The sequence below is a fragment of the Asticcacaulis sp. genome (assembly GCF_051954415.1).
Lineage (GTDB): Bacteria > Pseudomonadota > Alphaproteobacteria > Caulobacterales > Caulobacteraceae > Asticcacaulis.
In genome coordinates, this window is record NZ_JBQCHT010000026.1 from 57672 (window position 1) to 115342 (window position 57671).

Here is a 57671-nt window from a genome sequence, read left to right on the forward strand (position 1 = left end):
GGCCTGTCATTACAAATCGGGGTAGCGCTGCAAACATAACAAACCGCTCGTGGCCACGAAAGCCCAAATAGCCAGCGCCCGAAGCGAAGAGCCGAGTGATAAGAACCTGGCTGTTTCACGGCTTATTTGATCTTTTCCTGCAGACGCGCCATAAGGTCGGCGATAATTTGTCGCATGACGCGCCAAAATCCATCGAATTGAAAGCCTGACTATCCAATGGCCGTTTCTTCGCAAGATCCTGATGAAAAAACCCGCAAGTCACCGGTATACAGCGCGCCCGCCCTTGAAAAGGGCTTCACAATTCTGGAGCTCCTTTCCGAATTTCCCGGTGGCCTGACTATAACCGAAATGGCTGGCAAGCTGGGCCTGTCTGTCAGCGAAATCTTTCGTGTTATCATGGTCATGGAAAGACAAGGCTGGATCAAACGCCATGCCGGCGACCGGTTTCGCGTGACCTTGCGTCTGCTGGAAATGGGCTTCAAGGCCACGCCCGTCGACGATCTGGTTCAGACGGCGGCCCCGTTCATGCGCGAACTTTCCTACCGAATCGAACAGTCCTGTCATCTCGCCGTGCGCAACGGTGACCGCGGAATGATCGTATATCGCCAGCAGACGCCTGGTCCTACTGTGTTTGCCACGCGCGTCGGCGCCGAGATCGCCTTGCCGGCCACATGCTCCGGTCACGTCCTGCTTGCCTTCGATGCTGTCAACGACGGACCGCGCGTTGGCGAAGTCAGTATCGATCCCACGCTGGAAAATACGCTGCGCAAAATTCGGACCCGCGGCTACGAGATGATGAAAAGCACCCGCACGGTCGGCGTTACGGACATGAGCTGTCCGATTTTTGGCGGCAATGGTGTTGCTCTCGCCGCGCTCACAGTGCCCTTTCTGCAATTGATAGACGGCACGCAAAAGGTCGATCGTGAGGAAGCACGGCTGATTCTGCAGGAAACGACCCGCCAGATTTCGGAAGAACTGGGCGCCATCCGCTGCTGATGCCGCATTCCTGCCGGCGGCTGTTCGTCTGCTCAGGCGGCGCCGGCCTTGCGGTAGCGCTTCAGGACTTCGTCATGCGTCGGCATCTGGCTTGCCGCCTGCACCATGGCCCTGCGCATTGACTCCACGCTGGCCATGACCTCATCCGCCGGCAAGCTGGCGATAACCGGATCGCAGGCGTCAGGGACGATATTCTGCCCGAGCAAGACCGCCACCCAGCTTGGACGCGAAAACAGTTCGTCCTCGTAGCGGAAAGTGCGCCCGCCCTCGCGGAACAAGGCGATTTTGCGCGCCAGGCTGTCAGGGATCGTCATATTGCGGCAATAGTTCCAGAAAGGGCTGTCGTCCCTTTCGGTAGCCTTGAAGTGCAGGATGATAAAATCCCTGACCTGCTCGAACTCGGTTTTCATGTGCCGGTTATATTCGTTGCGCAGTACGTCCGGCAGGGCGCTGTCTGGGAACAGGGAAATAAACCGGCTGATCCCCTCCTGAATCAGATAGATCGAAGTAGATTCCAGAGGCTCCAGGAAACCAGCCGAAAGGCCGATGGCAATGCAGTTCTTTTCCCAGAAGGTCTGGCGGTGGCCGGCCGTGAACCGGATGGTCCGCGGCGCCGCCAGGACTTCGCCGTCCAGCCCGAATAGGAGGACCGCAGTCGCCTCGTCATCGGAAATGAAGTCCCGGCAGTAGATATGGCCATTACCCGTCCGCGCCTGGGTGGGGATGCGCCATTGCCAGCCGGAAGCCTTGGCCGTGGCGCGTGTATAGGGCGTGAGCGGTCCGGAATGCGCCGACGGCACGGCCTGGGCGGAGTTGCACGGCAGCCAGCGGCTCCAGTCGATATGGCCGACGCCGAGCGTCTGGCCCAGCAACAGAGAGCGGAAACCCGTACAGTCAAAGAAAAATTCACCCTGAACGGATCGGCCATCTTCGAGATCGAGATGCATTATGCGGCCGGTTTCGGGGGCCTGGCCAACCGACCGTATCTTGCCTTCGACCCGATGGGCACCGCGTTTTTCGGCATAGCCGCGCAGATATCGGGCATAAAGGCTGGCGTCGAAATGATAGGCGTACCGGATATGTGACAGTACGGTGCGCGGATTGGTATCCGGATGGGTAAACCTGCCCTGCCGGGCGGCGACGGCGCACAAACTGTAATCGTCGATCGGGTGGGGATTACCGGCGGCGCGGCTGCGCAGCCAGTACTGGTGGAAATCGTAACCGTTCATATCGACGCCGTGGCCGCTGAACGGATGGATGTAGCGATCCCCCTTTCGCCCCCAATCGATGAATTCAATGCCGAGTTTGAAGGTCGCGTTGGTCTCGCGGATGAAGTCGGCCTCGTCGATGCCCAGCAGATGATTGAAATTGATGATGTCGGGAATCGTGGCCTCGCCCACGCCGATGCTGCCGATTTCCTCAGACTCGATCAGAGTGATCGACAGCTTGTCCGGACCGAGCAGGCTCGACAAGGCGGCGGCTGTCATCCATCCGGCCGTACCGCCGCCGGCAATCACGATGTTTTTCAGGAGCGGTGCCATTCTATGCGCCTCTGTGCGCCAAATAGCGCTTCAGGTTGACCATGTAGGTGTGGTGATCGGGCAGGCTGCGGGCCGCCGCCTCGATCCGGTTGCGCAGATCGGAAAGATAGGCCCGGACCTGTTCGTCCGGCGGGGTATCAGCCAGGCGGTCATGGCGTTTCGGCCGGCGCCCCATGCCATAGTGCAGGATCAGCCAGTCCTCCGGCGTAAAGGGTTCGAGGTCGTAAGAGACCAGTACGCCCCGGCTGAGAAATTGCGTGATCTTCCGGTCGAGCCTTTCATCGGATGCTTCTCCCCCGTGCCAGTAGGGGCCGGCGTCCTCAGGCGGCGAAGCCAGCAGCGCGCCGCGAAACAGTTCGGCGTGGTCATGATCGTTGGCGAATTGTCGATTGAATTCACGCCGTTCCATGGCCATGTCGGACGATACGGGAATTAGCGTGAGCAGACGCTCGACATCGCGTTGCAGCAGCATCAGGGGTGCGGGCGTCAGCGGATCGACAACGGCCGCCGCCTGACCTATCGCCACGCAATTGCCGATCCAGGCGGCGGACCGGCGACCGCAGACCGCCTCGGCGCCGACATCGACAGCGCCATGCGCCGCCAGGGCCGCGGCTTCATCTTCCATCGCGTACAGGGTCAGTTTCGCCGCAGCGTCCTGCAAAGGGGTATCCGCTTGCCAGCCGAATGCCTGCCCAGTCAGCACGCGGATAGCAGTCCCCAATGTCCTGGATGGCGTCTCGGTCAGTGCCGCGCCCAACGCTTTACCACTGATCATCTCCGCGCCCATGCGACCAATGAGGGCGGCCTCGGGACCAGTGCAGTCGATAAACAGGTTGGCGCAGACCGATTGTCCATTGGCCAGGTGAACCTGCTGAATATCATGGGCCAGACAGTCAATCTCCGTAACAGTCGCCGCGATCACACTCAGGCGCGAGCGGTCGATTACGGAGTACATTGCTTCCCGGTACGCTCCGGCTGAAAACTGGTAGCCGTATTCGGCGCGCGCGAGCGAATGCCCATCGGTTTCTGGCGGATGCGCAAATACGCCCAGCCTGGCAGCGGTGGCTGAAACCAGATAGGGTTCGAGCGCTTCATTATCGCGGGCGGCGAGATATTGGTGAAACTGGACTCCGCCCGGCACCGGCAGTGGCAGTTGGAAGCCCTGTATCCAGTCCCTCCTCTCTTTCCCCCACGCCTGATAATGGGTGCCCCAGGAAAAGGCCGTATTGCCGCCACGGATCAGGTCCGGTTCCGACAGACCGATCGACAGGTTGAAGTTATAGGCCGTGGGTGAGGTCACGCTGCCATAGAAGATATCGGTCACCGGATTTTCGTCGGTGATAATCAGGGTCAGCCTGTAGTCTGGCGGCAAATGACGGCTAAGCGCCGCCGCCGTCATATATGCCGCCAGGCCGCCGCCGCAAATGGCGATGTGAAAAGCCGGTGTGTCGTGTTCGGGTCTCCTCATGGCTCAGATCATCCCGGCCATGATCGGAGTGCTGCCGGAGCCAGCCCCGACCTGGCGAATAAAGTCGGCGTGTTTGGGCGTTTTCTCGACCGCGGCCTGGACCGCGTCACGAAGGCGTCGGGCTTCCATCCGCAACCGGTCATCGCCGATCTTACGCACACGCGGGTCGTAACCGCGCGGCACCAGGTTTTGCCCCAGCAGGACCGCCAGCCAACTGGGCGGCAGGAAGGTGCCGAATTCATAGGCGATGATATGGCCGCGCGTCATCCAGGCGCTCAGCTTCTCTTCGAGACTGTCGGGCAGTTTCAGGTTCTGGAAATGCAGCCACAAATCGCCCTGCTCGCGCTGATTGGCGACATAATGCAACAGAAGGAAATCGCGCACCCGCTCAAACGAAAGCCCCATGCGCGCATTGTATTCATCAGCATCCAGCGTGGAGAAGGACTGGTCAGGGAACAGTTGCAGGAGTTCGGTAATGCCTTCCTGGATCAGGTGAATGGAGGTCGATTCCAGAGGCTCAAGGAAACCTGCCGAAAGTCCGATGGCGACGACATTCCGGTTCCAGAATTTGCGCCGGCGGCCCGTGGTGAAAAAGAGCTGTCGGGGGGCAGCCAGGGCCGGCCCTTCGAGATTTTCGAGAAGGCGCGTGGTCGCCTCGTCATCCGAAATAAAGCTGCTGCAATAAACATGACCGTTGCCGACCCGGTGCTGAAGGGGAATGCGCCACTGCCAGCCAGCCTCGCGTGCGGTGGCGCGCGTAAGCGGCGCGAAGGCACCACGGGATTCGCAAGGGACAGCAATCGCCCGGTTACATGGCAGCCAGTGGCTCCAGTCGTCATAGCCCGTTTTCAGCGCCTGTTCGATCAGGACGCCGCGAAACCCGGAGCAATCTACAAACAGGTCCGCCGCCGCTGTCTTGCCGTTATCCAGGGTAAGCGAACGCACAAAACCATTTTCGGGATGGCAGTCGGTCAAGGCCACCTTCCCTTCCGTCCGCACCACACCCTTAGCTTCCGCATATTTTCGCAGGAACCGGGCATAGCGTGAGGAGTCGAACTGGTAGGCATAGCCAAATCCGCCGTCGATCGCCGTATGGTCAGCACTGGGCCGCTGGAAACGCGCGTGCTCGGCGGCTATAATCGAATAGGCGTATTCATCGAGACGCGAAGTGTCTCCCAACTGCCTCAAACGCAGCCATGCCTGGTAAAAGGGCAGACCATCGATCGGTCGTCCGTAGTCACCGAAGGGATGGATATAGCGGTCGCCCGGCCGCCCCCAATTACAGAACTCGATTCCCAGTTTGAAGGTCGCCTCTGTCTCCTTCATGAAGGTCGCTTCGTCGATGTTCAGCGCTTCATTGAAGTTCCGGATCAGCGGCAGTGTGGCCTCACCAACGCCAACCGTGCCGATTTCATCGGATTCGACCAGTTCGATGTGGACCGGCAATCCCTTCAGCTTGTGGGAGAGCGCGGCCGCCGTCATCCACCCTGCCGTGCCCCCACCTAAAATGCAGATTTTTTCAATATTTTTCGAGCGCTGCGGCATCCCAAAACCCTGATATAATTGTCAGCCGCTATTTTTGGCCGTTTGAATGAATATATTAGCCGTCAGTCGTCCCGCCCGAGGATCGCTGCTGTAATTGAATTCCGGCGGGAAATAGCCCGAATGAAGCAAACAGCCCTGGTAAATGACAAGACGATTAAAACGGCCTTCGACCTGGAATAGCTTTTCGTAGTGCGCATCCGGACCGGGCCGGCATTCTGCGATTTCCGCCTGCACCCGTCTGCCCAGCCTGGACGCAGCGCCGCCGCTGACCTGTTCGAGATCGCTTGCCACATGACGGTAGAATGCCGTGCCGGTGTCAGGGACACGATGCAAATGAAGCATAATAGCCAGATAGTTGGGATCATCCCAGTCGTAATGCGGAATGCGTTGTCTATGACTCATTTCCGCCGGCGGCGTCGTGACCAGGGAAAAGCTCGCTTCAAAGACCCTGAAATTGTCCACCCCATACTGGCTCTGAATGAGAGGCCCCGCCCCTTTCAATATGTCCATAACGCATAATGAAGCCTTGTCCGCCGGGCCGATCTGGTGACGCCTGCCTGGGTAACCTGTCCTGGTTTCAGGCGGAAAGGCGGGCACTGCAGCCGCCGCATCCACGGCGTCCTGGGCATTGCGCAGAAAGTCATCAATAACGATGACTTTGGACTTCGAACGCCCGACTTCATATACCCCGACCTGCATGGCCCTACTCTAACACCCAGTCCGCACGGAAAGTAAATTATGGCTTGGGCGATGGCGCGGACGCGGCCCCTGTAGCGGGAAAAATTTCCGGCGTGTGGTCCAGTCCTGGAAATGAAGCATTATCGCCTGATCCCAGTTCGATCACGAGGAGCGTCTGACGTACCTTGCGTGGCTCCCAGCGCTCCAGCACACTGTTGGGGACCGCTTCACCACCGAAGGTGCCCGTATTATTACGGGAATTGCCGGCCGGTGCGCCGGAAACCGGCGCCGACGTATTCGCGCCACCGCTAGAACCCATAAAATTGCCGGCGCGCATCTGCAGATCGTCAGCGACACCAAGCTGAACCATGCGATTGGTGGTCGTCAGCACAGCAAACCATTCCTTGTGCTGCTCTGCGGCCAGATCGCCGGCACGCCTCATGGCGTATTCGGCGATTTCGCGGTTGGACTGCCCTGGCTCACCAGTATAGCCGACCGTCCAGAAACCACCCTCCTCAAGCACATTGAAATAACCGGCGTCACCCGGTTTGGCGGCAGCCTTGTATTCCTTCGCCTCGGCGCCGGAGACCGCGACCACGGCGATAAAGGCCGCGGCGACAAGTGAAAACCTCTTCATTGGAAAACCTCACGGATCAGGCAAAAAGGCGGGGTAGACTCTACCCCGCCCTCTCTCGGATTGACTTAGTACAGGTAACGCAGGCCAACCACGATCCGGCGATCGTTCTTGATGGCGAAGCGCGGAAGCGTATGCCCAGCCGCATCAACCTGCATGACCGCCTTCGTCGTCGTATCGAGCATGTTCTCGACCGATGTATGAAGTTGCAGGTGCTCGTTGACATTCCACTTCAGCGATCCATCGAGGAAACCGCCCGCCTGGTTGTAGGTCGGGTTGCCCGTCATATAGTCGCCTTTCACGATCAGGTAGCGGCTGCGCCATGAATAGGCCAGACGCGCTTCGAACTTGTCATCCTGATAGATGCCAACAAGGTTCGCCAGGTACTTGGACTGACCGAACAGATCGGTGATGTTGTAACGGCAGGGTTCGCCGTTATTTGTACACGATGTATCCGGCGCCGTGCTCGCGTCGATGTAGGTGAAGTTCGCCTGCGCACCAAGGTGGGAGAAGATACCCGGCAGGAAGTCGTAGAACTGCTGATAGGCGAGCTCGACGCCGTCCACATCCACTGACTTGGCATTAACCTGGCCACTATAGACGATCGGCACCTGCTTTCCATCGAGCGTGACGTTGCCGATGTTTTCCGAGCCGCCCTGGATGACGTCGTGCAGCTTCTTCGAGAACACCGCCGTTGTGATATTCCCACTGGGGAAGTACCACTCATAGGAGAGGTCGAAGTTATCCGAAGTCGTCGGCTTCAGGCGCGGATTTCCGCCGCCGGCGCTGATCGCGGTCAGGCTTATATTCTGGACCCCGTCATTACAGCCGTCAGGCAGGCTGAGAGAGGCGCAGTGCCCGGCAGGGAACGGCGTCCTGAGCGTGCTGGCACCGTAGGTCGTGTAGGCCCGCAGGTCCGCGATGTTGGCGCGCGTCAGATTCTGGCTGGCGCCAAAACGGATCAGCATGTCCTCGTTCAGGTTCCACTTCATGTTAAACGATGGCAGGACATGGTCGTCGCTGGTCGAATAATTGATGGCTTGTGCGGCCAACTGAAGGTAGGCGGTGGTCTCCGGCAGGAAATCCTGCGGATTGTCGCGTGAACAGGCACCCGGCGTCGTCACAGTACCGTTGGTGTCCGTGCCCGGCGTACAGGTTGTCTCATCAGGGAATGGAACACGGACCAGGTTACCCGCCGATTCCAGATCGGTTTTCGCATAGCGAACGCCGATATTGCCCTCGATCGACTGGCCGTTGCCGAACTCATGATTAAAGTCCAGTTGAACATAGAAGTTGGTCGTCTTTTCGGTGATCTCGGAACGGTTGGCATCCGGGAACATCGGAACGCGCGGCGCCCAAGGCGCACCGCGAACCAGGCCGGTATTCGGATCCGAGTTGTTGGCGAAGAAGTCCACCATCTTGTCGTAATTCAGGAGATAATCCCGGTTGATATAGACAAACTTGGTATTATCGCCCTGGACGAGACCGCCACGGAAGAAGTCCTTGTAGTCATCGACTTCAGTCATGCCGGCCGGCAGGGCACTGAACGGCGTGGCACCGCCGCCGGCCCAGGGCGGTGCGACGCCCGCCCAGTTCTGGTTGGCGGTATCGTTGGTCTGGTTACGTTCAGAATAGCGGGCGCCGAATTTGATATCCTTGAACCACGAATGGTCCGCGAAGTCGTAAACCAGGTCGCCGCGAAGCGCATAGAGATCGCCGCTGCCCTTTTGCTGGTTATCGGCATTATAGAGCCACCAGTAGACCCCGGGATCAGCCGTACTGGTCGACGCAGTGGTCGGTGTCAGACCAGGCTTGACCGCAGTGATCTGGTTGCCGCGCGGGTCCATGGTGAATTTGACAGACCCATGATCAAGGTCGGACACCATGTCAACCATGAAGTGCGTCTGACCGCCGGCCCACATTTCGTTTTGGGAAGCCGTTGCCTTGGTATATTGCGCATCGAGGTTGAGGTGCAACTGGCTGCTGAAATTGTGCTTCAGGTTGATGCTGAAATCCTCGGTCCTGGAGTGATCAACAACCCCACGCCCCAGTGTATTGATGGCATAGCCATAGGCGCCGCCGTCTTCTGAGGCCCCGTTAATCCGTCCCGACGTCATCAACTGGCCGATGGCGATCGGCTGGCTGCAGCCGCCCAGGGCGAGATCATAACCGGTATTGCAGAGCGCGACTGTGCCACTGTACGGTATAGTCTTGATGTCCGAGAGAACCGTATTGTTCGGCGTGTTCGAATCCGGCAGGTGCTCAACCGTATGTTCGACGGTGTCCGTACCATTCTCAACATTGATGTACTTGATCAGAACGCTCGTCGTATCGTTGCGCCATTGCCCGGCCAGATAGTAGCTGGTGCGCTCGCGGTCCTGCTCGTTGTGGCGCAACTGGAAGACCGTCTGTGTGCCGATGACATCGCCGACGGGCACGCCGTCGAACTTGTCCGGCCCGGTGGCTTCAACCGCACCGACATTGACCTTAGGGACCGGCGCGCCGATCTGCCAGTCATTGATGTTTGATTTGAGTTCCGAATGTGAATAGGAGCCCAGCAGGCCAAATTCGCCGGCGCTGGTTTGCCAGCGGTTGCTCGCAATGACGCTGTAGGTGGGCGACCAGGCGTCACGCAGGTCGGCATAGGTGCCGTCCACACTGACGGAGAACACCTTTCCCTTGCGGTCGAACGGCGCCAGCGTGCGCAGATTGATCGTACCGCCGGCGCCGCCTTCGATCAGCTCGGCCGAAGCGTTCTTGTACACATCGACACCACCGACGAGTTCGGGCGGAATGGACGACCAGTCGAGCGCGCGGCCGCCGTTGGCGGTGAACTGGTCACGGCCGTTGAATTCAGAGCGAACGAACGACAGGCCGCGAATCAGGTTGCCCGAGCCTTCGGCGGAAGGGAAGTCGCCACTGGCGCCGCCGGCACCGCCGGTGTTGTATTGCGGCAGGATCGAATACCGCGTCACGGATACGCCCGGAATACGGCCCAGGGCCTCCGCCACACTGGCATCCGGCAGTGCGGAGACGTCGGATGCCGTGATCGAATCGACAAACGTATCGGACTTCCGCTTGATTTGGGCCGCCGTTTCCAGCGACCTGCGGATACCGGTAACGATGACGACCTGGCCGTCGTCCTGAGCCGTTGCCTCCGGATTATCCGAACCAGCTGGCGCCGCCTCTTGTGCGAAGGCCGTGGTGGCGAGCAGTGCCGCGGCAAGCGCCGTCGAGCCGAGCAGCAGCCTGCCGACGCGAGAACGGGCACGCATGGCGCCGTGATTTTGGACAAAGTTATCCCGTGTGGATGTCATTATGTTTAGCTCCCTGTCTCGTGTGGCTTATGGCCCCGAGTACTTTTTGTGATTTCCCGCCGAAGCGAGTGTGTCAGTTAGACGTTTTTATGGTATCGCTAACATTTTGAGAGCCGTGCCTTGCCGGTCCCCGCCAGTTAGACGTAACAAGGTTATGATAGCGGTCACATGATTTCAAGCTAAAAAGTCAGACATATTTTTGAAAATTTGCGCGACGTTGCCAGATTGCGACACATTTGTGTTCATATAAAGAATTTATTTTCATAAAATGCTACCGCATGAAGGCGCGTCAAATTACGGAGTGCGCCCAGTTATTTTATTGTTTTTATTGCAAATAAGTATAAGGAAGTCACTTTATTGAAGCAGACAACCGCCTTCCAATTCTAAACTTTGCAGCTATAAGTCGAAAATAAAAATAATTTTTTCTAATAGAAATAAATATTAGGGAATAAATTGTCTGATTATTTCAACCATCAAGACGTCACAAATTGTCAAGGTTCACCAGAGGAAACCTTGGGGAAAACGCCCTCTGCAACTGGCGATGCAAAGGTATGTGGCGCGTCAGCGGGTTGACGCTTTACGGTGTGATCATGATCACGGCGCCGCCTCCGCCCGACATTTTTACGCTGAGCGCCTCACCTTTTGACACGGTTCTGGCTGTGCGATCGACCTGGTTGGCGCTCGCTCCATCTGCCCATATCACCGCGTTCTGCGTCTTATCCGCCAGGAAGGTCAGCGGTATGTCTATGACGCGCGCCATCTCGTTGTTCATGGCGCCGACATACCAGGCACTACCCTTGCGCCTGGCAATAACGACGTAGCTGTCCGGCGTGCCTTCAATGAAACGGGTCTCGTCCCAGGATGTCGGCACCGCCTTGATGAAATCAAATCCAGTCGCGTTTTGATAGGCAGACGGATCATCCGACACCATCTGAAGCGGACTGTCGTAGACGACGTATTGGGCCAAAGCCTGGCCGCGGGTGAATCGTGTGGACGGCATGACCTCCGTCTGTACGTAGGTGTCCGGATACGAGTTGCGGAAACCGCCCGGCGTGTAATCCATCGGCCCCAGCAGCATCCGGGTATAGGCCAGTTTGACATTGTGCGACGGCGTTACCTGCCCCCAGGCGAATTTGTTGTACTCGGCCCCCAGAACACCTTCCTGGGTGATGAAGTTCGGATAGGTTCTCGACAAGCCCATCGGGGGAAACGCGCCGTGCATGTCGAGCAGCATATGCCGCTTGGCCGTGGCGGCGGCGAGCCGCTCGTAGAAGGCGACCATGTCCTGGTCATCGCGCTCCAGGAAATCGACCTTGATCCCTTTGATACCCCATGCCTGATAGGTATCGAGCACCTCGTCCATGCGCGGCTCGACGTGCTTCCAGTGCGCCCAGAGGAGCAGACCGACGCCTTTCGACGCGGCATATTGCGCCAGCGCCGGTATATCGATGCCCGCTTCAGCCTTTGTGATGTCGGTCCGCGGGTCAGCGTCACAGCACGGCCCGGTATTCAGCGCCCAGCCGGCATCGATCAGGAAATAGGGAAAGCCGGATTCGGCCGCGAAATCGATGAATCGACGATAACGCTCCATGGTCGGCTTTTCGCCAACGGTGGGGCCGGACCACCAGTCCCACGCCACCTTGCCGGGCTTGACCCAACTGAAATCGCCAGAGGCTTGCGCCGACAGATTGCCGATCAGGTTCGATTCGATCAGATCGCCTGCCCGATCGCCCATCAGAATAGCCCGCCAACCGCTTTGCAGGCCAGCCGGCGAAGCCACAGCCACATCCTTGCGATCCGGGCGGGGAAACAACTCGACCTTGAGACCCTCCGTTGCCGGCTTCAGTGCCGAACCGGCATAGCCCGACAGGCCCGCCTGGACGATGGCATAGTGTGTGCCGCCACCGGGGGAAGCGCAAACCATGGGGTAGTCGTAGAGTTTGGCGGGATCGAGTTGCGAGACGCGGACGGAATTCCAATAATTTTCGTGGGAGGAGCTGTATTCCGAAACGAGGCAATTCGGATCACCGGCCAGGCGGAACTGCGTGTCCTCATTTGCCAGATTGACCGCACTGCCTTTGGACAGATCATAACGCCAGGCAACGCCCTCATTATAGACCCGGACTTCGAAGGTGATTTCGCGCTTCAGGCCGGACGCTTGACGGAACACCAGGCTTTCGCTGTTATAGACGTCCGGTGCCCGGTCGGCCTTGGTTGCGGTCAGGGGGTGGATCGTATTTACGCTGTGGTGCGTGTGTCCGGTCAGAATAAGGGGCGCAAACCGCTCTGATCCGGTCAGTTGCAAACCGAGCTTCCCGGAAGCGATATCCTCATGGTTGCGCGCGGCGACATAGCTCGAACCGTCCGGGGCGATACGAAATTCGACCTTGCCGTCGGGTGACGACACAACAATCTGGGCGGCAGCGGCCGCCGTTAAGAGATATGCCAGCATCATTTTTTCCCGGTCAGATGGTTACAATCGCTTTAAGAAGATCACCGCGCGCCGCCATGAGTTGCGGAACCTTCTGCGGCATCTCCGCCGCGGCCAGCGAATGGGTGTGAAGCTTTTCGGTGGGGATGGCACCACCCCTGATCATGTCGATGACCATTTGAAAATCATGCTTCATGGCGTTGCGGCTGCCGATGAGCTGCATTTCGCGCTTGTGAAATTCAGGATCCGAAAAGGTGATGTTCTGGCTGACGACGCTGACCAGGACATAGCGGCCGCCGTGCGCTACATAGGAAAAGCCTTTCTCTATGGCTGCGACGCTTCCCGAAGCATCGAAAACAGCGTCGAACATGTTGCCCTCTGTCCGCTCGCTCAACCAGGCATCGATGCTGTCGTCCACCAGCGCCGTCTTGATGTCGGGGCACACGCCCTGGGCGCGTTTCAACCTTCCGTCATTGGTATCGATGACATGGACACGGGCACCGGCCATTCTGGCAAACAGCGCCACGCCCATGCCAATGGCGCCGGCGCCAACCACAAGCACCCGATCCACCGAAGTGACGCTGCCACGACGGACGGCGTGCAGGCCGATCGCCAGAAACTCGACCATTGCCGCCTGTTCCAGGCTCAACCCGTCTACGTCGATGACCGCCTCTGCCGGAACCGCAACGAATTCCGCCAGGCCGCCATCGATATGGACGCCCATGACGCGGATATTCATACAGCAATTCGGCTTGCCCATCTGGCAGGCATGGCACGTCTTGCAGCGGAAATAGGGATTGATTGTCACGGTCGCACCGGTTCGCAGACCCGAAGCCGGGTCGGCTTCCCACACCTCGCCCGCCAGTTCATGCCCCATGACACGGGGATAGGAGAGATAGGGCTGGTTTCCGGAATAGATATGGAAATCTGTTCCGCACATGCCGACGCGCCTGACACGTACCAGCACCTCGCCGGCGCTGCGGTCGGGCATGGGGCGTTCAGCCAGGCTCAGATCAAACGGCTTGTTGCAGGATATGGCGAGCATCTTGAATCTATTTCCTTATATGGAATTTACTTTTATATAGGATAATATCAGATTGCAATATCATGTATTGGAATTCGCTTGCTTATGCGAAAGCCGGAACGAAAAACGCAATAAAATACAAGAAAAACAACAGGCTAAGGAATGACCTCTCTTAATCTATCGGCCAAGCCCCCTACCCGGCGCACCTTTTTGACTGGTACCGCTGCGCTGGCCGGCGTGGCGGCAGTAAGTACGCAGGCAAAGGAAATACCGTCACGCCGCGCGGATTATATGGATGTCCGGGAAAACGGCACCTTGCAGATATTTGCCCTGACCGATCGGGCGTTTCGTGTACGTTTTTCGCCGGGAACGGCCCCGCTGACGACGGCGCCGGATCGCATTCTTCTGCCTCAAGAGCAGCAACCGCGCGCTCAAACGCAGACGGCAGATGGCAAGGTTCGTCTCCGCCTGCCAGGCATTATCTGTGATATCGACCTAACGGATGGCCACCTGACCTTCCTCGATGGAAAGAGTAATGTCCTCGTCAGCGAATTGCCCGATGGCCGGCGTCTCGAAGCCTCGAAACTGGGTGACGAAGATGTCTTTATCGCCGAGCAGGCGTTCGATTCGCCGCCAGATGAACGCATCTTCGGCACCGGCTGTTTTCAGGATGGCGCGCTCGATATCCGCCAGCTCCCGCGCCGCCTGACCCAGGTCAATACCCAGATCAGCCTGCCATTCCTCTTGTCGAGCCGCGGCTACGGCCTGATGTGGCTTAACGAAGGGCGAAGCGATGTCAATCCACCCGCCCGGCGCGTTCAACTTGCTCGCGTCGATACCGAAAAGCAGGGGCAGGTCGTCGATGTAACGACAGGCGCCGGCAATGCGCAACTGACGCGGACCGAAGCGGAATTCCGCGGCGAAATCCATGTCGATGCGCCCGGTCGTTATGCCTTTCAGCTCGATATCGGCCGCAAGATGGCCTCACGGCACTTTGTCGAAATCGACGGCAAGGTTTACAGCGATCTGTCAAACCTGTGGCTGCCGCCGACCACCAGTTTCCTGGCCGAACTGGAGCCCGGCCCACACACCCTGACCGTCCGGGCGAATGCGGACGACAGTCCCTCCATTTCTTACGACAAAGCGGAAGACCGCACGGTCTGGCGGTCCGATGTCGCCGAGGCGATCGATTATGTCGTCATCGCCGGTCCTGATGCTTCGGACATCATGGCAGACTACCGGCAACTCACCGGCGCGGCACCGATCCTGCCGAAATGGGCCTACGGCTATATCCACTGCCGCGAGCGCTTCAAATCCGCGCAGGAAATCCTCGACACCGCTCATGAGTTTCGCCAGCGGCAACTGCCGGTCGACGTCATGGTGCAGGATTGGCAATACTGGGGCAAACATGGCTGGAACGCCATGCGCTTCGATGAAACCCAGTACCCCGATCCGGCGGGCCTCGTCACGGCGCTGCATGGTCTCGACATGCGCTTCATGCTGTCGGTCTGGTCAAAGGTCGATCGCAAGGCCGAACTCGGCAAGGCCATGGCGTCGAAGGGCTTCTATATCCCCGACTCCGACTGGATCGATTTCTTCAATCCGGCCGCCGCCGCCTTCTATTGGCAGAACCAGAGCACGCGGCTGGCGGCGCTCGGCATCGATGCCTGGTGGCAGGATGCGACGGAGCCGGAAAACGACGATCTGGTCGGGCGCCAGACCCATGCCGGCAAGGGAGAGCATGTCCGCCTGAGCTATCCTCTGCAGGTGTCGAGGACCGTATATGAAGGCCAGCGCCGCGACTTCCCCGACCGTCGGGTATTTATCCTGACGCGCTCGGCGTTTCCCGGACAACAACGCTACGGCGCCGCCACCTGGTCGGGCGATATCGGCAATGACTGGGAAACGCTGAAACGGCAAATACCGGCGGGCCTCAACATGGCGGCGGCTGGCTATCCTTACTGGACGGTCGATGCCGGCGGCTTCTTCCGCCCCGGCCCGTCGCAATATAGCGACAGCGCCTACCACGAACGTTTTATCCGCTGGTTCCAGTACGCCACCTTCCTGCCGTTGCAACGTGTTCACGGCTATATGACGGATACCGAATTCTGGCGGTACGGTGAAGCGGTTGAAAACGTGGCGCGCGACTATCTCAACCTCCGCTACCGTCTCTTCCCTTACATCTACAGTCTGGGCGCCATGGCCAATCGCAGGGGGATGCCTTTACTGCGCCCGCTGGTCTTCGATTTCAGGAGCGACGAAAAAGCCCTGGACCAGGTGCACAGCTTTATGTTCGGCCCGGCCTTTCTTGTGGCACCGGTCACCGCTCCGGACGCGACCACCTGGCCGGTTTACCTGCCGCAATCGCCGGGTGGCTGGTTCGATCTGTGGACCGGCGCCCACCGCGCAGGGGGCGAGACGCATCTCGTCTCCTCTCCCCTGTCGCAGATACCGCTTCACGCTCGCGCAGGCACGATCCTGCCGCTGGGCCCGGAGGTTCAGTCCACCGCCGACATCACTGGCCAGGTTATGGACATTGTGATTTTCCCCGGACAGGATGGACACTTAGAGCTCTATGAGGATGACGGCCTCACCTACAGTTACGAAGCGGGCGCTTACAGTCTTATTCCCCTGTCCTGGAGTGAGAACAGCAAAGAGCTGATCATAGGCGCACGCACAGGCCGGTTTGACGGCATGGCCAAAGAGAAACAGCTCCGCATCCGTCTCGCCGCTGAGGGGCATTCTCCGTTAAGCCAGGCTCCCGACCTCGCGGTGACCTATACCGGCCGGCCGCTTCGCATTCGCCTCGGCGAATAATCTTCAGGTGCCGCCGGCCTGCGCCACACATTGAAAGCTGGACGCGGTTTCGGGATTGCCGCCTGTGTATTTGGCCCATTGCGGATAGACGCACAGCGGGCGCGTGCGTCCCGGCCATGGCGTGGCAGGTCCGGCTGCCGCAACGATACTCTGCGGCGCCTGCCCCTGCTCTACCCAGGTCACCAGGGCTGTGAACAGGTCATACTGGTCGGTTGCGCTGCCGCCACCGCAGTGACACATGCCGGGAACCGGAAATACCCGGACGAAATCCGCTGCGTGGCCGCCATTGGCCGCGTTCACATCATCGAACCAGTTCAATGTGTCTTTCAATGAGAATACCGGGTCTGACTCGCCATGCGCCACGACCATCCGACCATGGCGCGCACGAAATGCCGACAGGTCCGTCGACCGCGCGCCCACATCGTCCCACGCGGAGCGCGTAAAGGGTTCAGCGACGGCGTAGATACCGGCGGCATCCCGGTCGAAATTGAAATTCAACTGGTATGCCAGAAGGGCATCCGGCGATCCCAGGGCGACCGGCGGTGTCGTAAAGGCTGAAGCCAGGGCCGGACCACCCAGGATGACATTCAGCGGTGGTATCTGGCCGTTTTCCGAACCGATCTTCCACATGCGCCATTCGGGCGCATTGATCGATGACGGCCAGGCCCAGTCACTATAGATGCGGGCGCCGGCCGAGGTGGTCGGCCCGTCAATAACTTTCTGCAAAACGGCGGCCTGGCTCGGCGTCAGGCAGGCATCGGTTTTCCCGCCTGCACACACGCGCTTTTGCAGCGTGGTCTGCACCCTGGCATTGGTGCAGGCGGTGATATTCGATGCCATGCCGTCCTGCAGCCCGTCATCGCCGTCGCACGCTTCCAGAATGGCGCTTCTCACAAGGGCGAAATCAGCGGAGGAAAAGGTGTTGGTAAGATCACCCATTTTCACGGCATCTCGCGGTCCGGCCAGTGAAGCGAAGGCCTGAACATCCCACGCTTCGGCCACGGCCGCGCGTGGCAGGGCAAAGCCCGGCGCCGAGGCAATAATGCCATCGAAAAGATCGGGGTAAAGCTGGGCGAAGACCATACCTTCCTGACCGCCTTTGGAACAGCCAATGAAATAACTGAATTTCGGTCCATGCCCGTAGGCCGCCCGAAGTACGGCTTTTGCTGCCTCTGCGGATGCTTTCAGCGAAGCATGACCATAATCGGCACGCGCCTGCGGATCGAAACCAAACGCCAGGGCACCGTTTAGCGCCGGGTCGCTGTTGGTCGCGTTGTCATGGCCGGAATCCTGACTGATGACGGCATACCCCATGGCCAGCGCCACTGGCCCCACCGAAGACACATGCCCCAGGGCATCGCCGATATCGCCATTGCTGCCGCCTCCGCCCTGGAACACCATGCGCTCATTCCAGGCCTGCGGCAGGCGCATATGGAAGCGGATGGCATAGACCTGACCGAAGCGTCCCTGGCGCTCGTGCATGATGCCTGCAAGGTCGCAGTGGGCGGGAAGATCGGCTGTCGCGGCCACCGGCGCGGCGCTGATAATGCGCGCCGCGTCGCCGGACCAGGCGATGGTTCGCCCAGCCAGAGCCTTGCACACAGGCTGAGTATCGGCGGCACGCACCAGCGACGTCTGGGCGGCAAACAAAGCGAAGATGACGGTCAGAAACAGGCGCATGGTTCAGGCTTTCATTTGGTAGATGCCGCGGCTGTCAAGCCGGACCGTGCGGATGTCACCGCTGTGGCGCAGGACGACCTCCTGCGCCGGCCGGCCGTAGACCTTGAGCGCCGTCAGCTTGCCGCCGGTCCAGGCGATATCCAGCCTGATATTTCCGCGCGCGTGCAGACCCTCCAGCCGGCCCGAAGGCCAGGCCGACGGCAGGGCCGGCAGCAGGTGAATCTCGCCGCCCCACGACTGCACGATCATCTCCACGATTCCCATGGCGCCGCCGAAATTGCCGTCGATCTGGAATGGCGGATGGGCGTCGAACATGTTGGGATAGGTGCGCTGCGGCCCGAGCAGGGATTTCAGGATCAGGTGGGCATGGTCGCCCTCGCCCGTCCGCGCCCAGCAGTTTATCCGCCAGGCCGTGGCCCAGCCTGTCGACAGATCGCCCCTGCGTTCAAGCGTGACCTGAGCCGCCTTGACCAGTTCCGGCGCATCGCGCGGATTGACCTGGGAACTGGGGAAAAGCGCATAGAGGTGGGAAATATGGCGGTGCTGCGGTTCCGGGGCGGCGTCGTCCCAGTCTTCCAGCCACTCCTGGAACTGCCCGGTCTTGCCGATGCGGTCCGGTGCAATGCGCGCCGCCGTGGCTTCGATTGTTGTAAGCAGCTCAGCGTCGCGGCCCAGCGCCATGCCGGCAGCTACCGTATGATGGAACAGGTCGCGGACGATCTGGCGGTCCATGGCCGGACCGGCGCACACCGAAGAGCCGAAGGGATGGCTGTTTTCGGGTGAAACCGATGGCGATGTGATCAGCCCGCGCCCCTTGGGATCTTCGATCAAGGTGTCGAGGAAAAACAGCGATGCGCCGCGCATCAGGGGATAGAGGCGCGACAGCATGGCTGCATCGCGGCTGTAATCGTACTGGTCCCACAGAGTGTTGCACAGCCAGGCCCCACCGCACGGCCACAGCCCCCATAACGGTCCGTCGATCGGCGCGGCCGCGCGCCACAGGTCGGTGTTATGGTGCGCCACCCAGCCCCTGGCATTGTACATCGTCTTCGCCGTGCCGGCGCCGCTGACCGCCAGTTCCTCGGTCAGGCGCAGCAACGGCTCAACGCAGGGCGACAGGCCGGCAGGCCCAGCCAGCCAGTAGTTCATCTCGGTATTGATGTTGATGGTGTATTTGCTGCCCCAGGGCGGGTTCGTCCCTTCATTCCAGATCCCTTGCAGGTTGGCCGGCTGCGTGCCGGGGCGTGATGACGAAATAAGCAGATAGCGGGCATATTGCAGGTAAAGGGCGGCCAGCGCCGGATCGTCTGCTGCCTCCGCCGCCACGATGCGCTGGTCGGTCGGCAGGTCCGCACTGGCGCCGCATCCGAGATCGACTGTAAAACCGGCAAACAGGGATTGATAGTCGCTGATATGGTCCCGCCGAAGCATTGCGTATGATTTTCGTGCCGCCGCTTCGCCTTGCCGGCGCACGATAGCCACGGGATCGCCGCTGGTATCGCGGAAATTGATATAGCTGGTCGCCGCCGAGATCAGCAGGGTTGCGGTGCGCGCCCCTTTGACGGAAAAAGCGGAATCGGAAACCGAGACCTGACCGTCCGTACTCACCTGGACACGAAGGGCAAAGCTCAAGCCGGCCGGTATACCCTGGCTGGCAGCGTTTCTGCCGGTGATCAGCCAGACATTTGTGCCGTCCGGGCGGATACGGATATCGTCACCGTTCGTTCCCGGGTCTTCATGCTGCATCCAGTCCGTCGCGATGTCTGCCGCCAGACTGGTCGCGGAACCGCTGTAATTCGCCGCGGTATATTTCAGTTCCCGCGGCCCGCGATAGGCGAGATCGAAACCGAGGCGCCTGCCCTCGGCTTCGAGCCGCACGACCACCACCTGATCCGGCGCGGACGCAAAGACCTCACGCCGGATCGCACCCGATGCCGTGCGGTAGCTGACACCGGCAATCGCCGTTTCCAGATCGAGCCCGCGCTCATACCGGTCGGGAACAACGGCTTCGTCGAAGGTCAATAACAGGTCGCCGAGCGTTCCATAGGCCATCTGTGACAGGGGGCGCGCCATCATTTTCGCGCTGGCCAGGTCGGTGGCCTCCTTATAGCGACCTTCGGCAATCAGTTTGCGCACCTCCGGCAGCGCCGCCAGCGCATCCGGGCTATCCGGCGTATAGGGGCCGCCGGACCACAGGGTGTCTTCATTGAGTTGCAACCGCTCCTGCCCCGTTCGGCCGAAGACCATGGCGCCCAGCCGACCGTTGCCGATCGGCAGGGCCTCCTCCCAGCGCGCCGCCGGCTGGCGATACCACAACCGGTTGTCGCTGGCTTTTGGCCCGGCAATTGCCGGAAGCGCCGGCGCCAGCGAAAGCGCCGCGACGCCCGAAAGTACAGCGCGACGCGATGGTCCGTCCGGCAACTCCATGGTCGATCTCCCGTCAGAAATTCTTGTGTTCGTAAACAATGCGCTTGTCGGTGCAGTAACCGCAACCGTCACCGGCAAACTGGCTGGCGGCCGTCGCATCGCCCTTGAGCCGCCAGTTCAGCCAGGCGGTGACGACCTCGGCGCCAATCCCGCCATTGGGCTCCATATAGGTGCCGCCGTGCCCGACGGGAATGTCGATATAGGCGGCCGGAATATGCGAGATACGGCTGTAGTCGTCACGACCATTGGCGTAGGCGATGTCGCTGGGCCCGCCCATGACGTAAATCACCGAACCATGCAGATCGGCCAGCATCGACTTGTCGACGTTTAAGCCGGCGATCGGATTTGCCCCGTTAAAAACGCCGCTGTTCATGATGACGAAGGTCGAGATGCGCGGGTCTTTGGCGATGGCGATGGCCTGCAATCCACCGCAACTCCAGCCCGACGCCGCGATCTTGCCGGGCGCCAGGCGATGATAATAGGGGCTGCCCTGCCGGTCATTTTCGCGCACCGCCCAGTCGATGGCCTCGGTCAGGGCTTCGGGCGCGGTCGGCGCCTTTAGCTGACCGTTGCCAGGCGGGGCCGTCGCAGGCTTGGGATGCTGCGACGGGATGACACCCGGCGCGATCACCAGATAGCCATGAGAGGCGATTTCCAGCAGGTGATTGCGCGAACTGGTGCCATCGGTGCTGCATCCGCCATTGCCGAACACATAGACGCCAAGCGCGCCGTCTTTCACCGCTGCCAGGTTTTCCGGACGATAGACGACATGGTCCGGCAGGCCCGCATCTTCTTCAAAAACGGCGGGGTAGGCGCCTGTGCCTTCGCCAGCAAGCGCATTCCCGGCAACGGAGACCATGGCTAATCCACACAGGAGTCCGAAGGCTTTTTTCAGTTTCGTGCGCATCGATCAAGGCTCCAGCGACTGGCCGGAGGTGACGGTGATCGCGGCCGCCACGCCCGCTGCCTTGGTCAGGCCGGCGCGTTGCTGCGGCTGCCCGCCGCCCAGCCAGATATTGACCTTGCCCGGTTTCACCGAGCGTGACCCATCCAGATTGACCGTACTGAGGGCGCGGCTGTCGAGCGTGAAGCTGACCGTCTTTGTCTCACCTGCCTTGAGATGGACGCGGTCGAACCGGGCCAGGGCGCGGATCGGAACGTCCTTTTCTCCCGGATGGCTGAGGTAAAGCTGAACCACTTCGTCCCCATCGATCTGGCCCCTGTTGGTGACGTCAACCGAGACCGTGACTTCACCGCTTCCACTGACCTTGCTGGCCGACAGTTTCGCAGGCGCATAGCTGAAGCGCGTGTAGGATAGCCCGTAGCCGAAAGGATAGAGCGCCTCGCCCTTGAAATAACGATAGGTACGGCCCTTCATGCTGTAGTCGCTGAAGGCTGGCAACTGATCGACCGAGCGATAGAAGGTGATCGGCAGGCGGCCCGCCGGACTATAATCGCCGGCGATCAGCCGCGCCACGGCCGCTCCGCCCTGACCGCCCGGATACCAGGCCTCGACTATAGCCGGCACGTTTTTATCCGCCCAGCTGACGCCAAGCGCGCTGCCATTGGTCAGCACCAGCACCACCGGCTTGCCAGCGGCCGTCACCTGCTCCAGCAGCTTTTGCTGGACGGGCGGCAGATCGAGGCTCGTTCGGTCGCCGCCCGAGAAACCCGGCGTTTCGACGTGCATTTCCTCGCCCTCGACCCGCTGAGACAGGCCGGCGACGAAGATCACCACGTCGGAGGCATTGGCGGCGGCCACGGCGTCCTGCGCGCCGGTATCGGAGGGCAGGCTCCAGACCAGCTTCTCGTCACCCTTCGCCTGGCGCTGGAACGCCTCGACGCGAATCTTGTTGTGGCTGCCCGCTTCCAGGCGAATGGCGCCGGTGGCGATGGAGGGACGCCAGTCGACCCGCCAGGCATCAACGACAAGCTGGTCATTGATCCAGATGCGGTATCCGCCGTCGGCATCGTAACGGAAGCGGTACTCGCCGCTTTCCGGCGCGGTCAGGTAGCCATCATAGCGGGCTGCGCCGCTGCGCTGTTCGCCGCTCCACGCCAGGCGTGCGCCGGGCTCAGCGGCGGTCTGCGGTGTGCCGGTCATCTCCGGCGAAGCGAAGTGGCTGGCGGTGACGCCGGCCTCGTTGCAGGTAGTGTCACGGCAGAAGGCGCTGTCAGGGACAGCGGTCATGACCGGATCGATCAGGCCCGTCCCTTGCGCGTAGCGAACGGTGGTGTCGGGGAAGCGGTCCCGTATCCCCGCCAGAACCGTCGCCGGATTCGAGGGATCGCCGTTATAGTTGCCGACGAGTGAGTCGATCGAATCAGCATTGGGCCCGATGACGGCGATCGACCGCGGCGCGGCCTTCAGCGGCAGCAGGTTGCCGTCGTTCTTCAGCAAGACCATGGCGGCTTCGGCGACATGCTGCGAAAAGTCGCGGTTCGCCTGGGTGTCGTAATCCGCCGGTGTGATGGCGGGGAAAACCTTGGCCGGCGGATCAAACTGGCCAAGGCGGAAGCGTGCCGTGAACAGCCGGACCAGCGCCGTATCGACCGCGCTCTCCGGCAACAGCCCGTGACTGACCGCGTCGATGACGTGGTCGGCCTCGTTGGCATTACCGCAGATCAGATCGGTGCCGGCCAGATAGGCGGCGGTAACCCCCTCTTCCGGCGTCGGGCGGTAGAAGTGCGAAGTCTTGTAATAGATGTCGCCGACGGCGTCACAGTCTGACACGACAAAGCCCTTGAAGCCCCAGTCCTTTCTCAGGTGGGTCACCAGCAGGTCGTCATTGGCGCAGGCCGGCTGGCCGTCGATGGCATTATAGGCACACATGATGGACCCGGCCTTGCCTTCGGTGATCGTCGCCCGGAAAGCCGGCAGATAGGTATCTTCGAGATCATAGCGCGACGGCGAGACATTATCGCGGTGACGTCCGGCCTCCGGTCCGCTATGAACGGCGTAATGCTTGGGCGTCGCCACCGTGCGGTAATAGAGTGGATCGTCGCCTTGCAGGCCTTCGACATAGGCCACCCCCATGCGCGCCGTCAGATATGGGTCTTCGCCATAGGTTTCCTGACCACGACCCCAGCGCGGATCACGGAAGATATTGATATTGGGCGACCATACGGTCAGTCCGCGGAACCAGTCGGTACCGCCGAAGCGATGGCGGCTTTCCAGATACTTGGCGCGGAACTCGACGCTGACCGTATCAGCGACCTGATGGACGAGCGGCGCGTCGAAGGTGGCGGCCAGGCCGACCGCCTGCGGGAAGACAGTGGCATGGCCGGCGGCGGCCACCCCGTGCAGCCCTTCGTTCCACCAGTTGTATTCGCGGATACCGAGACGCGGAATCGCCGGCGCGTCATTGATGAGCTGGGCGGCCTTCTCGCTCAGAGTCATGCGCGATACCAGATCGGCGGCGCGCTGCTCCGGCGTGCGGGTCGTATCCTGATAAGGCGGGCGATCGAGCGGGTTCTGCGCGTGAGCGGCCGCGCCCATACACACCAGTAAGGCAATGGCTGAAGCGGCCATGCTTCGACAGGCGGCCTTTGGCATTTGAATTCTTTTCATTTTCGTTTCCCTGTTTTTTCCGCCTAAGCTCTCGTGAATTCGTACAGCTCGACGCTGATCGGCGCGATCTTCAGTCCTGCCGTCGCATTGAATGTACTTTCGGCGACCACGACCTCCGGGGCCTTGCCCACCTGGTTTTGCGCTTCCAGACCGTTGCCGGTCAGTTTCCAGCAGCGTCCCGTCTTACGCGCCTTGAAACCTTCGAGGCTGAGCTGAAGGCTTTGCGGCTGCTCCGTCGCATTGACCACCGCCACCACCAGGCTCTTACGGTCCGCCGTCAAAGCAGCGGAAAGATCAAGTGGATAGGTGGCGCTGCCGGCATTAACGCGCGGCTGGTCGCCCCCGGCCGGATATTCCGGCGCCGGCACCGGCGAATTGCCGGTCACGGCCACGGGAATGGTCCCGAAGTGCTGGTTGTACATCTGATACATCCGGCCGGTGGCGCTGATCACCGAGCGCGTGCGGTCGAAATCCATCCAGCCGGTGGCCATGGTGTAGCCCGCCATGTCGATGAAATCGGTATGGCGGAAGAATTCGTGCAGGCACATGCCCAGGGCCAGGCAGGTTTTCAGATTTTGCCGGAAGCTGTAGGCATATTCGTCGAAGAAGACCTTGACCTTGCCCTCGTTCAACTTCGGGAAGCGGCGCTTGTACTCTTCCCAGCATTCCACCATGGTCAGCACACGATTGGCCGGCTGACGCGCCCATTCGACGAGCGGACGCTCGACATCGAACAGCTTGCCGGTCTTGATATCGAACTTCTTGTTTTCCGGCGGATAGGCGTGGGTAGCCAGGGCGTCGAACTTGCCCCAGGCATTGGCGAACATGCCATAGGCCCAGTCGCGCTCCGATCCGAATTCAACCTGGGGCTGGCCCTCGATGAAGATGCCCTGCCCCGTCGTCATTTCATCGGCGAAGCCGCCCGGCGCGATGATAAAGATCGACGGATCGACCTTGCGCATGGCGTCGGCAAACAGGGTGTGCTTGATGGCATACTGCTTCATCGGGATGTGGCCCATCTGCCAGTGGCCGTACATTTCATTGCCGATGTTCCAGTATTTGACGCGATAGGGCTCCGGGTGGCCATTGGCGGCGCGTTTGGCGCCCCAGTCGGTATCGGCGGCGCCGTTGATATATTCGACCTGTTCCGCCCCCGAACGCGGCTCATCAAAGCCGGTGCTGACAGACCAGCTCGGTTCGGCGTTAATCAACTGGCACATCTGCAGCAGTTCATCGACACCGACATCGTTCGGCTGCGGGAAGTTCCACACTGGGTCAAGAATCGGCGGGCGCTTGTCCGGATCGCCGATGGTGTTTTTCCAGTCGTAGCTGGAGATAAAATTACCGCCCGGAATGCGCAGAATCTTGCAGTCGATTTCCTTCATCAGGGCAATGGTATCGGCGCGGAAGCCCTTGATATTATCGGCTGGCATCAGCGACACGGCGCCGAGCCGGAAAGCCCCCGTGCCCGTTCCGGTGATTTCCAGGCGCGCGGTTTGCGTATCTACCGGACAGGAGAACCGCAGCGGCACCGTGTTCCAATCCTTGCCTGCGGCGATTTTCACCGCCTGGCGGTCAGTGGCGCCCTCGCCCCAGATCAGGGTGGCGGCAATATCGACCTGGCCATCGGCGGCAATCACCACCCGTCCGGTATAGTCCTTTTTGGCCAGAACCAGACCCGACTGGGCAATGCCGCGCGCCTCCGCGCCTGCCAGCGCGATGACCGGCGACTGTTCGCCGACATAGGGCGCGGCGGTATCCATGGTGACGGCACTGTCCGGCCCGACCGGCACCCACGCGTTCATATCGCGCATACGGCCCGCCTGCCCTTGCGGCTGAGGCGCGGGCTTGCTGCTGATGACGTTGAAGAACTTGCGGTCGTCGAGCACCTCGCTCCACAGGCTGTGATTAATCAGATTGCCGATGTGTTCAAGGAATCCGCCGTAAATAAACGGATTGATCGGCGCACCTGCCTGGCCGGTGAGGATCGTCGAAGCAATGGAAGACCGGGTTTGAGACAGGGCCGGAAAGCTGGCGAACAGACTGGCGGTGGCGCCGGTCAGAAGGGCCTGGCGGCGCGACAGGGTGAGTTTGTTGTCGGTGTGCATGGTAACCTCTAATCCAGGAAAAGAAGACGGCCCGCCGAACATCAGCGGGCCTTGGTGGTTACAAACTAATGGCGATGACTGTGACGGATGACGGGGCGAGTTGGACAACCGCCTGGCCGTCCTTGAGCTTGACCGCTGCCGGCTTGGGCGCGACCGTATTCGGCGCATCGAAGGTATTGGCAGAATCCATCTTCGGCGCCGCCAGGGTCTTGCCGGTCACGGACTTCGCCTTGACGCCCAGGAAGGCGGTGTCGATTTCCACAGGCCGGTTCGGATCGATATTGGTCAGCGACACGTAGAGCTTGCCGTCGGCGCCCTTCGCTGCAATCGCATCGACCCGCGGCAGGCTGATATCGCCGTAGGTATATGTGCCGGCATCCAGCTTGACCGGGATGAAGGTCGCGTCCTGGAAGGGCACATACATTTCAAAGACGTGGTAGGTCGGCGTCAGCAGCATCTTCTCCTTGTCGGTCAGGATCATGGCTTGCAGCACATTGATCATCTGGGCGATGTTGGCCATGCGGACGCGATCGGCGTGACGGGCGAAGATGTTGATGTTGAGCGCAGCCAGCAACGCGTCGCGCTGGGTGTTCTGCTGCATCAGGAAGCCGGGATCGGTGCCGGGCGTCGGCGCATACCACGCGCCCCACTCGTCAACCACCAGCGCGACCTTCTTCTCCGGATCGTACTTGTCCATGATCGCTGAGTGTCTGGTGACCAGATCCTCCATGCCCAGGGTATCCTTCAGGATGACCGCATATTCCTTTTCCCCGAAGCCGGTGGCTTTTTGCGAGACGGGGAACCCGCCGCCCGTCGTATAGGAGTGCAACGACAGACCCTCTATGCCCCACGCCCAGCTCCGGCCCTGATAGGCTTTCATGACCGCTTCGGTATAGGCCGTGTCGCCGCCGTTCGGTCCGACCGCCACGCGCTGCATCGGCTGGGCGGGATTATAGTTGCGATCAAAGCGCGCGTGCATCTTCATCTGGCTGACATAGAAATCGGGCGTCATGCCGCCGCCGCAATCCCAGCTTTCGTTGCCGAGGCCGACAAAGGCCACCTTGTACGGCTCCGCGTGGCCGTTCTTCGCCCGTTCCGCCCCGATGCCGTCGTCCTTTGAAGCCGTCATATATTCCAGCCATTCGGCGGCCTCGCTCACCGGTGCGGAACCGACATTGACCGAGACATAGGCTTCGGCGCCGACCTGATTAGCGAAATCGAAGAACTCGTCGGTGCCGAAGGTGTTGGGTTCAATCACGCCGCCCCAGTTGGCGTTCATCGACGCCTTGCGCTCGGGGCCGATGCCGCGGCGCCAGTGATATTCGTCAGCAAAACAGCCGCCCGGCCAGCGCACCACCGGCACCTTGATGGCCTTGAGCGCCGCCACCACATCGTTACGAATGCCGCGCGTATTGGGGATGGCGGAGTCCTTGCCGACCCAGATTCCTTCATAAATGCCGCTGCCGAGATGCTCGGCGAACTGGCCGAAAATCCGCCGATCGATCTTTGCGCCTGGCTGGGCGGCGTCGACCGTGACTGCAACGCGATCCTGCGCCATTGCCGGCGCGGTCAATGCAGCCACTGATACGGCTGCGGTTAGAACAATCGACTTCATAGTACCTCCCTGTTTCAACCCCACCTGGTGGAGCTTTTTCTGGCTGCGGCTCACGCCGCCATTATGATAGCGCTACCATCTTGTGACAAAACAAGCTGCCGCCAAGATCATATCATCGCGCGCGATAGAAACGAATTTTCACCGCCGGTTTCCCGTCTTGTGTCACAATACCCAGCCGCGCCACGAAGGCCGACTGATTGAGCCACTGATAGCGGCCAAGCGGCGCTTCAAAGATGGGCGTCAGCAGGATCGGTGCAGACTCAGACGCCGTCTGAGGGCACATTGGCCCCTGGTTGCGAACATTGATCACCGCGCCATCATCGGTCTGAAGCATGTAATCCGCCGTCGCCCATACGCAGCCATCGGCGCGCTTAAGCTGCCAGTCCCAGCCGCCAGGCCGTACGATCCCCTTAAAGCCGGCACCGTCGCCTGGGCCATCAAACGTTCCACCGGTAATGGGAATGATATAGCGCTCACCCATCGGCGTCGGGCCCGGATTGACCCCCTCGCCCAAACGGACGGTTTCCTCGAAGACAAATTCGAGATGCGGCGCCAGCGGCTCAGAGGTCTGCGCCTGCGCAGGCAACGCAAGCCAGACGATGCCGGCTATAGCAGCCGCGCACAGCCGTCCAAATCGGGCGATAAGGCGGGTCATGGCTTGGCTGGCCCAAAGGCCAGGTGCGCGGCAAAGAACGGCAGGACATGATTCTGGAAGCGGTCCGCCACGCCACTGACGTGATCTCCGTCATACAGCGCAAAGCTGTTGACGATATGATAGGCAGTAAGTGTGTCGCTCAGGGCTTTCGTGTCCGTCTTGAGCCCGTCGCGGTCACCGACATCTAAGGCAATCGCTGTATAGCGGCGCATGTTCGGAATATACTGATGCACCATCGATAAGGGCGCATTCGCCGCCCAGCGCGCAATGACATCCGGCTGCGCCACACCGCCCTTTGTCGGCAAATCCATGTAAAAGGGCGGATTATTGGGATTGGGAGACCAGGCCGAAGACACTGCCAGGGTGGCGCGGGCGAAAAAGCCGAGCGATTTGGCTTCCTCGGGTGTTTTCACCGCTTCAAGCGCCACCCCCTCTTCGGGCGAGGGCGCGCCGCGCGCCGAGAGACAGCACGGGCTCATGACATAAAGCGCACTGAAGACTTCCGGGTGCTTCATGCCAATACGGATCGTGCCGTAGCCGCCCATGGAATGCCCCGCCAGGCCACGGCTCTCCCGTTGCGGCAGTGTGCGGTAATGGCTGTCAATATAGGCCACCAGATCTTTCGAGATAAACGTCTCCCAGTCGCCGGTGGTTGCCGAACTGGAATACATGGAGCCGTTATGCAGGGTCTGGGAACTCGGCAGCACAATAATCATGCCCTTCACGCCGGCCGCATAGGCGTCTTCGATTGTCTGCGGCGTTTTGATTTCCTTCGACCATATCTCGTTATTGATCGAATAGCCGTGGAGGGCATAGATCACCGGATAGCGTTTCTGGCTGTCCTTGTCATAGTCCGGCGGCAGATAGACGGTCACGCTGCGGTCAGGCGAATTGCCTTCGAGATTGCCTTCCAGGGCCTGACTGTGAACCGTAATCTGCTCGGTCCGCACTGATTGCGCGGCCACAGGGTGCGCAATGACCACAGCCAGAACCACGCACAGGCTTGATAACAGCCGCCGCATACCATCCTCCCTGGAATTTTTATCTCTTTCTTATTTCCTCCGACAATATCCGCTAAAAATCAAGGCACGAATTCATTCACCCAACCCAATTTTGGAAGCTTTTTTTATTAGCAGAATATTTTAAAGTCGGGAAATTTCTATTTTCCCCATTAAAATCAAATTATTATTTAAATTTAGCCTGTTTAAATTCATGAAAAGAAGCAAATTTATTTCTCATTTTGGCGAAAACCGGAACCAAACCTGATTGACGGAAATTGTCCGATATAATAGCGTTGTGACCGCTAACATGAGTTGGCGCTATTCTCCCCGTCCCTGGAGAATGGCAGTTCGTATTTTCTTCCTGACTGCTCTTTGTCTCCGGAGCATGAGGTGGGCGCATTTTCGGGATGCGCCCTTTTTTTTCGATACAGTTAAGCGTCCTGACGGGCTTAGGACTGATTTCGCGTTACGACCAAACCAGATAAACTAAAAAACAAATACAGAGGAATGCCATGAAAGCGGAAATTCACAAGCCATTCGCTGCGCGACTGGTTCATCAGCTGCTGACCGGCGTCGGCGCGGCCGCCATTGTCCTTACCTGCGCGCTCACCTCTCCGGCCCATGCGCTGGATGACAAGATGACGCCGATCGCCACCCCCGCACAGCCCAATGCCATCGAACTGGGCACTGGCCCCCTGCCGGGTGCTACCGCCAAGGAAGCGTGGCACAGCCAGTATGGCAGCGTGTTCGCACGCAATGTTACGGTCGCTACACTCACCCCTTTCCTGCCTGATCCTGCCAAGGCGACCGGCGCCGCCGTTATTGTCGCCCCCGGCGGCGGCTTCATGACCTTGTCCATGGAAAACGAAGGCTGGCAGGTCGCTCAGGCGCTGGCTGACCACGGGGTCGCCGCGTTTGTGCTGAAATATCGCCTCAACCCCACGCCGGAAGACATGGGCGCGTTCGAACATTCGATGGCTGAAATGTTCTCAGGCGCCGCGCGTCCGCGACCGCCCGCACAGCAGGATCCGGCGACAGCCCTGGCGCCCCAGATCAACGATGCCCGCGCCGCCTTCGCCCTCGTTCGTTCGCGGGCCGCAGAATGGCACATCGACCCCGATCGCGTCGGCATGGTCGGCTTTTCCGCTGGCGCCATGCTCACCCTGTCTACCGCCCTCTATGGTCAGGACGCCAAGCCGGCCTTTATCGGCGATATCTATGGTCCGCTGATGCCGGTCACCGTGCCGGCCGATGCGCCGCCGCTGTTTGTTGCCCTGGCTAGCGATGATCCGTTCTTCGCCAACGCCGGATATGGCCTGATCGACAACTGGCGCGCTGCCAAACGCCCGGTCGAATTCCACCTGTTCGAACAGGGCGGGCACGGCTTCGGCATGTACAAAAAAGAAACCACGAGCACAGGCTGGTTCGATGAGTTCGTGTTGTGGCTTGGCATGCACGGCTATCTGAAACCGAAAGCCTGATTTAAACAGGCTTAAGCCAGCAGGAATTGCAAACATTAAAGGGGAGGCCAATGTTGAAAATGACGAGGACCAAAACAACACTGGCTTCCATCCTGTGGCTGGCTGCGGCCTGCGCACTTCCTGCCCTCGCCGATCCCCTGCGTACACAGCCCATGGCCGCCAACGGCGACGGTACCTACAACAATCCGCCCCTCTATGCCGACTTCCCCGACCCCGACATCATCCGGGTCGGCAGTGACTTCTATTTCGCCACAACTACCTTTGCCAACACGCCCGGTCTGACCATCCTGCACTCCAAAGACCTGGTAAACTGGGAATATGCGGGCCATGTCATGCCTCGCCTGGACGGACGCGATGCCTATGACCTTAAGGGCGGCACGGCCTATCGAGCCGGCGTCTATGCCCCCAGCCTGCGCTATCACAACGGCGTGTTTTATATCGCCGTCACACCGAACGGCCAGAACACACGAATCTACCGCACGACCGACATAAAAGGACCATGGACCTATACCGAACTCGATCGCGCCGCTTTCGATCCCGGCCTGTTTTTCGACGCTGACGGCACGGGCTATATCGCCACATCTGGCGGATGGGACGGCACGCTCACGCTCCTGACGCTCGATGTTGCCTATTCAAAGATCGTTGCGTCCAAAGAGGTCTATTTTAACAAAGGCGCCGAAGGCTCGAAGCTGATCCACCGCGGCGACTGGTATTACCTGTTTAACGCCATCCCGTCGCGCCTGGGCATGACGGTTTCACGCGCGCACAAGCTCGAAGGCCCGTGGGAAACGCGAAACCAGATTGATGACACGACCGGCGGCCATCAGGGCGCTCTGGTCGATCTGCCAGATGGCGGCTGGTATGGCTTTGTGATGGTCGATGCCGGTGCTATTGGCCGTGTGACACAGATCAGCCCCGTCTTTTGGGAAAACGACTGGCCGGTATGGGGAACGCCCGCCGCGCCCGGTCGCGTGCCTTTGTCAGCCGCCCTGCCCCTGCCCGCGCACCCGGAATTAGGACTGGCAACATCGGATGGCTTCAGCGGCGCCACCCTCGGCCTCCAGTGGCAATGGAATCATAATCCCGACAACAGCCGCTGGACATTGACAGAACGTCCGGGCTTTCTGAGACTTAAAGCCACAAAGGGAGAGGCTTTCTGGACGGCCCCCAACACCTTAACTCAAAAAGGCTTCGGTCCCGCCAGTGAGGCCGTGGTGCGGCTGGACATCTCACACCTTCAGCCCGGCGACCAGTGCGGTGTCGGCACGCTCGGCAAATACAGCGCCCAGGCAACGGTTGAAACCACTGCAAATGGCCACCGCACCTTGGCTCTCTACCTGGGTGAGGATACAGTCGATGGACAAAAAGCCACTGTTCTGGCGCCGCCTCAGGCACTGAACGGCGGCGGCCTGTACGTGCGCACAGATATGGACTTCAAAACCGACCGCGGACACATTGCCTACAGCCCGGACGGCGTCGCCTGGACACCGCTAGGCGGCGATTTCCCGCTGGCCTACGATTGGCGCACCGGCACCTTCCAGGGACCGCAATTTGCCTTGTTCTGCTTCAATCCGGTTCCAGGTGACGGTTATCTGGATATTGACAGTTTCGACCTGACCATCAGCGCCTCAAAAACATCGCCGACAACTCCCTGATCCATGCCCCCACGCCAAAGGGAACCCCGGGGTGGATTGAACCTGCCATTCACAGCGATTTGCCGGAAAATTCTCAGTTATTGCTCTCTATGGCTTTCGCCACGGATAGCCGAGTCCGCAATTGCCATGTGGGGGTATCGCCTAACGGGGGCACTTGAACGTACCCCCGGAAATACCCCCAACTTGTACGGATAATCCCGGATACAAGTGGAAACGACCGGACAGATACCCGGCTAACACATCAGATTTTAAAGGATTTTTCAATCATCGCCTGACCCAGGCGGAAGGAGAATGGTGGGTGGGCACGGACTCGAACCGTGGACCCGCTGATTAAGAGTCAGCTGCTCTACCAACTGAGCTACACACCCGAACCAATTCTTCGGAACCAGCCGGGCTTGGTGACCCCGGCGGTGAGGCGCGGAACATAGCCAATTATTTTGCCATGACAAGCGCTAAATTTGCTTTTTCCAAAGTTTTTAAACAGATAATGTCCTGCCATTCATCCAGGCATCACGCGCCTTTACGCCGGTATCGGCGAAATCGGTGAAAAGACCATCCACGCCCAGATCAAACAGGTCAAAATACTCTTTCTGGGCATCGCCATTATAATACGGATCAAGCTGGTCATTGCGCATGGTCCAGCTATGGACCTGGAGACCGCAGGCATGGGCGTTATCGACAATTTCCTTGCGGCGCACAGGCTGTCCCTTGGCGAAGCTCAGCAGGTGTCGCTTCCAGGGCGCCACAATATCGGCATAGGTGGCGATATCCTTCAGGCCGGCGGCGGAGAACTGGTCGAGGTTATCCCCTGCCCGCCCCGCCACCACCCAGTCATAGGGCTTATCTGAAGGCGGCTGGAGGATCATGGCGCCGGTATCCGGATCGGTATCGGAGCCATCGATCAGTTGCATCAGACGAATCGTGGTTTTCCGGCGCAGGTATTTCAGGTTGGCGGTCTCGAACGACTGGATGATCACCGGCGATGATGCCTTGTCCAGCCCGGCGCGCTTCAGCATATCGAGCAGTTTGTCCTCTATGGCGAGGCCAAGCTGCTGATGGAAGGTGGGATGCTTGATTTCCGGATAGAGGCCGATGGTGCGCCCGGTTTCTCGGCTTTTCGCCTGCGCCAGGTCGATCACCTCCTGAAGGGTCTGTACCTGATAGAGGCCGTCATGGCTGTGATCGCGGTTTGCGAATGCCTGGCGGGCGCGTAAGGTCTTGATCTCGGCCAGGTTGAAATCGCAGGTAAAGAAGTCGGTCGTTTCAATACCATCGAGCGTGCGGGTGCGCTTTCGTCCGGCAAATTCAGGGCGGTCAGCGACATCGGTGGTGACGGACAGCAGCGGTTCGTGCCGCACGATGAGTTGGCCATCCAAGGTCGAAACCACATCGGGCTCGATGAAATCGGCGCCCATTTTTATGGCCAGTTCATAGCCGGGAATGGTGTGTTCAGGCAGATAGCCCGGCGCGCCGCGATGGCCCACAATCAGCGGCCTCTTCGGCGTGGCGGCGTAGGCAACAGTGGCGGCGGCCATGGTGGCAAGTCCTGCGCCGATCAGGCGGCGGCGGTTGAGATGCGTCATGGTAACTCCGCTGAAAAAGAAAGGCCAGCCGTTGTGGTGAAAACGGCTGGCCCAAGGGAAAGTCTGTAGACTCTCCAAATCCTGCAAAGGATTTGGCAAGGGCAAAGCCCGCCGCCGCCAAAAAACGTAAAATGGAGCGGCGAGCCTTCGCGGCCTCTGAGCGACTAGAATGTCTTACGCACGTTCAGGAAGACCTGACGGGGGGCGCCCGGCTGGATGGTCTGGCTCGTTCCGGAGGCATCGGAATTGACGAAACCGTTGGAGCCGATGGTCGAGATGTACTGCTCGTCCATCAGGTTGGTGACGTTGAGCTGAACCGTGGTGCCAATGGTTTCAAAACGATACCCCACGCTCAGGTCGGTGATGGTGCTGGAAGGCACTTCACCGCCGATATTGGTGTAGGTGTAATAGCGCTTGTCGGTGAAGTTGACGCCCAGCGAGCCAAACAGCGCACCGTTGTCATAACCCAGTTCGGTCTTCAGCAGGTTTTTCGGCGTATTGACAACGGTCTTGTCCTTCGTCGGGGTGACCACCGGATTACCGGCGCCATCGAACGAATGCACATCGTCTTCGTACTTGGAGTCGTTGTAGCTGTAGGCGGCGTAGATCTTCCACTGCGGGGTGAAGCGGTAGGTGCCGGCCAGTTCGACGCCCTGGCTGGTCACGCCGCCGACGTTCGACAGCACCGGGGCATTACCCTGGATGCCCGCGCCCTGGGTAACCGCCAGGATACGGTTGTCGAACTTGACATTATACAGCGCGGCGACACCAGAGAACTGCGGGAAGCGGACGCGCAGGCCGCCTTCGAGGGTTTTGGAGGATTCCGGCTTCAGGCTGGTCTTGACGTAATCGATATTGGCCTGGCTTTGCGAGCTGAACGGACCGGAAGTCGCAGCCGAGACATAAGCGTCCATGTTTTCGGCATAGGAGCCGAAGACTTCGTAATGGCTGTTGACCTTATAGACCGCGCCGACCTGCGGCAGGAAGGTGTCCTTCGACTTCAGTTCGGCATTGATGGTGCCACCGACCAGTTGATTGACCTTGTTGGTGGTTTCCAGCGACTTGAAGCCGTAATTGATCTTCAGGGCATCGGTGACCGTCCAGACATCCTGGAGATAGAGCTGGGTCGTCTTGGTGTTGAAGGCGTATTCCCATTGCGTATAGAAGGGGTTGCTCTGGAAACCGAGGCTGTCGCGATGCGGCGCGGCAAGGGTTTCGCCGTAGAAGCGGCGGGCCTGGTTGAAGTCGTTGTTTTCAATCCAGAAGCCGGCCGAAACCTGATGGGCGCCGAGATCGAGTGTAGCACCGCCAATGGCGCCGGTGCGGTTGATGTCATATTCCGTGGTGCGGATCGAGACATAGGCATTGTCGGTCGACGGGTTGGCGGCGTTATAGAACGGCGAGTAGCTGACGCCGGGCGAAGGCAGGTAAGGCGTGACCCACAGCCCTTGGCCCTCATTGGTGTGGTTATAGATAGTAGCATTGAATTTCAGCATGTCGGAGACCGGCAGGTTCAGGCTGATGCCCGACAGGGTATCGTCACGTACGCCGCCGCCATAATAATAGGCGTCATCCACCGTGGTGATTTTGCCCGGATAGGTCGGGGTCGTTTGCGTCTGGTAGAGCTGCGCCACCTGGTTGGCCAGAGCCCAGTTTGGCTGGAAGTTATCCCAGTCATAGCCCAGACGGTCGATCATCTCGAACGACATATCCTGATAGTCCTGCTCGCGGCGCTGGCTGTGATTGACGAAGGCCGACAACGAACCTTCGCCGAGCGGGAGGACCGCTTTGGCGTCGACCTGCTGCTGCTTCTGCTCACCGCCGCCCTTCCACTTGTCGGTCTTCATATCGACCGCCGAGATATAGCCGCGCAGGCCGCCGAGCGCCGTGATCGCGCCGGTTTCAAAACGGCCGTAGACGCGGTGCATGTTGTCCGAACCCAGCGTGCCGGCCAGTTCGCCGCCAAGGGTTTCCGACGGATCGCGCGACACGAACTTCAGCGTGCCGCCCATATTGGACGAGGTGGCCGAATCGAGCGAACCGGCGCCTTGCGAAAGGTCGGCCCGGGCGATGTCTTCATTGATGATGGCGCGCGAGATATGCAGGCCGTTATAATTGCCGTAGCTCATATCGCCCAGCGTGATGCCATCGAGCGTGAAGCCCATCTGGTTCTGGTTGAAGCCGCGCACCGAGATGCGGGCGGACCATTCGTAGGCGCCGAAGGGATCGGCCGACTGGAAGGTGACGCCCGGCAGCTTGTCGAGCACCTTCAGCGGGCTGGTGCCCGGAGCCAGCTTGGTGATGTCGTCGGCCTTGACCGACTGGGTCTGACGGCTCTGGCCCTGGCCATAGACGATGACTTCGGTGACCTGATCGGCAGCGGCCGGCGCGGAGGCGGCAGCGGCAACCGGTGCGGCGTCCTGCGCATGAACCAGGCCGGCATTCAGAAGGGCAAAGGCGGCCACGGAAGTGAAGAGTGCGATTTTCATGATATATCCCCAGCAGGGCCTTAATGCCCCTCTGGGAAAGCGCCCTAACGTCGCTCGGTGACAGTTTTTCCAAGGTTTGAAGACGCAATCTTGTCAGGAACGAAACGATTAAATGACACCCCACAAGATATTGAATTTGCTGTATAAAATAATGTGCTTTTCAGGTTACATTTAAACAGGAGAGAAAAAAATGAAGCCTGAGCTGCTGACCTTGGGAAACAGCCAAAGCCGCGTTGTCGTCATTGATGACTTTACCGGTACTTATGACCAGATTCGCCGCATGGCCGCCGCTCTGGCGCCCTTCCCGCCGCAATCGCAATATTACCCCGGTCTGCGCCGGATGATCACCGAAACAGATCTGCCGGCGCATGACTATATGCAAAGTCTGCTGGTCGAAGCCTCTCCCTATATCGGGGGCGCCTTCGATATCGATCGTTTCGACTGGGTAGAGGGCAGCTTTTCGATGGTGACCCAACCGCCGGAAACACTCGCACCCCGCCAGCGCGCACCGCATATCGACACGGTCGAACCGAAATACCTGGCGATCCTGCATTATCTCAGCGACACACCCGGCACCGGCACGGCTTTTTTCCGTCAGCGCTCAACCGGCATTGAGCGCGTGACAACGGAGACTTTCGATCGCTATGTCACTGCCGCGGAAGCCGAAAATACGGACGCAAAGGGGTATATCACCGGATCAAACCCGTGGTTCGAGGAAATCGGCCGGGTTGAAGCCAAACCGGACCGCCTGGTCATTTATGAGGGCTGCCTGCTGCACTCCGGCCTTATTCCACCGGACATGCCGCTGAGCGACGATCCGCTGACAGGCCGCCTGACTGCCAATCTGTTCGTCCGCGGCTATTAGCGTATGCGGATAACCTTGCTGAGCTTCGAGACGCCGGTCTCGTTGAACGCCTCGACCGCCACATAATAGCCGACGCCGACATTGAGCGCGCGCAGATCAAGCGCGTTGCCATGCTGGCGGCCACCGAATTCCTTGTCGTCGTCTTCGGCAAACAATTGATAGGTCAAGGTCAGACGGTCCGGGCGGATGCCCCAGCGGACATTATAACCGACCGCGCCCGGCACCGGCTTCCAACTGATACGGGCATTGCGCTGATCACTGTCCCGTTTCGCCAACACGGCCGTAGGCTTTTCCGGCGCCTTGCCATCGGCATTGCCGAAGACGCGCAGATCGGCGATGGCCAGGTTCGGCGCACCGATATGGCCGTGGACATAGCGAATATAGCGCGCCTTCACCGGCTGAGGCAGTTCAAAATAGGCATTGGGCCGATCCCGGCGGGGGGCTTCGGTTTCGGCCACCTTCGCCCAGGCTTGGCCGTCGATCGAAGCTTCCAGCGTGAATTCAGTATAGATATCCGGGCTGTCGGCATAGAGGCCGGACTTGTAATCGGCATAGTTGACCTGAATGGCACGCACCGTCTTTTCCGCCCCAAGATCGACCGTCAGGGTCTGGCCGGGCTTGTTATCGGCCGCCAGCCAGAAGCTGCGCGGGTTCTCATCGGTGGCGTTCTTCGCGTCGAAATTCTGCCCTTCGACCGGCGCGTGTTGCGACGAGACGCTGACAGGCTTGCGGTAGGACAGCAGCATCCAGCCGGTGAACAGCTTTTCGGGATCGTCGATCTTGGATTTGGGCACATAGTGCGGGAAATCGCCGAAGCGCGCCGACACCGCCATCTGGCCGTCGGCGTAGAATTTCGCCGGCAGCATGTCGATGCGGCGCTCAAACGTCCAGTTATAGCCCAGCCAGGGCGTACCGGTATTCCAGTAGTTGCCATATTTGTCCTGGAAGGTCGAGCCGTGTCCCGCCCCTTCGACGAAACCGCCAGGCTTATAGGCCACGGGATTGTAGTCGGCATAGGTGAATGGCCCCAGCGGCTTGTCACTGACATAGGTGCCGTTGGCATAGACATTATATTCCGTGCCCGGTGCGCCGTATTGCAGGTAGTATTTGCCGTTCACCTTGGTCATCCACGCCCCTTCGGTGAAGGGTTTGATCGGCGTACCATTGGGCAGCTTGCCGGAGTGATCCTGACCGAAGCGTTCCCAGCCGTGTTTTTCCGGCTGGAGCCAGATGAAGCGGTTCGGCTTACCCTTGTAGGCAAAAGGCTCCGGCGTCATTTCGATGCCGTAGATCGGATAGATATTCGACGAGCCCCAGTACATGTACCACTTGCCGTCATCATCGATGAACAGGCCGGGGTCCCACGGGCTGGGCTGGACCTGATCCGGCCCCAGATGGCTGTCATCCGTCCCCTCGCCCACCGCGGTCGGCACCGGCGGCGTGCGACGGACCCAGAAGTCGAGCTTGCCGGATGCCGGGTCATCGCTTTTCAACAGGGCCGTCTGGCGAGTATGCGACTGCATGATGTAAAGCGTCTTGCCGTCGGAAACGAGCGCCGGCGCCACGATGCTCTCGAACGGCCAGCGGCTCGGCGTGATGAAAGTCCAGTGGATCAGGTCTTCCGAGCGCCAGTAACCATCGGCCAGGGTCTGGAACAGGTAATAGGCGCCGTCATGCAACACCACCGCCGGATCGGCGCCGGTACGGTAGGAAATGCCCTCGTTCTGCTGCTCGAAATTATAGCGGTAGTCGATATCGACCGGATTGGCGTATGTCGTCTGCTCGGCGTGCGTGGCCGTGGCCAGAGCCAAGAATGAAGCGGCGAGCAATATCGCAAATTTCATAATCCGATCCTCATCAATTTCGCCTGCCCCGTTTACGGGGAAGGTGGCGCGGCGCTTGCGATGGTCCCCCCTCCCCGTAAACGGGGCGGGCGAAGATTTATCCCTTTAGAAGCGTCAGTTTGGCTGGCGTGCCGCCCGCAGAAGACGGTGCGATCCAGATATCGAAATCGCCGGGTTCGGCTTCCCATTTCAGATCCAGCCCGACAAAGGCCAGATCGGCGCGGGAGAGTTCGAAGGTGATGGTCTGGGTCTCGCCGGGTTTGAGATCGATATGGCGGATGCCCTTCAGCCAGCGCACCGGTTGGGTGATCGAGGCCACGCGATCGTGGATATAGAGCTGCGCCACCTCATGCAGCGGGCGCGCACCGGTATTGCTCACCTCGACCGAGGCGGTCACCTTGCCGGACCACGACAATGTCTCCGCGCTCAGTTGCGTGGCGCCATAGTTGACCTTGCCGTAGCCCAGTCCGTGGCCGAACGGATAGAGCGGCGCGAACGGCGCATCGCGCCAGCGGGCGCGGTAACTGGCGTCGTCGCCAATTTGCGGCCGCCCGGTGGTGCGGTGATTGTAATAGAAGGGCTCCTGCCCCGATTTCAGTGGGAAACTGCACGGCAGGCGGCCGGACGGGCTATAATCCCCGAAGAGCAAATCAGCGATGCCATTGCCGGCTTCCGAACCCAGGAACCAGGTACAGAGGATAGCGTCGGCGTCCCTCACCGCCCCTTCCAGGGCGATGGCGCGGCCGTGGCTGAGCAAAACGACCACCGGCTTGCCCGTCGCTTTCACCGCCTCGGCCAGCGCCATCTGCGCATCCGGCACGGTGATTTCAGTGCGCGACTGCGCCTCGCCGGACATCTGCTGCCCTTCGCCGATACAGAGCACCACCACATCCGCCGCTTTCGCTGCTTTCACCGCGGCCTCGACGCCGCCTTCGATCGGTGCGTCGATATCCGAGCCGCGCGTGACCGTCAGCCTGTCCCCGACCACGCCGCGCATCGCCATTTCGACGGTCATGCTGTCCTTCGTATCGGGGAAGACCACCCAATAGCCGTTGAGCTGGTTCTGATCCGCCGCCAGCGGCCCGATCAGGGCGATCTTCTGGCCGGATTTTTTCAACGGCAGGACATCATTGTCATTCTTCAGCAGCACGCAGGCCCGCCGTGCCGCCTCACGCGCCAGGGCAATCGTTTCAGCTTTACGCATATCATTGCGTTCACGCGCCGCATCCATCGATTTATACGGATCATCAAACAGGCCGATGGCCTTCTTGATGCGCAGCACCCGACGCACGGCCTCATCCAGCGCCTTAACCGGCACCTCGCCGGAGCGCACCAGGTCCGGCAGATACTTCATATATATGCCCGACTGCATCGACATATCGCAGCCGGCCAGGAGCGCCTTTTTCGCGGCGTCGCGGCCATCGGCGGCGAAACCGTGGGCGATCAGTTCCTCTTCCGAGGTGAAATCGGAAACGACGAAACCCATGAACCCCATCTCACCGCGCAGGATATCGGTGAGCAGCTTGTGATTGCCGGTCGAGGGCACGCCGCCGATATCGTTGAAGGCGCTCATCACCGTCAAGGCGCCGGCATCGATCCCCGCCCTGAAGGACGGGAGGTGAGTCTGGCGCAGGGTCGGTTCGGTAATCTCGACCGTGTTATAGTCCATGCCGGCTTCGACCGCGCCATAGGCGGCGAAATGCTTGAGGCAGGCCAGCATCGAATCCTGCGCCTTAAGGTCCGCTCCCTGGAGGCCCTGTACGCGGGCGGCGGCGAACCGGCAGGCCAGCCATGTATCTTCCCCTGCCGCCTCCGCCGATCGGCCCCAGCGCTGGTCGCGCACCACATCGACCGCCGGGGAAAAGGTCCAGTGAATGGCATTGGCCGTGGCTTCCATCGCCGCCGCGCGGTTGGTGCGGCGGGAGAGCTCCGGATCGAAACTGGCGGCCTCGGCCATCGGGATCGGGAAGATGGTCGTCATGCCGTGGATGATGTCGGCGGCGAAGATCAGCGGAATGCCGTGGGGCGATTTTTCCACCGCCACCTTTTGCAGTTCACGGCTCAGGGCCACACCGCGGCCATTGAACAGGCCGGTGATCCTGCCGGCGGCGATATCGGCCAACACCTGGTCTTTCGAATGGCTGGCAATGGCCGGGTTGAAAAACGCGGCCTCGGTGCGCACGGAGTCTGAATAAAGGCTCAGTTGCCCGGCCTTTTCCTCCAGCGACATCTTCGCAATCAGCCCTTCTATAAAGCTGTCCTTTGGCGCGGCCATCGCCGGCAGATAGGCCGATGCGGCGCCCGCCACCGCGAAGGTCGAGGCAGCCCCCTTGAAAAAGGCGCGCCGGGAAAGGGACTGGGACATATTTCAGGCTTTCAGAATAAAAAAGAGGGGAAAACCAAGGCTCTCCCCTCTCCAGTTTACGCATTCACCAGGCCGCGCTTACCACTTGTAACGCAGGCCGACCTGATAGGACCGGGCCGAGCCGACCGTCACATCATCGCCGGCGCGAGTCGGCCCCTGCTGACCATTGCGCTGATCGATACAACCTGTGTCCGTCGGCGAGCATTTCAGGCCGCCATTCCAGCCGGAATAGGTGCGATTAATTGAATCGAACAGGTTGTAGACCTGCCCTTCCAGAGTGATGGTCTGGCCGCCCGGCAGATCGAAGTCCTTCGAGATGCGCAGATCGACATTCTGGTAGGCGATGTCGTCCTTAGGCGAAACGCCGCCAGGGATGATACGCACGGCCGGGCCGCTGGCATCGATGTAATCGAACGGACCGCCGGAAGCCAGGGTTACGAAGGCTGAAACCTGCGTATCCCAGGGGCCATCGACGATACCGGTGCCGACAAAGCGCCACTTGTCTACGCCCTCGGCATCGTGCCAGCCGGAATCGTGCGGCATGGCGTAGTCAAAGATAAAGCGATCGTTGTGGCCGGTCGCCCTGGCATTGGTCAGGGTCAGGGTGCCGCTGTAGCCATAGTGCGAGGCGCGGGTATAGGGCTTGTCAACCGTCAGATAGAGCGCCTGATACTTGGCCTGCTGGTCATTGGTCGAGATGATCAGATTGCCATAACCCGGCAGACCATAGCCCCAGGGCTGACAGGCATATTGCGGCCCATAGCTGCACCAGGAGCCATCCGGATTGCGATTGCCCAACACGAAGCTGAACATATCCTTGCTCTCGATATCGGCCAGGGTTAGGCTGGTGGCGATATCACCGAACTGCTTGCGGACGCCCAGGTTGAACTGATCCGAATAGGGCACCTTGGTATTGTTGTTCAGCGCGAAGATTTCACCCTTCTGGCCGGTGGCCTTGGCGGCGGCGATCAACGCGTTTTTATCCGTGAAGTAGGAAGGGTCCCAAGTGATGTTGTTGTCGTTCGGATTGGTATCGACGGTGCCTTCCGGATTGATGTTCAGCGTCACGACATGAATCTGGGTACGGCGCGTTTCCAGTTGGGCGTCATCATAGATTGTGCGGTCATAATAACGGCCATAACCACCAAAGATCACAAGGTCACGGTCGCCATGCACATCATAGGAGAAGCCAAGGCGCGGCGCCAGGGCGCCACCAAACGGCTTACGGTTATGTCCGTCGCTGATATAGTCTTCCGGATCGAAACCTGCCGCCTTGAAATTGGCCCAACCGCGCAGAGCCGCCGCCACGCCAGGATCGGTGACGAACTTGTCGTTCAGCATATTGGTTTCATAATCCCAGCGCACGCCGAGATTCAGCGTCAGGTGATCATCAACCGTCCAGTCGTCCTGAATGAACAGGCCCCACTGGTTGTTCTTACCAGTAACGACCGGATTGCCGTCAGCGATAACGACGCGCACCGGCACATTATTCGATGCGCCATAGGTATAGCTGCTGGCCGGATAGAAGAATTCCGGATTGAAGTGATCGGCCTCGGTGGCGATGTAGCTGTAGAGCGCCAGCTTGACGCCTGCCTTGATGACATGCTGGCCGTGCCAGTCCAGACCGGTGAAGGTCATGGTGTCGCGGAAGGTGGTGTTGTCCTGGCCCTTTTCCTGGGCATAGGTAGCGCCGCCCACCTTCGCCAGTACGCCGAAATCCGTCGGGCTGTTGATAATGGTCTGGCCCGGCGCATCGGTCAGCGGCGTCTGTAGCCAGTGATAGGTCTGGTATTCCAGGGTCATTTCATTGAGGATATTTTCCTCACGATACTTCCACGAAATCAGTCCCTGGCGGACATACTGGTCGAGCGTATTACCCTGTGTATAGGCCGTGGTCCGATCGAAGCCACGTACATCGTCTTCCTCACGATCCTGGAAGGAGACGTCGATCGTGTTCATCTCATTCGGCGTCCAGGTCAGCTTGCCGAAGTAGAGATCTTCCTGGAAATCCTTGGCGTAGACACCGTTTTCCGACTCAAAGCCCGGAAGTGTGATGTCGACAGCATCGGTCGGGCGCTGGTCCTTGCGGTGCTCATAGGCCGCGTAGAAGTGCAGCACATCCTTGATGATCGGCCCGCCGAGATCGACGCCGTATTCGGTATTCTGATAGTCGCCCTTCGGCTGGCTGCGCTGGAAGTAGGGCTGACCGATCATATCCTTGGACTGGTAGGTCGCAAAGGCGCTGCCGTGGAACTCATTGCCGCCGGTCTTGGTGACGGCCGAGATGATGGCCGTGCCGGCCTGCTCGTATTCGGCCTTGAAGTTCTGGGTCGAGACCTTGAACTCCTGAATGGCCAGTTGCGGGAACGGATTGCCGCGCGAGGAATCCTGCCCCATCGTGCCGCCCTGCAGCACCTGGTTCTTCTGGCTCTGCCCGTCGATGAAGACATTGACCTGGTTGGCCGACGTGGCGCCGGCGCGGAACTGCTTGTTTTCGGCGTCGGGCGTCACAGCCACACCAGGGGCCAGGGCGGCGAAGTTCAGGAAGTTACGGCCGTTCTGCGGCAGGCTGTTGATCTGGGTTTGCGATACACTGGTCGCCACTTCCGAGGTGCGGACCTCCTTGCGCCGGCGGCCGACGACCGTGACTGTGGCGGTCGGTTCGGCAGCCGCGGCGGCATCTAGGTCGAGCGTGGTGGTTTCGCCCACCGCCAGTGTCACTTCCTGAACCGTGGAACCAACCGCGATCTTGTAATTACCTGGGCGCAGGCCCACGATGACATAGGTGCCGTCAGGGCGCACAGTGCCGGTGGTGACGGCGCCGGTATTGGTGTCGGTGGCGGTGACGGTGTCGCCCGCCTGGGCCGAAGCCACATGCCCCTGCACCGTGGAAAAATCCGCCGCCAAAGCGGCGTCGCCGAGCGTGGCCGTGAGCGCCAAGATAGACGCCCCCAGGACCAGCCGGAATTTCGTTGTATGTTTCATTATCGTTCCTCCCACTAATTAGTGTGTCGTGCTTGGTGCCGGCCAAAACCCCGTCTTTGACTTAAGGTTTCAGCCCGTGTGTGGTGGTCAGCCTGTTCGTCTGCTGCTTTCCCGAATGACCAGTTCCGGTGAAATCACTATGCCCTCGGCCGGTTCGGCGTCGGGGTTCGCCAGCGCATCGGCCAGCAGTTCCAGGCCGCGCCGGCCCAGTTCGTAGACGCCGACCCGCAGGGTGCTCAGGGCCGGTTGGGCGAAACGCGCGATCGGCACATCGTCGAAACCAACCAGGGCGATATCGTCCGGCACCGACAGCCCGCCTTCCTTGAGCGCGAACAGGGCGCCCACCGCCATCATGTCGTTGCCGACAAAAATCCCGTCCGGCAGGGGCGCGCCGGCATCGGCCGCGGCCAGAATGTCCTTCACGCACCGGAAACCGCTCTCCTCTGTGAAATCGCCTTCGTGAATGGTGACAGACGTGACCTTTGAACCGGCCGCCGCCACCGCCGCCTCGAAGCCGCGCTTGCGTTCCTGCGCCTCGAAATTGCTTTCCGGCCCGCTGATATGGGCCAGACGCGTGCAGCCCTGTGCTACCAGATGCTCGACCGCCAGCTTGCCGCCGGCATGATTATCGACCGTAATGGCGCCGTAACCAGACTGACCGATGCGGCTGGCTATGGTCACCAGCGGCAGGCTGACCGGCAGCACGGCGCCCAGGTCCTGCGAATCAACGAAGGGCGACATCACCAGCAGGCCATCGACCCGGCCGGACATGGCCAGGATGGCCGCCACGGCTTCCTTGACATCGCCGTGCGAACCGGAAACCAGCAGGTGCAGCCCCTTGGCGCGCGCCGCCACATCGACGCCACGAATGATTTCGGAAAAGAATTCGCCGTAGATATCCGGCAGCAGCAGGCCGATGGTGTTCGTCTTGGCCAAAGCCAAAGAGCGCGCGCCGCCATGCGGAATGTATTTGAGCTTGGCAGCAGCTTCGAGCACACGTGTGCGCACCCCTTCGGCGACATTGTCGAGGCCATTGATGGCGCGCGATGCCGAGGCGATCGACACGTCCGCTTCCTTTGCAACGTCGTTCAGCGTGGCCCGCCGCATCGTCTCTCCTGTGGTGGTTGTTTCGCGGCCGGCCTGCGCGGTAAAACATGGCAGGAAGGCGGCACTCTCTCACATAACGCCACTCCGTAAACGCTTACATTTCGCTTGTCAACGATTATGCAAGCGCTTACAGTGCCGCTTGTGATCACGAATTTTGGGCGTGAAATCGCCTGACACGATGCCAAAACGATAAGTCAAAATATTGTATTTTAAAGGAATTTAATAAACACAGGCCAACCTGCCGCCTGACGCCTCACCCTTTGCGATCCGGTTTCGACCCAAAGCCCCCGCCAAACGCCCGCCAAGTGTTGCGCCAGAGTAACAAACGGACGCCCAAAACCAGAGACACGCAGACGCTGTCGCCCTATCAGCGAATGCGCCCTAACCCCGCCGCACCTGTTCCGGCGGGGTTCTTTTTATAGCTTCGGCGCCTGGCAATAGCGGGTGATATAGTCCTCGTGACGTGGCATGGCATTGACATTGCCATCAATCACCGCCTCGATATCGCGCAGGAAACCGATGATTTCCGCCTCGCTCAACAGATCGACATTAGGGTCGTAACCAGCGGCCATCCCCTGCCCCAACAGCACCTGCACCCAGCTTTCCTCGCGGAACAGCTCGAACGCGCCACGCTTGAAGACCCTTGCCGACGACCGGAACAGATCGAGCTTGCTTTGGAGTGAGTCCGGCACCGGCATGTGCCTGACATAGGCCCAGAAAGGCGTATCCTCGCGGTTGCTCACCTTGTAGTGGGCGATGATGAAGTCACGGATGTCGCGGTATTCGTCATCGGCATAGGTGTTGTATGCGTCGATGTCGGCCGCATTGAAGCCCTGCCCCGGAAACAATGACAGCAGCCGCAGGATTCCAGTCTGGATCAGGTGGATGCTGGTCGATTCCAGCGGTTCCAGGAAACCACCCGACAGGCCGATGGCGACACAGTTTTTTTCCCATGATTTATGTCGCTTGCCTGGCCGAAACTTCACCAGGCGCGGTTCGGCCAGCGGCTGCCCGCCAAGCGTCCGCATAAGGGTATCGACCGCCGCGTGGTCATCGGTATAACCGCTGGAATGGACATAGCCATTGCCGGTGCGGTGTTGCAGGGGGATACGCCACTGCCAGCCGGCATCGCGTGTGGTGCAGGTGACATAGGGCGTGATCCGGGCCGGATTGACCGAAGGCACGGCATAGGCGCGGTCGCACAACAGCCACGCGTTCCAATCTTCGTAGCCGACACCCAGCGCCTCGCCAATCAGCAGACCGCGCATCCCGGAACAGTCTATGAACAGGTCGCCGCCAACCGATTGGCCGTTTTGCAGGGTTACCGTATCAATAAAACCGTCTTCGGGCCGGAGCGTCACATTCGTGATCTTGCCCTCGACGCGCTTCACGCCCCGGCCTTCGCTCAAAGTACGCAAATAACGGGCATAGAGCGAGGCATCGAAATGATAGGCGTAGTCAAGATCACTGATCGGCGGTCCGCGCCGCGGATCGGGCGACGTGAAGCGGCCCTTGCGGGCGGCGGCGCAGCAGATGGCGTAATGGTCGAAATGTTTGACCATGCCTTTTTCGCGCATCTTCAGCCAGAACTGGTGCGTATGCAGCCATAACCGGTCTATGCCGATCTTGCCAAAACCGTGGATATAGCTGTCGGTCGGGTCGTGCGGGCCATCGCGCCAGCCGACGAATTCGATGCCCAGCTTGAAGGTGCCTTGAGTGGCCTTCAGGAACTCGGCTTCATTGACCTCCAGCATCTCGTTGAAGACCTTGATCGCCGGGATGGTCGCCTCCCCCACCCCGATCGTGCCGATCTCCTCGGATTCGATCAGGGTGATGTCGTAGCGGCCCATCAACAGTTTGGAGAGCAAGGCAGCCGTCATCCACCCGGCCGTGCCGCCACCAACGATGGTGATGCTTTTGATGGAATTGGTCATGCGATCCTTACCTGTTTAGACCACGAATGCACACGCATAAGCACGAATAAGAAAGTGTCGCGCAAACTAAACTGCGCCTATGCCTCGACCCATTCGTGTCTATTCGTGTGCATTCGTGGTTCTCTTCTTACTATGCCGTCAGATCGAACGAGGCCGCAGTGCCGCCGGTGGAAGACGGCGCGATCCAGACATCGAACCGCCCCGCTTCAGCAGAGGCTTTCAGGTTGGGGTGAACAAAGGCGAGATCGGCAGCCGTCAGGGTAAATTCGACCGTCGTGCTCTGGCCCGGATCGAGATCGAGATGCTTGAAGCCTTTCAGCGCCCGGATCGGCTGGGTCATGCTCGCCACCTTGTCGTGGATATAGAGCTGCGCCACTTCATGCAGCTTGCGGGCGCCGGTATTGCTGACGGTCGCGGTCACCTTGATCTGGCCGCTCATCGTCAGGGTGGCGGCGCTGACTGCCGTGGCGCCGTAGGAAACCGTCGAATAGCTCAGGCCGTGGCCGAAGGGATAGAGCGCGTCATTGGTGACTTCGCGATAGCGCGCCTTGAAGTTCTTATCGTCGCTGATCTGCGGACGACCGGTGATGCGGTGGTTGTAGTAGAACGGCTCCTGCCCTGACGCCTGCGGGAAGCTGACCGGCAGGCGCCCCTGCGGGGCATAATCGCCGAAGACAATATCGGCGATGGCGTTGCCCTCCTCCGAGCCCAGAAACCAGGTGGCCAGGATCGCCGGGGCGGCTTTCACCGCCCCTGTAAGCGCCAGGGCGCGGCCGTGCTTCAGAATGACCACCACCGGCTTGCCGGTCGTGGCCACAGCCTCGGCCAAGGCCAGTTGCGGCGCGGGGATCGAGATATCGACACGCGATTGTGCCTCGCCCGACATGTTCGCCGCCTCGCCGATGGCCAGCACGACGATATCCGCCGCCTTCGCCGCCTTTACCGCCGCGTCGATACCGCCCTCTATCGGCGTCTCGACATCCGAGCCCTTCACCACGGTGAGATTGTCGCCGATCACTGCGCGGAATCCAGCCTCCCAGGTGACGCAGGTTTCGACATCCGGGAAGACCGCCCACGGACCGGGGCAATTGGCCTTGTCATTGCCGAACGGGCCGATCAGGGCGATTTTCTTGCCCGATTTCGGCAGGGGCAACAGGTTGCCCTCGTTCTTCAGCAGCACGCACGATTTGCGGCCGGCCTCACGCGCCAGGGCAATGGTGTCGGGCCGGCGTATATCCGTCTGTTCGCGTTTGAGATCGAGCGATCGATAGGGATTTTCAAACAGGCCCAGTGCCTTTTTGACGTAAAGAACCCGTCGCACCGCCTCGTCGAGTGTGGCCAGCTTGACCTTGCCCGACCGCACCAGGTCCGGCAGGTATTTCATGTATAGACCCGACTGCATCCCCATGTCGCAGCCGGCATTGATCGCCTTGGCGGTGGCATCGGCGCCATCGGCGGCAAAGCCGTGCAGGATCAGTTCTTCTTCCGAGGTGTAGTCGGAAACCACCAGCCCCTTGAAGCCCCATTCGCCGCGCAGAATATCGGTCAGCAGGTAATGATTGGCTGTCGAGGGCACGCCGGCAATATCATTGAACGACGACATGGTGGTCAGGGCACCGGCGTCGAAAGCGGCCTTGAACGGCGGCAGGTGGACCTCACGCAGGGTCGTTTCGGGGATATCGGCGGTATTGTATTCCATCCCGCCCTGAACCGCGCCATAGGCCGCGAAGTGTTTCGGACAGGCCACCACCGAGGTCTCAGACTTCAGGCTGTCGCCCTGGAAACCCTTGACGCGCGCCTTTGCCAACTTGATGCCGAGGTACGTATCCTCGCCCGCCCCTTCGGCGACGCGGCCCCAGCGCTGGTCGCGTGCCACATCGACCATCGGCGCGAAGGTCCAGTGCAGCCCCTTGGCCGTCGCTTCCAGGGCGGCGGCACGCGCCGTGCGCATGGCCAGGTCTGTATCCCAACTGGCGGATTCGCCGAGCGGAATCGGGAAGGTCGTCTTGACGCCATGGATGATATCGCCGGCGAAGATCAGCGGAATTTTATGCGGCGATTGCTCGATGGCCACCTGCTGCAACTCTCGCCCGCCGGCCACACCGATGCCGTTGAACAGGCCGGTAATCTTACCGGCGGCGATATCGGCCTTGACCTTTTCCTTACCCTGCGCCTGTTCCGAGGTCGGGTTGATCGGCGGACCGTCGAAGCGGGTGGTGTCGCCGTAGATCGAAAGCTGCCCGGCCTTTTCCTCGATGCTCATGCTTTTGATGAGGTTTTCAATGAACGGATCGGCGGCGGGCGTCACCCTGGCGAAACCGGGTGCAGCCACCGGCACGAGGGCGGCCGTGGCTGCGGCGCCTTTCAGGAAAAACCGGCGTGAGGGCGTAAAAGCGGTCATGAGCGTTACTCCTTTTTATGTTCCAGAAACCAGGCGTAGAGGTCCGGATTGGCGTAGGTGGCGTCCCAGGCGTTGTGATTGCCGCCGGGATAGATGGTGTATCTGATATCGATGCCGCAGGCTTTCGCCGCGCTGACCAGCACTTCTTCGTCGCGGATCGGCACCACATCATCAACCTCGCCGTGGAAGGCCCAGATGTGGTTGCCGGTCAGCTTGCAGGGGGTTTTCAAATTCGAATAGCCGGAGACCGGCGCGATGGCGGCGAAACGCCTGGGCTGCGTCATGCCCCAGTCCCAGGCGCCGCCGCCGCCCAGCGACAGGCCGGTGAGGTAAATGCGTTTGCGGTCCGCCGGGATGTGCGCTTCGACATCATCCAGCCATTCTTTCAGCTTTTTAGGTTCCCATTCCTCATCGCGCCACTGCTGCGGCGCCAGGATGATGAAGGGGAAATCGGCATGATCGCGCGCATATGCCCACGGCCCCGGCCCCATGACGCGCGTAACATCGCTACCTGCCTCGCCGGAGCCATGCAGGAAGACAATGACCGGCGCCTTGCCACCATGATAGCTGGCCGGCACATACTGCATGTACTGGATGGTTGAGCCGTCTCTCAGCACGACCTTTTCGGCGGTCGCGCCTTTCGCCAGCATATCCGGCCGGATCGTCGCGCATCCCGTCAGAGCCAGGGCCGCCAATACCAAAATAAAGGTTCTCATCCTTTGATACTCCCCGCGAGCAAACCGCGCACGTAATGTCTCTGCAAAGCCAGAAACAGCAATATGACCGGCGCGATGGTGACCGTGGCGCAGGCCATGACCATGCCGGAATCCTGGATATGTTCCTGCGACAGCGAGGCGATGGCCAATGGCAGGGTATAGTTGTGATCGTCGGACAGCACGATCAGCGGCCACAGGAAATCATTCCAGGCGGCCAGAAAGGTAAAAACACCCAAGGTCACGATGATCGGTGACAGGTTGGGCAAAACGATCTTGCGGAATATCTGCCATTCCGAGGCGCCATCGACGCGCGCCGCCTGAAGCATCTCATCGGGCAGGCCCAGCGCGTATTGGCGCACGAGAAAAATACCGAACAGTGAGGTCATGAAAGGCACCACCACCCCGGCATAGGAATTGAGCAGGCCCAGCGTCTTGAGTTGAAAAAACAAGGGCAGCATGGTCAACTGGCCGGGAATGACCACCACCGCCAGCAGAAAGCGGAATAGCTTTTCCCTGCCCCGGAAATGCAGCTTGGCGAAGGCATAACCAGCGGTCACATTGAAGGCCAGCGACAGGACCGTCGCCAGCGAGGCCACCAGCAGGCTGTTAAACAGGAAGCGCCCCATCCGCTGATGGGCGAACAGGTCGGCATAGTTGGCCAGGGTCGGATCGTGCGGAAACAGCCGCGCCGGAAAGGCATTGGCCTCGGCCTCCGGCATGAAGGACATCGACACCATCCACAGCAGCGGAAAGACAGCAATAAAAGAGGCGGCAATTAACAGGCAAGTGGTCGATATCTTCTGGAGGGCATTCCTCATGCGAACACCTCTTCCGATTTCGGCCTCAGGAAGGACAGTCCCATCAGCACGGCGAACAGGATGAAGGCCGTGGCCGAGGCATGGCCGAGGTTCCACCACTTGAAGCCGTCCTCGTACATGAAATAAAGCAGGCTTACCGTCGATTGCGCCGGACCGCCCTGGGTCATGACATAGGGTTCGGCGAAGAGCTGGAAATAGCCGGCCACGGTCAGCAGGGCCACCATCCACAGGCTGGGGGCCACGCCTGGCAGGGTGACATGGATAAAGCGCTCCCACGATCCGGCGCCATCGACACGCGCGGCTTCATAAAGATCGTCCGGAATGCGCTGCAGGGCCGCCAGCAGGATCAGCATGTTGTAGCCAAAGTTCTTCCACACCGAGAACAGGATGATGGCCGGCATAGAAAAATGCGGATTGCCCAGCCAGTCGATCGGTTGCAGGCCGATCACTATCAGGAACTGGTTCAGCCAGCCATATTGCGCATCCAGCATATAGCGCCAGATCACCGCTGCGGCGGCCAATGTCGCCACATAGGGCGCGAACAGGGCCGTGCGGTAAAGCGCCTTGAGCCCCACCCCCGGCACATTGAGCAGCATGGCCATGGCCAGCGACACGGCGATGGACAGGGGCGCTCCGACCAGGGCGAAATAGCAGGTATTGCCGAACGCCTTCCAGAACAGCGGCGTCTGCATCAGGTTGATATAGTTACCCAGCCAGATGAAACGCAGGTTCTTCAGGTCGGCCAGGGCATAGAGGTCAAAATCGGTGAAGCTCATCACCAGTGCGCCCAGAACCGGCATGAGAAAAAAGACACTGAGCACGATCATGGCCGGCGCCACGAAGACATGGCCCGGCGATATCTCCCGCATGAGGGTGCGCCAGGTCATCATGCCACCCCCTTCAGTTCGAGCATGGCGCGGCGCTTGGCCAGCAGGGTCCAGGCGAATTCATCCAGCCCCTTCAATGCCGCGTCCAGGGTGGTGATCCCCCGCACGACGCGCTCCAGCGCCGCCACCATTTCATTGGCGATGCGTTCCCATTCCGGCACCTGTGGCGGCGGGCGTGTGCGATTGAGCTGATCGAAGAAGGTCAGAGACCGCCGGTCGTGCATCAGGCTAGTGCGCAGCCAGGCGCTCCGGTCGGCCGGCAGGTCGCTGGTGGTCTGGTAAAAATCGGCCTGGCGCTGCGGATCGCACAGATATTCGATAAAACGGAAGGCATCGTCCTTGCGCCGGGAGGCACGCGGGATGCACAACGATACCCCGCCGGCTGAGGAGTCGCCAGGCCCGTGCGGTCCCGGCAGCGGTGCAGTCGCCCACTGATCCTGCAATTCGGCCGGCAGGCGTTTGGCGAACTCCGCCAGGTTCCACGGGCCGGTGATGATGAAGGCGAAATCGCCGCGTGCGAATGACGAGTAGACATCCGTCACTTCGGAATGGGTCAGGCGTGCGGCATAGCCCCGCTGATACAGCGACGCCGCATAGGCGAAACTGTCGCGGATGCCGGGCTGGCGGAAGCCGCCGCGCGTATCGCTGTCAATCAGGATCGGCGCGTCGGCCTGGAGGCAAAAGGCCACCAGAGGTTCATATTCGGCAAACGGCATCAGCAGGCCATATTTGCCGCCGCGGTGCGCACCGGAAAGCGCCGCCAGTTGCACGTCCCAGCCGGCCCATGTGTGTGACGGTGTATCGAACCCGGCCTTTTGCAGCAGATCGGTGCGATAGAACAGCAGCCGCGTATCAACGTACCACGGCACGCCTAGCACCTGACCATCGAGGGTGACCGATTTTCGCGGGCCATCGAACCAGCGGTCAGGGATTATGCCGCTGCGTGACAGGCGGTCCGTCAACGGTTCCAGCGCGCCCAGGGCGGCAAATTCCGATACCCAGGTGTTTCCGAGGGCAATGACATCGGGCAGGTTGTCGGCGGCGAAGGCGGTCAGCAGTTTTTCATGCGCCGCCCCCCACGGCAGGGCCTGCACCCGGACCGGACCGGCCGGGTTTTGCGCCTCGAAATTACCGGCAATCGTCCCCAGCGCCTCGCCTTCCAGTCCCATGGCCCAGATGCGCAAGGGTTCATGCTTTTTGGCGCAGGCCGTGAGACTGACCGCCGCTCCGGAAAGAGCGACCCCCGCCAATGCCAGTCCAAACCTGCGCCGGTCCGTGTTCATCAGGCTTTCAACCAGTTCCCCGCCTCGGCCACGGGCTGAAAGCCCGCCGCCAGAAACGCCTTCTTCACCAGCGGACCGGTGACAGCGCTTCTGTTGAACATATCCCAGACGAAGCCGGAGCGATAGTTTTCCAGTCCGATCAGGATCGGCCCCTGATCGATACCGAGATATTCCCTCGAGACCCAGCCAGCCTTTTCAGTGTGAATGCCGGTCCTGGACGGCTGATCGGCCGGAAAGCTGGGATTAAAGGCGTCCATGAAGCCGTACTGGCCATAGAGATCGGCGCCATAGCGGTCACGCATCGCATGGATGGCCGGCACGCAAATATCGGGCGCAAACATCACCGATCCGGCGGCGGCGGTCGGCGCGATCGTGCCATCGTCCAGTCCCTCCTTGTCGGGCGTCTGCGGGCCGCGCGCGCCATATTCCTGGAACTGGACCTCGCGGCCGTTCACCTTCGCCTTGACATAGCCCGGCCCCCGGCAGGCGGTCAGTCCCCAGATATCGGCGCCATAATCCGCAAATCCGCCGGGGTTCTGGATGGCATAGTTGCGCTGGGCGGAGGTGGCGCGCTGGGAGTTGATGAAATAATCGATGCCCTTGCCGCGCATGAATGTGTCTGCGATGCCGCGATAGTCGAACCAGGCATGACTGTACTGGTGGCCGAACATCGGCGCGAAGCCGAGATGCGGTTCGCCGAAATTATCGCCCCAGGTATCGAGCGTGGCCACCCAGCTTTCCCAGGCCTTTACCGGCAGGGGATGGGTCGGCGACGCCATGCCGAGATGATAGATCATCATGCCTTCATTATAGCGATCCCAGTTCCGGTTGATCAGGCCATTGGCGTCATGATCCTTCATGCCGCTTTCCGGATGCCAACCCATGCTGACCAGGCCGTTTTCGCGCATCATGAAGGTCCAGTCGACACGCTCATAGAGCTTGATGGCCAGGTCGCGGATCTCGGTTTCGATAGCATTCTTGCCGTCGAAAAAGGCCGCCGCCGTCAGGGCGCCGCACAGGAACAGGGCCGTATCGATACTCGACAGCTCGACCCTATTGTAACGCAGGCCCGTATCCATATGCAGGAAGTGGTAGAAGAAGCCCTTGTGGCCCATCATGCCTTCGGCGGCCGGTCCCTGCGGACCGTTCCAGAAGGTGCGCAAGGTGGTGCGCACCCGTTCGGCGGCATCGAACCGGCTGACATAACCGCTCTTACAGCCGATGGTGAAGGCAGTCAGGGCAAAACCGGTGGCGGCGATCGAGCAGAAATCGGGGCTCGGCCAGTTATCCGGCGCCAGACCGGTTTTGGCGTCGGTCGTTTCCCAGAAATAGGTAAAGGTCCGCCGGTGCAGGTCCGTCAACGGCGCATCGAGCTCTAAGCTCTTGCGCGCCGACTGCGGCCGGGCGCAGGCCGCCAGCAGGCCGGCCGAGCCTGAGCCCAGCAAAAGATGACGACGACTGACCTGGTTACGCGAAACCATTGTTTTCCCTGCACTGACGGCTATTTTATGACCCTTGCAGGTCCGGTTGACTTCCGGCTGTAAACGCTTACAAATTTGTTGTCAACGCCGACATATGTGCTACCAAGACCGCATAAGAACTTTGAAACACGGAGGATGCGGGGGTAATGTCACGGCGCTTTCCAGAGGGCTTTCTGTGGGGCTGCGCCACCGCCGCCTACCAGATCGAAGGCGCGCCCACGGCCGATGGCAAGGGCCCCAGCATCTGGGATCGCTATGCCCACACCCCCGGTATGATGGCGAACGGCCATCATGGCGATATCGCGTGCGATCACTATCATCGCTTCCGCGAAGACATCGCCCTGATGGCCCAACTGGGAATGCGGGCCTATCGTTTCAGCCTGTCCTGGGCGCGGCTTCTCCCCGAAGGGACTGGCCGGATCAATTCCGCCGGCGTGCAATTCTATTCCGACCTGATCGATGACTTGCTGAAACACAATATCGAACCGATGGTCACCCTGTTTCACTGGGACCTGCCCGCCGCGCTTGATGACCGGGGCGGTTGGCTGAATCGTGACTCAGCCGACTGGTTCGCCGAATATGCCCGCGTAGCGTTCGGGGCTTACGACGGCCGGGTGAAAAAATGGATCACCATTAACGAACCCTGGGTGGTCAGCGATGGCGGTTATCTGCGCGGCACCATAGCCCCCGGACACCGCAACCGTTTCGAGGCGCCGATCGCCTCACATAATCTGATGCGGGCGCATGGTGCAGCGGTCAAAGCTTATCGGCAGATTGGCCGGCATCAGATCGGCCTGGCGGTCAATATAGAGCCGAAATACGCCGCCAGCGCCACGCCGGAAGACATGGCGGCCACCCATCGCGCCTCGGCCTATATGAACGAACAGTATCTTGATCCGGCTTTGCTCGGCCACTACCCGCCCGCCTTGCGCGAGATCTTCGGCCCCGCCTGGCCCGACTGGCCGGAAACGGATTTCGACCTGATCCGCCAGCCTGTCGATTTCCTCGGCATCAACTACTATACCCGCGCCGTGGTCCGTCATGACGCGGCGGATGATCTGCTGAAAGCCGCTGCCGTCCGACAGCCGAATGCCATATATACCGAGACGAATTGGGAGGTTTTTCCGCAGGGCTTTACCGATACGCTGCTGTGGGTACGGCAACGCTATGGCGACATACCGATCTACATCACCGAAAACGGCGCCGCCTTCCCTGATCCGCCCGCAGCCGCCGACGGCGAGGTTCATGATCCGCAGCGGGTCGATTACCTGCGCACCCACCTGCTGGCCCTGCATGAGGCCATCCGCCAGGGCGTCGATGTGCGCGGCTACATGGCCTGGTCCTTCATGGATAATCTCGAATGGTCGCTGGGCTATGCCAAGCGCTTCGGCCTAATCCATGTCAATTTCGAGACGCAGGCGCGCACACCCAAGACCAGTGCCCGCTTCTACTCACAGGTCATTGCCAGCCACGGCGAATGCCTTGACCAAGATACAGTCCGGGGAAACACATGACCGCAACACAGGCGCGCGACGCCGATCATTTCGTTATCGTCGGCGGCGGCACCGCTGGCTGGATGGCCGCCGCCTGCCTGGCACGCCTGCTGCTGCGCACACCCGGTCCCAAAAAGGTCACCCTGGTCGAATCCGAGGATATCCTCACCATCGGCGTGGGGGAAGCCACCGTCCCCTCCATTCAGGACATGCTGCGTTATCTGAATATCGATGAAGCGGATTTTGTCGACGCCACCGACGCCACTTACAAACTGGCCATCCGTTTCAGGGACTGGAGTGCCCCCGGCAGCGATTTTTTCCACGGTTTCGGTGAACTGGGACCGACCGTCGACAACCTGCCGCTGTTTCAGCACTGGCTGCGCGAAAAGATCGCCGGGGCGCCCGCCCCTCCCCTGTCCGACCTCAGCATGTCGGCCCAACTGGCCCTGCATAACCGTTTCGCCAAGCCCACGACGAACGGCAACTCACCGCTCTACATGGCGGGCTATGCCTATCATTTCGACGCCGGCAAGGTGGCGCAATACTTGCGCGGCTATGCCGAGGCCAAGGGCGTGCGGCGGATCGAGGGCCGGATCATCGAGGTAAAGCAGGACGCTCAGGGTGATATCGCCGGTCTAAGGCTGGCTGATGGCCGCGAGATCGCCGGCGATTTCTTCATCGATTGCTCTGGCTTTGCCGGCCTGCTGATCGAGAAGACCTTGGGATCAGCCTATGAGGACTGGTCGCACTGGCTGCCGTGCGACCGGGCCGCGGCC

General features: G+C 60.3%; 36 protein-coding genes and 1 tRNA gene (1 of these 37 only partly in view). 7 read left to right on the top strand and 30 right to left on the bottom strand.

What is annotated here, in order from left to right; translation table 11 throughout:
- The first annotated feature begins 216 nt into the window (after positions 1-216).
- On the top strand, positions 217-996 hold the full coding sequence (locus ACTHND_RS09440) for an IclR family transcriptional regulator (RefSeq protein WP_440177696.1): 780 nt from the start codon (positions 217-219) through the stop codon (positions 994-996).
- Positions 997-1028: 32 nt separating this feature from the next.
- Here the strand turns inward: ACTHND_RS09440 and ACTHND_RS09445 are convergent, their stop codons facing one another.
- The 8 genes from ACTHND_RS09445 to ACTHND_RS09480 all read right to left on the bottom strand — a co-directional run bounded on the left by ACTHND_RS09445 (position 1029) and on the right by ACTHND_RS09480 (position 13655).
- A complete protein-coding gene (locus tag ACTHND_RS09445; RefSeq protein ID WP_440177697.1) occupies positions 1029-2537 on the bottom strand; it encodes a tryptophan halogenase family protein in 1509 nt (502 codons plus the stop codon).
- A 1-nt stretch (position 2538) separates the two neighbouring features.
- Positions 2539-4005 carry a tryptophan 7-halogenase gene (locus tag ACTHND_RS09450; protein ID WP_440177698.1) on the bottom strand — a complete coding sequence of 489 codons (1467 nt, stop codon included), beginning with the start codon at positions 4003-4005 and terminating at the stop codon, positions 2539-2541.
- A 3-nt stretch (positions 4006-4008) separates the two neighbouring features.
- A complete protein-coding gene (locus tag ACTHND_RS09455) occupies positions 4009-5550 on the bottom strand; it encodes a tryptophan halogenase family protein (protein ID WP_440177699.1) in 1542 nt (513 codons plus the stop codon).
- Between the two features lie 21 nt (positions 5551-5571).
- Positions 5572-6249, bottom strand: coding sequence for a DUF6445 family protein (locus ACTHND_RS09460; RefSeq protein WP_440177700.1), 678 nt, complete (start codon positions 6247-6249; stop codon positions 5572-5574).
- 37 nt (positions 6250-6286) lie between these two features.
- Positions 6287-6865 carry a CC0125/CC1285 family lipoprotein gene (locus tag ACTHND_RS09465; RefSeq protein WP_440177701.1) on the bottom strand — a complete coding sequence of 193 codons (579 nt, stop codon included), beginning with the start codon at positions 6863-6865 and terminating at the stop codon, positions 6287-6289.
- A 65-nt stretch (positions 6866-6930) separates the two neighbouring features.
- Entirely contained in the window at positions 6931-10137 is a 3207-nt protein-coding gene (locus ACTHND_RS09470; RefSeq protein WP_440177702.1) for a TonB-dependent receptor, read from the bottom strand.
- A gap of 619 nt (positions 10138-10756) precedes the next feature.
- A complete protein-coding gene (locus tag ACTHND_RS09475; protein ID WP_440177703.1) occupies positions 10757-12631 on the bottom strand; it encodes a glycoside hydrolase family 97 catalytic domain-containing protein in 1875 nt (624 codons plus the stop codon).
- A gap of 13 nt (positions 12632-12644) precedes the next feature.
- On the bottom strand, positions 12645-13655 hold the full coding sequence (locus ACTHND_RS09480; protein WP_440177704.1) for a zinc-binding alcohol dehydrogenase family protein: 1011 nt from the start codon (positions 13653-13655) through the stop codon (positions 12645-12647).
- Between the two features lie 189 nt (positions 13656-13844).
- Between ACTHND_RS09480 and ACTHND_RS09485 the strand changes: the two genes are divergently transcribed.
- Positions 13845-16451, top strand: coding sequence for a TIM-barrel domain-containing protein (locus ACTHND_RS09485; protein WP_440177705.1), 2607 nt, complete (start codon positions 13845-13847; stop codon positions 16449-16451).
- A 3-nt stretch (positions 16452-16454) separates the two neighbouring features.
- Here ACTHND_RS09485 and ACTHND_RS09490 read toward each other — a convergent pair whose 3' ends face one another.
- From ACTHND_RS09490 to ACTHND_RS09525, 8 genes are all read right to left on the bottom strand, one after another.
- Positions 16455-18131 carry a tannase/feruloyl esterase family alpha/beta hydrolase gene (locus tag ACTHND_RS09490; protein ID WP_440177706.1) on the bottom strand — a complete coding sequence of 559 codons (1677 nt, stop codon included), beginning with the start codon at positions 18129-18131 and terminating at the stop codon, positions 16455-16457.
- A gap of 3 nt (positions 18132-18134) precedes the next feature.
- Positions 18135-20558: a glycoside hydrolase family 95 protein gene (locus ACTHND_RS09495; RefSeq protein ID WP_440177707.1), complete on the bottom strand. Its 2424-nt coding sequence runs from the start codon at positions 20556-20558 to the stop codon at positions 18135-18137.
- Positions 20559-20571: 13 nt separating this feature from the next.
- Positions 20572-21465: a hypothetical protein gene (locus ACTHND_RS09500; protein WP_440177708.1), complete on the bottom strand. Its 894-nt coding sequence runs from the start codon at positions 21463-21465 to the stop codon at positions 20572-20574.
- A gap of 3 nt (positions 21466-21468) precedes the next feature.
- Entirely contained in the window at positions 21469-24129 is a 2661-nt protein-coding gene (locus tag ACTHND_RS09505; protein ID WP_440177709.1) for a glycoside hydrolase family 3 C-terminal domain-containing protein, read from the bottom strand.
- 23 nt (positions 24130-24152) lie between these two features.
- Positions 24153-26237: an alpha-L-arabinofuranosidase gene (locus tag ACTHND_RS09510; protein ID WP_440177710.1), complete on the bottom strand. Its 2085-nt coding sequence runs from the start codon at positions 26235-26237 to the stop codon at positions 24153-24155.
- A gap of 58 nt (positions 26238-26295) precedes the next feature.
- Positions 26296-27852: an alpha-N-arabinofuranosidase gene (locus tag ACTHND_RS09515; RefSeq protein ID WP_440177711.1), complete on the bottom strand. Its 1557-nt coding sequence runs from the start codon at positions 27850-27852 to the stop codon at positions 26296-26298.
- Between the two features lie 112 nt (positions 27853-27964).
- Positions 27965-28507, bottom strand: coding sequence for a DUF3237 domain-containing protein (locus ACTHND_RS09520; protein ID WP_440177712.1), 543 nt, complete (start codon positions 28505-28507; stop codon positions 27965-27967).
- Positions 28504-29529, bottom strand: a complete 1026-nt coding sequence (locus tag ACTHND_RS09525) for an alpha/beta hydrolase (RefSeq protein ID WP_440177713.1) — start codon at positions 29527-29529, stop codon at positions 28504-28506. The genes ACTHND_RS09520 and ACTHND_RS09525 overlap by 4 nt, the downstream gene beginning before the upstream one ends.
- Before the next feature lie 491 nt (positions 29530-30020).
- Here ACTHND_RS09525 and ACTHND_RS09530 point away from each other — a divergent pair, with 491 nt between their 5' ends.
- Together ACTHND_RS09530 and ACTHND_RS09535 are read left to right on the top strand one after the other, a co-directional pair.
- Positions 30021-30989, top strand: a complete 969-nt coding sequence (locus tag ACTHND_RS09530) for an alpha/beta hydrolase (protein ID WP_440177714.1) — start codon at positions 30021-30023, stop codon at positions 30987-30989.
- 59 nt (positions 30990-31048) lie between these two features.
- Complete coding sequence (locus ACTHND_RS09535) at positions 31049-32644, top strand: glycoside hydrolase family 43 protein (RefSeq protein ID WP_440177715.1); 1596 nt, start codon at positions 31049-31051, stop codon at positions 32642-32644.
- Positions 32645-32936: 292 nt separating this feature from the next.
- Here ACTHND_RS09535 and ACTHND_RS09540 read toward each other — a convergent pair.
- From ACTHND_RS09540 to ACTHND_RS09550, 3 genes are all read right to left on the bottom strand, one after another.
- Positions 32937-33012: transfer RNA gene (locus tag ACTHND_RS09540), tRNA-Lys, on the bottom strand.
- 108 nt (positions 33013-33120) lie between these two features.
- Positions 33121-34227, bottom strand: a complete 1107-nt coding sequence (locus tag ACTHND_RS09545; protein ID WP_440177716.1) for a glycerophosphodiester phosphodiesterase — start codon at positions 34225-34227, stop codon at positions 33121-33123.
- A 164-nt stretch (positions 34228-34391) separates the two neighbouring features.
- Positions 34392-36716: a TonB-dependent receptor gene (locus tag ACTHND_RS09550; protein ID WP_440177717.1), complete on the bottom strand. Its 2325-nt coding sequence runs from the start codon at positions 36714-36716 to the stop codon at positions 34392-34394.
- Positions 36717-36906: 190 nt separating this feature from the next.
- Between ACTHND_RS09550 and ACTHND_RS09555 the strand changes: the two genes are divergently transcribed.
- Positions 36907-37581, top strand: coding sequence for a DUF6445 family protein (locus ACTHND_RS09555; protein ID WP_440177718.1), 675 nt, complete (start codon positions 36907-36909; stop codon positions 37579-37581).
- On the opposite strand, the gene ACTHND_RS09560 is transcribed toward ACTHND_RS09555, so the two are convergent.
- The 11 genes from ACTHND_RS09560 to ACTHND_RS09610 all read right to left on the bottom strand — a co-directional run bounded on the left by ACTHND_RS09560 (position 37578) and on the right by ACTHND_RS09610 (position 55402).
- Positions 37578-39425 carry a family 43 glycosylhydrolase gene (locus ACTHND_RS09560; RefSeq protein WP_440177719.1) on the bottom strand — a complete coding sequence of 616 codons (1848 nt, stop codon included), beginning with the start codon at positions 39423-39425 and terminating at the stop codon, positions 37578-37580. The genes ACTHND_RS09555 and ACTHND_RS09560 overlap by 4 nt on opposite strands.
- A 97-nt stretch (positions 39426-39522) precedes the next feature.
- Positions 39523-41790, bottom strand: a complete 2268-nt coding sequence (gene bglX / locus ACTHND_RS09565; RefSeq protein ID WP_440177720.1) for a beta-glucosidase BglX — start codon at positions 41788-41790, stop codon at positions 39523-39525.
- Between the two features lie 78 nt (positions 41791-41868).
- Positions 41869-44775 carry a TonB-dependent receptor gene (locus ACTHND_RS09570; RefSeq protein WP_440177721.1) on the bottom strand — a complete coding sequence of 969 codons (2907 nt, stop codon included), beginning with the start codon at positions 44773-44775 and terminating at the stop codon, positions 41869-41871.
- Positions 44776-44862: 87 nt separating this feature from the next.
- Positions 44863-45882: a LacI family DNA-binding transcriptional regulator gene (locus ACTHND_RS09575; protein ID WP_440177722.1), complete on the bottom strand. Its 1020-nt coding sequence runs from the start codon at positions 45880-45882 to the stop codon at positions 44863-44865.
- Between the two features lie 416 nt (positions 45883-46298).
- Positions 46299-47816, bottom strand: coding sequence for a tryptophan halogenase family protein (locus tag ACTHND_RS09580; RefSeq protein WP_440177723.1), 1518 nt, complete (start codon positions 47814-47816; stop codon positions 46299-46301).
- Positions 47817-47946: 130 nt separating this feature from the next.
- Positions 47947-50217, bottom strand: coding sequence for a glycoside hydrolase family 3 N-terminal domain-containing protein (locus tag ACTHND_RS09585; protein ID WP_440177724.1), 2271 nt, complete (start codon positions 50215-50217; stop codon positions 47947-47949).
- A 5-nt stretch (positions 50218-50222) separates the two neighbouring features.
- On the bottom strand, positions 50223-50933 hold the full coding sequence (locus ACTHND_RS09590; RefSeq protein ID WP_440177725.1) for a prolyl oligopeptidase family serine peptidase: 711 nt from the start codon (positions 50931-50933) through the stop codon (positions 50223-50225).
- Positions 50930-51751, bottom strand: a complete 822-nt coding sequence (locus ACTHND_RS09595; protein WP_440177726.1) for a carbohydrate ABC transporter permease — start codon at positions 51749-51751, stop codon at positions 50930-50932. The genes ACTHND_RS09590 and ACTHND_RS09595 overlap by 4 nt, the downstream gene beginning before the upstream one ends.
- Positions 51748-52641, bottom strand: a complete 894-nt coding sequence (locus tag ACTHND_RS09600) for a carbohydrate ABC transporter permease (protein WP_440177727.1) — start codon at positions 52639-52641, stop codon at positions 51748-51750. Before ACTHND_RS09600 ends, ACTHND_RS09595 begins: the two co-directional genes overlap by 4 nt.
- Positions 52638-53921: a sugar ABC transporter substrate-binding protein gene (locus ACTHND_RS09605; RefSeq protein WP_440177728.1), complete on the bottom strand. Its 1284-nt coding sequence runs from the start codon at positions 53919-53921 to the stop codon at positions 52638-52640. The genes ACTHND_RS09600 and ACTHND_RS09605 overlap by 4 nt, the downstream gene beginning before the upstream one ends.
- Entirely contained in the window at positions 53921-55402 is a 1482-nt protein-coding gene (locus tag ACTHND_RS09610) for a glucoamylase family protein (protein ID WP_440177729.1), read from the bottom strand. Before ACTHND_RS09610 ends, ACTHND_RS09605 begins: the two co-directional genes overlap by 1 nt.
- Before the next feature lie 146 nt (positions 55403-55548).
- On the opposite strand from ACTHND_RS09610, the gene ACTHND_RS09615 reads away from it, so the two are divergent.
- Both ACTHND_RS09615 and ACTHND_RS09620 read left to right on the top strand, forming a co-directional pair.
- Positions 55549-56916 carry a GH1 family beta-glucosidase gene (locus tag ACTHND_RS09615; protein ID WP_440177730.1) on the top strand — a complete coding sequence of 456 codons (1368 nt, stop codon included), beginning with the start codon at positions 55549-55551 and terminating at the stop codon, positions 56914-56916.
- Positions 56913-57671, top strand: the beginning of a protein-coding gene (locus ACTHND_RS09620; RefSeq protein ID WP_440177731.1) for a tryptophan halogenase family protein. 765 nt of this gene lie beyond the right edge of the window; the window shows 759 of its 1524 coding nt (coding positions 1-759); its start codon is at positions 56913-56915; the stop codon falls past the right edge of the window. Before ACTHND_RS09615 ends, ACTHND_RS09620 begins: the two co-directional genes overlap by 4 nt.

Excerpts from the sequence above, each read along its gene's own strand:
- ACTHND_RS09550 (WP_440177717.1), bottom strand. The coding sequence starts at position 36,716 with ATGAAAATCGCACTCTTCACTTCCGTGGCCGCCTTTGCCCTTCTGAAT.
- ACTHND_RS09490 (WP_440177706.1), bottom strand. The coding sequence starts at position 18,131 with ATGCGCCTGTTTCTGACCGTCATCTTCGCTTTGTTTGCCGCCCAGACG.
- ACTHND_RS09600 (WP_440177727.1), bottom strand. The coding sequence starts at position 52,641 with ATGATGACCTGGCGCACCCTCATGCGGGAGATATCGCCGGGCCATGTC.
- ACTHND_RS09510 (WP_440177710.1), bottom strand. The coding sequence starts at position 26,237 with ATGCACACCGACAACAAACTCACCCTGTCGCGCCGCCAGGCCCTTCTG.
- ACTHND_RS09560 (WP_440177719.1), bottom strand. The coding sequence starts at position 39,425 with ATGAAATTTGCGATATTGCTCGCCGCTTCATTCTTGGCTCTGGCCACG.
- ACTHND_RS09520 (WP_440177712.1), bottom strand. The coding sequence starts at position 28,507 with ATGACCCGCCTTATCGCCCGATTTGGACGGCTGTGCGCGGCTGCTATA.
- ACTHND_RS09500 (WP_440177708.1), bottom strand. The coding sequence starts at position 21,465 with ATGCGCACGAAACTGAAAAAAGCCTTCGGACTCCTGTGTGGATTAGCC.
- ACTHND_RS09615 (WP_440177730.1), top strand. The coding sequence starts at position 55,549 with ATGTCACGGCGCTTTCCAGAGGGCTTTCTGTGGGGCTGCGCCACCGCC.
- ACTHND_RS09580 (WP_440177723.1), bottom strand. The coding sequence starts at position 47,816 with ATGACCAATTCCATCAAAAGCATCACCATCGTTGGTGGCGGCACGGCC.
- ACTHND_RS09505 (WP_440177709.1), bottom strand. The coding sequence starts at position 24,129 with ATGAAAAGAATTCAAATGCCAAAGGCCGCCTGTCGAAGCATGGCCGCT.
- ACTHND_RS09535 (WP_440177715.1), top strand. The coding sequence starts at position 31,049 with ATGACGAGGACCAAAACAACACTGGCTTCCATCCTGTGGCTGGCTGCG.
- bglX (WP_440177720.1), bottom strand. The coding sequence starts at position 41,790 with ATGTCCCAGTCCCTTTCCCGGCGCGCCTTTTTCAAGGGGGCTGCCTCG.
- ACTHND_RS09450 (WP_440177698.1), bottom strand. The coding sequence starts at position 4,005 with ATGAGGAGACCCGAACACGACACACCGGCTTTTCACATCGCCATTTGC.
- ACTHND_RS09440 (WP_440177696.1), top strand. The coding sequence starts at position 217 with ATGGCCGTTTCTTCGCAAGATCCTGATGAAAAAACCCGCAAGTCACCG.
- ACTHND_RS09595 (WP_440177726.1), bottom strand. The coding sequence starts at position 51,751 with ATGAGGAATGCCCTCCAGAAGATATCGACCACTTGCCTGTTAATTGCC.
- ACTHND_RS09460 (WP_440177700.1), bottom strand. The coding sequence starts at position 6,249 with ATGCAGGTCGGGGTATATGAAGTCGGGCGTTCGAAGTCCAAAGTCATC.
- ACTHND_RS09610 (WP_440177729.1), bottom strand. The coding sequence starts at position 55,402 with ATGGTTTCGCGTAACCAGGTCAGTCGTCGTCATCTTTTGCTGGGCTCA.
- ACTHND_RS09545 (WP_440177716.1), bottom strand. The coding sequence starts at position 34,227 with ATGACGCATCTCAACCGCCGCCGCCTGATCGGCGCAGGACTTGCCACC.
- ACTHND_RS09445 (WP_440177697.1), bottom strand. The coding sequence starts at position 2,537 with ATGGCACCGCTCCTGAAAAACATCGTGATTGCCGGCGGCGGTACGGCC.
- ACTHND_RS09575 (WP_440177722.1), bottom strand. The coding sequence starts at position 45,882 with ATGCGGCGGGCCACGCTGAACGACGTTGCAAAGGAAGCGGACGTGTCG.
- ACTHND_RS09515 (WP_440177711.1), bottom strand. The coding sequence starts at position 27,852 with ATGAAGTCGATTGTTCTAACCGCAGCCGTATCAGTGGCTGCATTGACC.
- ACTHND_RS09465 (WP_440177701.1), bottom strand. The coding sequence starts at position 6,865 with ATGAAGAGGTTTTCACTTGTCGCCGCGGCCTTTATCGCCGTGGTCGCG.
- ACTHND_RS09470 (WP_440177702.1), bottom strand. The coding sequence starts at position 10,137 with ATGCGTGCCCGTTCTCGCGTCGGCAGGCTGCTGCTCGGCTCGACGGCG.
- ACTHND_RS09590 (WP_440177725.1), bottom strand. The coding sequence starts at position 50,933 with ATGAGAACCTTTATTTTGGTATTGGCGGCCCTGGCTCTGACGGGATGC.
- ACTHND_RS09605 (WP_440177728.1), bottom strand. The coding sequence starts at position 53,921 with ATGAACACGGACCGGCGCAGGTTTGGACTGGCATTGGCGGGGGTCGCT.
- ACTHND_RS09495 (WP_440177707.1), bottom strand. The coding sequence starts at position 20,558 with ATGGAGTTGCCGGACGGACCATCGCGTCGCGCTGTACTTTCGGGCGTC.
- ACTHND_RS09475 (WP_440177703.1), bottom strand. The coding sequence starts at position 12,631 with ATGCTGGCATATCTCTTAACGGCGGCCGCTGCCGCCCAGATTGTTGTG.
- ACTHND_RS09555 (WP_440177718.1), top strand. The coding sequence starts at position 36,907 with ATGAAGCCTGAGCTGCTGACCTTGGGAAACAGCCAAAGCCGCGTTGTC.
- ACTHND_RS09585 (WP_440177724.1), bottom strand. The coding sequence starts at position 50,217 with ATGACCGCTTTTACGCCCTCACGCCGGTTTTTCCTGAAAGGCGCCGCA.
- ACTHND_RS09480 (WP_440177704.1), bottom strand. The coding sequence starts at position 13,655 with ATGCTCGCCATATCCTGCAACAAGCCGTTTGATCTGAGCCTGGCTGAA.
- ACTHND_RS09570 (WP_440177721.1), bottom strand. The coding sequence starts at position 44,775 with ATGAAACATACAACGAAATTCCGGCTGGTCCTGGGGGCGTCTATCTTG.
- ACTHND_RS09530 (WP_440177714.1), top strand. The coding sequence starts at position 30,021 with ATGAAAGCGGAAATTCACAAGCCATTCGCTGCGCGACTGGTTCATCAG.
- ACTHND_RS09525 (WP_440177713.1), bottom strand. The coding sequence starts at position 29,529 with ATGCGGCGGCTGTTATCAAGCCTGTGCGTGGTTCTGGCTGTGGTCATT.
- ACTHND_RS09455 (WP_440177699.1), bottom strand. The coding sequence starts at position 5,550 with ATGCCGCAGCGCTCGAAAAATATTGAAAAAATCTGCATTTTAGGTGGG.